The following is a 55,960-nucleotide window of genomic DNA, read 5'->3' on the forward strand; positions in this document are numbered from 1 at the left end:
GCTGCCGGCCGGCGCGCCGCTCGCGGCGCTGCGTACGCTCGCGAACGAAAGCCGCGAGCCCGGCACGTTCCGGGCCACGCTGGTGGCGCAGCCGGTGGCGCGCCCGATGCTGCAGGGTGCGCGGCCGACCACGTTCTGGCAGTTCGGCGCGGGCACGCAGGGCCCCGTCGTGGGTCCGCTGATCGACGTGCGCGAGGGCGACACGGTCGAGATCAAGTTCGTGAACAAGCTGCCGCAACCGTCGACGATCCACTGGCACGGCCTGCCGGTGCCGCCCGACCAGGACGGCAACCCGTCCGATCCCGTCGCGCCCGGCGCGGCGCGCGTGTACCGCTTCACGTTGCCGAAGGGGAGCGCCGGTACCTACTGGTACCACCCGCATCCGCACATGATGACGGCCGAGCAGGTGTTTCGCGGGCTCGCCGGCCCGTTCGTCGTGCGCGCCGCGGACGATCCGCTGGCGGGCTGGCCCGAGCGCAACCTGTTCGTGTCGGACCTGAAGCTTGCGCGTGACGGCACGATTGCACCGAACGACATGATGGACTGGATGAACGGTCGCGAGGGCCAGTTCGTGCTGGTCAACGGCGCGCGCCGGCCGCGGATCGACGTCGCGGGCGACGAGCGCTGGCGCGTGTGGAACGCGTGCAGCGCGCGCTACTTGCGTATCGCGTTCGACGACGGCCGTGCATTCGAGCACGCGGGCACCGACGGCGGGCTGTTCGACGCGCCGCGCCCCGTCACGTCGCTGCTGATCGCGCCGGGCGAGCGTGCGGAATTGCTGGTGCGCGCCGGCGATCGCGCGTCGCGCGCGGTGCTGCAGGCGGCCGAATACGACCGCCGCAAGATGTCGATGTCGCACGATGACGGGCACGGCAGCCTGCCGGCCGATCCGGCACTGGCGCTGGCCGACGTCGCGTTTGCGCCGGCCACCGCACGTGTGTTGCCGACGACATTACGTGCGGTGCCGCCGCTGGGCGAGCCGGTTGCGCACAAGACGGTCGCGTTCGGCGAGGAAATGGACATGGACGCGATGATGAAGGGACCGGCGCACGGCCGTCCGGCCGGCATGCGTTTCACGATCAACGGCGAAACCTACGCGGCGCACCGCGCGACGCTGACGAGCCGTCGCGGCGACGTCGAACGCTGGGAGATTCGCAATACCACCGACATGGATCACCCGTTCCACCTGCACGGCACGCAGTTCCAGGTGATCGAGCGGGCATCGGGCGGTTCGCGCACGAGCGAACCGTTCCGTGCATGGCGCGATACCGTGAACGTGCGCAGCGGCGAAACCGTGACGATTCTCGTCACGCAGGACATGCGTGGAGAGCGCATGTTTCATTGCCACATTCTCGAACACGAGGATCTCGGCATGATGGGCACGCTGAAGGTCGTGTAACGAAGTGACGATTATGTTTCACGTGCCGGATGAGTATCTGATCTGCGTGTGTGACAAGACAATACGTGTTCAATTATCGGGATTGAACGAAAAGGCCGGCCAATCGATAATCGACTGGCCGGCCTCGAAAAAAAGAAACCCGGCGCAATGCGCCGGGTTTCTTCGTCTGATATCCGGTGCCTTATACGGCCTGGATGTTCGACGCTTGCTTGCCCTTCGGCCCTTGGACGACGTCAAAGCTCACCTTCTGGCCTTCCTTCAGCGTCTTGAAGCCATTCATGGTGATAGCCGAGAAGTGCGCAAACAGATCCTCACCGCCCTCATCGGGAGTGATGAAACCGAAGCCCTTCGCGTCGTTGAACCACTTAACGATACCAGTTGCCATTTCCTACTTCCCCTGTCACACAGTCGCTGCTACTTACCACGAGCACGCTCGAAAAGCTAAACGACCGGAAAATGCAGCCGTTCCCCCCTCACAAGCTCACCTCGGCCTCTTTCATCTTGCCGACCGGCAAATTGAAAAAAGTGCCAGCTTGATTGTTGGCGCTCTTTATTGGAGTGTCAAGTGGAATTTTTAGACGTTTAGAGGGACGTTGTAAAGAACCCATTTTCAGGGTTTTTCCGGCTTTGCTTGGCAGCACGCGGCCAAGCGCGAGGACTTGAAAAGCCGCATAATCGGCTCATATACCAGGCTCGAGTGACACGCGTTCGAGTCGTCCCGGCTTGTGGGATACTGGATGCGGACACGACGTTCCGGTGCGGTTCCCCCTGACGGTTCGTGTTCCGCGCCACGCGTGAAAGCCGGCACCGCAGCCGGCTTTCGTATGGCACGAAGAAGATCGCGTGTTCCGGGATACCGGGGAGGGCGCCGGCCGGTCGGTCGGGTAATGGCAGGATTGCGGGCCTGTCCGAGTTGTTTAGAATGGGTGTATGGCGATTATCCCGGACAAGCAGGACAGCACCGTCCTGGAACGCAAGCAGCAGAAGCTCAAGCCGCCTTCGATGTACAAGGTGGTGCTGCTGAACGACGACTTCACGCCGATGGAATTCGTCGTGATGGTGGTCCAGGAGTATTTCAAGAAGGATCGCGAGACGGCCACGCAGATCATGCTGAAGGTCCATCGCGAAGGGCGAGGGGTTTGTGGGGTCTATACGCGGGACATCGCGTCGACCAAGGTTGAGCAAGTCGTTACCCATGCGCGGCAGGCAGGGCATCCGCTGCAGTGCGTGATGGAGGAAGCATGATTGCCCAGGAATTGGAAGTCAGCCTGCACATGGCGTTCATGGAAGCACGCCAGGCGCGCCATGAGTTCATTACGGTCGAGCACCTGCTGCTGGCCCTGCTGGATAATCCGACGGCAGCCGAGGTGTTGCGCGCGTGTGCGGCCAACATCGAGGACTTGCGTCAGAACCTGCGCAATTTCATCCACGACAACACACCTACCGTCCCGGGTACCGACGATGTCGATACCCAGCCGACGCTCGGTTTCCAGCGCGTGATCCAGCGCGCGATCATGCACGTCCAGTCGACGTCGAACGGCAAGAAGGAAGTGACCGGCGCGAACGTGCTGGTCGCGATCTTCGGCGAGAAGGATTCGCACGCCGTGTACTACCTGCAGCAGCAGGGCGTCACGCGCCTCGACGTGGTGAACTTCATTTCGCACGGCATCGCGAAGACGAACAGCGGCGAAGCCGCTAAGTCGACCGACGCGAATGCGGAAAGCGAAGACGCGAATGCGCAGAAGGAAACGCCGCTCGCGCAGTTCACGCAGAACCTGAACCAGATGGCGAAGGACGGCCGCATCGATCCGCTGATCGGTCGCGAGCCCGAGGTCGAGCGCGTCGTGCAGGTGCTGTGCCGTCGCCGCAAGAACAATCCGTTGCTCGTCGGCGAAGCCGGCGTCGGCAAGACCGCGATCGCCGAAGGGCTCGCCTATCGCATCACGCGCGGCGAAGTGCCGGACATCCTTGCGAACGCGCAGGTGTATTCGCTCGACATGGGGGCGCTGCTGGCGGGCACCAAGTATCGCGGCGATTTCGAGCAGCGTCTGAAGACGGTGCTGAAGGAGCTCAAGGAGCGTCCGCACGCGATCCTGTTCATCGACGAAATCCATACGCTGATCGGCGCGGGCGCCGCGTCGGGCGGCACGCTCGATGCGTCGAACCTGCTGAAGCCGGCGTTGTCGTCGGGCACGCTCAAGTGCATCGGCGCGACCACGTTCACCGAATATCGCGGCATCTTCGAGAAGGATGCGGCGCTGTCGCGGCGCTTCCAGAAGGTCGACGTGAGCGAGCCGAGCGTCGAGCAGACGGTCGCGATCCTGCGCGGGCTGAAGTCGCGCTTCGAGGAGCATCACGGCGTCAAGTATTCGTCGGGCGCACTGTCGGCCGCGGCCGAACTGTCGGCGCGCTTCATCACCGACCGTCACCTGCCGGACAAGGCGATCGACGTGATCGACGAGGCGGGCGCCGCCCAGCGCATCCTGCCGAAGTCGAAGCAGAAGAAGACGATCGGCAAGAGCGAGATCGAGGAAATCATCTCGAAGATCGCGCGCGTGCCGCCGCAGAGCGTGTCGCAGGACGATCGCAGCAAGCTGCAGACGCTCGACCGCGACCTGAAGAGCGTCGTGTTCGGCCAGGATCCGGCGATCGACGCGCTCGCGGCCTCGATCAAGATGGCGCGCGCGGGCCTCGGCAAGATGGACAAGCCGATCGGCGCGTTCCTGTTCTCCGGCCCGACGGGTGTCGGCAAGACCGAAGTGGCGCGCCAGCTCGCGTTCACGCTCGGCATCGAGCTGATCCGCTTCGACATGTCGGAATACATGGAGCGTCACGCGGTGAGCCGGCTGATCGGCGCGCCGCCGGGCTACGTCGGGTTCGACCAGGGCGGCCTGCTGACCGAAGCCGTCACGAAGAAGCCGCACTGCGTGCTGCTGCTCGACGAAATCGAGAAGGCGCATCCGGACATCTTCAACGTGCTGCTGCAGGTGATGGACCACGGCACGCTGACGGACAACAACGGCCGCAAGGCGGATTTCCGCAACGTCATCATCATCATGACGACGAATGCGGGTGCCGAGTCGATGCAGAAGGCGACGATCGGCTTCACGACGCGCCGCGAGACGGGCGACGAGATGACCGACATCAAGCGCCTGTTCACGCCGGAGTTCCGCAACCGCCTGGATTCGATCATCAGCTTCCGCTCGCTCGATGAGGAAATCATCATGCGCGTGGTCGACAAGTTCCTGATCCAGCTCGAGGAACAGCTGCACGAGAAGAAGGTCGACGCGCTCTTCACCGACGCGTTGCGCAAGCATCTCGCGAAGCACGGCTTCGACCCGCTGATGGGCGCGCGGCCGATGCAGCGGCTGATCCAGGACACGATCCGGCGCGCGCTGGCCGACGAGTTGCTGTTCGGCAAGCTGGTCAACGGCGGCCACGTGACGGTCGATGTCGACGAAAACGACAAGGTGCAGTTGTCGTTCGACAAGCTGGCGAATCCGCCGCACAAGCCGAACGAAGAGACGGTCGAAGTCGAGTAAGCGATAATTCGTTGTTCATGCGAACGGCGCGGGAAGTTCTCCGCGCCGTTTCGTTTTATCCGGCGCCGGCGGCGCGATGGTGGGGCAGGGGAGTGGTAACGCAGTGACACAACAACAACGGACGTTCGACGACATCGTCGCGCGCGAACAAGGGTTGCGCCACGCGCTGACGTCGGGGCAGATGGCGATGATCGCGATCGGCGGCGCAATCGGCACGGGCCTGTTCCTCGGCAGCGGGTTCGCGATCGGGCTCGCCGGCCCGAGCGTGCTGGTCTCGTATGCGATCGGCGCGCTGATCGCGTTGCTGCTGATGGGCGCGCTCGCGGAAATGACGGTCGCGCATCCGACCGCCGGCTCGTTCGGCGCGTATGCCGAGCACTACGTCGGCCCCCTCGCAGGTTTCCTGGTGCGTTATGCGTACTGGTTCGCGGTGGTGTTCGCGATCGGCACCGAGATCAGCGCGATCGCCGTGTTCATGAAGTACTGGTTCCCGGCCGTGCCCGGCTGGTACTGGGTGATCGGCTTCTCCGCGCTGCTGATCGCCGTGAATCTCGCGAGCGTCACGCTGTACGGCACGGTCGAATACGCATTCTCGCTGCTGAAGATCGCGGCGATCGTCGTGTTCATCGTGCTCGGCGCGTATCTCGTGTGGTCGGCGCCGGCCGCATCCGGCATCGGGTTCGCGAACTACACCGCGCACGGCGGCTTCATGCCGAAGGGGCCGTGGGGCACCTGGGTCGCGGTGATCGTCGCGATCTTCAGCTACATGAGCATCGAAGCCGTCGCGATCGCGGCCGGCGAGGCGCGCGATCCGCAGCACGCGGTCACGCGCGCATTCCGCTCGACCGTGTTCCGGCTCGTCCTGTTCTACCTGCTGACGCTGTCGCTGATGCTCGCGATCGTGCCGTGGACGCAGGCCGGCACCGACGAAAGCCCGTTCGTAAAGGTGATGGCCGCGACCCACGTGCCGTACGCGGCGGGCGTGATCAACTTCGTGTTGCTGATCGCGGCGCTGTCGGCGATGAACAGCCAGCTTTACGTGACGACGCGGATGATGTTCAGCCTGTCGCGCGCGCGGCTCGCGCCCGCGGTGTTCGGCCGGCTCGGCACGAACGGCGTGCCGCGCGCGGCGCTGTGGATCTCGACCAGCGGCGTCGCGGTCGCGGCCGTGCTGGTCGCGCTCGCGCCCGACACCGCGTTCACGGTGATGATGGCGATCGCGATGTTCGGCGCGCTGTTTACGTGGCTGATGATCTTCGTCACGCACCTGCGCTTCCGTTCGCGGTACCGCGGCCCCGAGCTCGCGTTCCGGATGTGGGGACACCCGTTCGGCAGCCTGCTCGGTGCGGGGCTCGTCGCGGCGATCCTGTTCACGACCGCGTTCACGCGCGAATTTCGGATGACGATGGTGGTCGGCGTCGTGTTCGTCGTGCTGCTCACGCTCGCGTACGCGCTGCATTACCGGCACGAACACGCTCGTTGACGGTACCGGCGCGGCCGCCCGCGCCGTTTTTTCCGGTCGCTAAGGTTCCGTTAAGCCCGCGACGACTACATTCGATCCTGCCTGCAAGGCGGGCGCGGCATGCGCCGGCTCGCCGCTTTCATGCAAAAAGGGGTGCGAATGAACAAACTTCCCGAAATCACGCTCGCGTTCTGGATCATGAAGATCTGCGCGACGACACTCGGCGAAACCGGTGGCGACCTGCTGTCGATGACGCTGAACGTCGGTTATGCGGTGAGCTCGATCCTGCTGTTCGGTTTCTTTCTCGTGACGCTGGGCGCGCAGCTCAGGACGACGCGTTATCGCCCGGCGATCTACTGGGCCGTGATCGTCGCGACGAGCACGGCCGGCACGACGATGTCCGATTTCATGGATCGCACGCTCGGCCTCGGTTATGCGGCCGGCTCGTCGATCCTGGTTGCGATCCTGCTGGCTATCTTCGCCGTGTGGCGGCTCAGCGGCGAATCGCTGTCGGTCGACCTGATCCGCACGCGCAAGGTCGAGCTGCTGTACTGGATCGCGATCCTGTTCTCGAACACGCTGGGCACCGCGCTCGGCGACTTCCTCGCGGACAGCTCGGGGCTCGGTTTCGGCGGCGGCGCGCTGCTGATCGGCGGGTTGCTCGCGGCGATCGTGCTTGCGCACTATTTCACGCGGATCTCGGGCGTGCTGCTGTTCTGGGCCGCGTTCGTGCTCACGCGGCCGTTCGGTGCGACGGTCGGCGATCTGCTGACGAAGCCGGTTGCGAAGGGTGGCCTCGCGCTCGGGACGGTAGGTTCGTCGGCGGTGCTGCTCGGCGTGCTGGTCGCACTGGTGATCTACGCGATCGTCGCCCAGGCGCGGCAGCGCGACCTTGCGCCCGCGCGGATCGCGCAACCCGTCGAAGAGTGACGGAGACGGACAGGAAAAAGGGGCCGCGAGGCCCCTTTGTCATTGCGCCGTTCAGTGACGGCCGGTGCTGCCGAAGCCGCCTTCGCCGCGATCGCTTTCCGCGAAGTCGTCGACGATGTTGAACTGCGCCTGCACGACCGGCACGATCACGAGTTGCGCGAGCCGTTCGAACGGATTCAGCACGAACTCGGTCTGGCCGCGGTTCCACGTCGAGACCATCAGCTGGCCCTGGTAGTCGGAATCGATCAGGCCGACGAGGTTGCCGAGCACGATGCCGTGCTTGTGGCCGAGGCCCGAGCGCGGCAGGATCAGCGCGGCGTAGCCCGGATCGGCGAGGTGAATCGCGAGGCCGGTCGGCACGAGCGTCGTTTCGCCCGGCTGCAGCGTGACCGGCGCGTCGAGGCATGCGCGCAGGTCGAGGCCCGCGCTGCCGGTGGTCGCATAGGCGGGCAGGTAGTCGCGCATGCGCGCGTCGAGAATCTTCAGGTCGAGTTTCATGCGGTCGTCGAATCGGTCGGGAAGGGCGCGGCAGCAAGCACCGCCGCGCGGGAGATCAGATCAGGCGGTTGTCGGGCAGGCGTTTCGCGATTTCCGCGACGAGCGTGTGCGCGAGTTCGTCTTTCGGTGCGCGCGGCAGGCGCGTGAGGCCGGTTGCCTCGAACAGCACGACTTCGTTGTCGTCGCGGCCGAACGTCAGCGGGCCGAGGTTGCCGACGAGCAGCGGCACGTTCTTGCGTTTGCGCTTCTCGTCGCCGTGCACGTCGAGGTCGCCGCTTTCGGCCGCGAACCCGACGCAGTACGGCGGATCGGGCAGCGCCGCGACCGACGCGAGGATGTCCGGGTTCTCGACGAATGCGAGTGCGGGCATCTTGCGGTCGGCCGTCTTCTTCATCTTGTGCTCGGCCGGCTGGGGGACGCGCCAGTCGGCGACCGCGGCCACCGCGATGAAGATGTCGGCGTCGTTCACGGCCTGCATTACCGCGTCGTACATCTGCTGGGCCGTCTGCACGTCCTGGCGGTAGACGCCCCACGGCGTGTCGAGCGCGACCGGCCCCGCGACGAGATGCACGTCGGCGCCGGCCTGCTGCGCGGCGCGCGCGAGCGCGAAACCCATCTTGCCGCTCGAGCGGTTCGTGAGGCCGCGTACCGGGTCGAGCGGCTCGAACGTCGGGCCGGCCGTGATCAGCACGCGCCGGTGCGCGAGCACCTTCGGCGCGAAGTGCGCGACGATCGCTTCATAGATCGCCTCGGGCTCGAGCATGCGGCCGTCGCCGACTTCGCCGCACGCCTGCGCACCCGAATCCGGGCCGAGCACCGACACGCCGTCCGCGCGCAGTTGCGCGGCGTTGCGTTGCGTGGCCGGGTTCTGCCACATCTGGCGGTTCATCGCGGGGACGACGAGCAGCGGGCAATCGCGCGCGACGCACAGCGTCGACAGCAGATCGTCCGCGAACCCGTGCGCAAGCTTCGCGAGGAAATCCGTCGACGCCGGCGCAATCACGATCGCGTCGGCTTCACGCGACAGGTCGATGTGCGCCATGTTGTTGTCGATGCGCGCGTCCCACTGGCTCGTATAGACGGGCCGCCCCGACAGCGCCTGCATCGTGACGGGCGTGATGAACTGGGTAGCGGCTTCGGTCATCGCGACCTGCACGGTCGCGCCTGCCTTCACGAGCAGCCGCGTGAGCTCGGCGATCTTGTAGCAGGCGATGCCGCCCGTCAGGCCGAGAACGAGGTGTTTTCCTGCGAGTTCTGCTTGTGCCAACTCAGGCCTCCAAGGGTCGAACGGAACGGCCGGCGCGAAGCCGGCCGTCGACGCCGAGTATGCGCGCTTAGCGCGAGCCGCGCACGCGACGCAGTTCGTCGTAGATCAGCAGCACCGCGCCGATCGTGATCGCGGAATCGGCGAGGTTGAACGCCGGGAAGTGCCAGGCGCCGAGGTGGAAATCGAGGAAGTCGATCACGTGGCCGTAGACGAGCCGGTCGATCACGTTGCCGAGCGCGCCGCCAAGGATCAGCGCGAGCGACACGCTGAACAGCCGCTGGTGGCCGTGGCGCTTCAGCAGGAAGCAGATCACGAGCGTCGCGCCGATGCCGAGCGCGGTGAACGCCCAGCGCTGCCAGCCGCTCGCGGTCGACAGGAAGCCGAACGCGGCGCCGCGGTTGTACACCAGCACGAGGTTGAAGAACGACGTCAGCGCGTGCTGCGCGCCATACACGAACGTTTTCAGGATCGCGATCTTCGACAGCTGGTCGAACAGGATCACGATCAGCGAAATGCCCAGCCAGGGCGCAAGCGCGCCGCTGGCCGGTTTCGACAGGGTTTTCGCCATATTCAAGCAGCGCTCCGGATTTCGCCGTTTTCGAACAGGTTGGAGAAGCAGCGGCCGCACAGCGTCGGGTGATCGGCGTGCGCGCCGACATCTTCGCGGTAGTGCCAGCAGCGTTCGCACTTCTGGTACTTCGACGCTGCGACGTCGACGCTTTCCTGCGCTTCGTCGTCGACCTTGACGACCGTCGCGGCCGACGTGATCAGCACGAACTTGAGATCATCGCCGAGGCTCGTGAGCGCGTCGTAGCGTGCGCCGCTCGCATGCACGGCGACTTCGGCCTGCAGCGACGAACCGATGCGGTTCGCGGTGCGCGCTTCCTCGAGCGCCTTCGTCACGTTGCCGCGCACGTCGCGCAGCAGCGCCCACTTCTCGATCAGCGCGGCCGAGCCGGCGACTTCCGGATACGCGTAGTAGGTTTCCGTGAAGATCGTGTCGCTGGCCGGCTGGAACACCTTCCACGCTTCTTCCGCCGTGAACGACAGGAACGGCGCGAGCACGCGCAGCAGGCCGTGCGTGAGGTGGTACAGCGCGGTCTGCGCGGAGCGGCGCGCGCGCGAATCGGCCGCGCTCGTGTACAGGCGGTCCTTCAGCACGTCGAGGTAGAAGCCGCCGAGATCTTCCGAGCAGTACGTCTGCAGCTTCGCGACGACCGGGTGGAACTCGTACTTCTCGTAGTGGCCGAGCAGTTCCGTCTGCAGTTGCTGCGAGAACGCGACCGCATAACGGTCGATCTCGAGCCAGTCCTCGACGGGCACCGCGTGCTGCGCGAAGTCGAAGTCCGACAGGTTCGCGAGCAGGAAGCGCAGCGTGTTGCGGATGCGGCGATAGCCTTCGGTCACGCGCTTCAGGATTTCCTCGGAGATCGCGAGCTCGCCCGAATAGTCGGTCGATGCGATCCACAGGCGGATGATTTCCGCACCGAGGCGGTTCGCGACTTCATGCGGATCGATGCCGTTGCCGAGCGACTTGCTCATCTTGCGGCCTTCGCCGTCGACCGTGAAGCCGTGCGTGAGCAGGCCCTTGTACGGCGCACGGCCGTCGATCATCGACGCGGTCAGCAGCGACGAGTGGAACCAGCCGCGGTGCTGGTCCGAGCCTTCGAGGTAGAGGTCGGCCGGGAACTGCAGCTGATCCTTGTGCGAGCCGCGCAGCACGTGCCAGTGCGTCGTGCCGGAGTCGAACCACACGTCGAGCGTGTCGCGGTTCTTTTCGTACAGGTTCGCGTCGTCGCCGATCAGCTCGCGCGGGTCGAGCGTCTGCCAGGCCTCGATACCCGACTGCTCGACGCGCTTCGCGACTTCCTCGAGCAGCTCGAGCGTGCGCGGGTGCAGCTCGCCGGTTTCCTTGTGCACGAAGAACGCCATCGGCACGCCCCATTGGCGCTGGCGCGACAGCGTCCAGTCGGGACGGTTCGCGATCATGCTGAACAGGCGCTGCTTGCCCCACGACGGGTAGAACGCGGTGGCGTCGATGCCTTCGAGCGCGGTTTCGCGCAGCGTCTTGCCGCCGTCGCGCGGCGTCACGTCCATGCCGGCGAACCACTGCGACGTCGCACGGTAGATGATCGCCGTCTTGTGACGCCAGCAGTGCATGTAGCTGTGCTTGTAGTGCTCGCTGCGCAGCAGCGAGCCGGCTTCGCGCAGCGCGTCGACGACCTTCGGGTTCGCGTCCCAGATCGACAGGCCGCCGAACAGCGGCAGCGATTCGATGTAACGGCCGTCGCCCATCACCGGGTTGATGATGTCCGAGTCGGTCATCCCGTGCGCCTTGCACGACTGGAAGTCCTCGATGCCGTATGCCGGCGACGAGTGCACGACGCCGGTACCCGTGTCGGTCGTCACGTAGTCGCCGAGGTAGACGGGCGCGGTGCGCTTGTAGCCGGGGTGGGCCGATGCGAGCGGGTGGTGGAAGCGCAGGTTCGCGAGCTTCACGCCCGGCGCGGTTGCAACGACGCGGCCGGTCAGCTTGAAGTCGGACATGCAGGCTTCGACGCGTTCTTCCGCGACGATCAGCAGCCCGCGCTCGGTGTCGACCAGCGCGTAGACGATTTCCGGATGGAGGTTCAGCGCCTGGTTCGCGGGGATCGTCCACGGCGTGGTGGTCCAGATCACGATGCCGCCGTCGGCGCGCGGCAGCGCCGGCAGGCCGAACGCCTGCGCGGTCTTTTCCGGTTCCGCGAACGCGAACATCACGTCGATCGTCGGGTCGGTGCGGTCCTTGTACTCGACTTCCGCTTCCGCGAGCGCCGAGCCGCAGTCGAAGCACCAGTTCACCGGCTTCAGCCCGCGATACACGTAGCCCTTCTCGATGATCTTGCCGAGCGCGCGGATCTCTTCCGCCTCGTTGACGAAGTTCATCGTCTTGTACGGGTCGGCCCAGTCGCCGAGCACGCCGAGACGCTTGAAGCCGACCTTCTGCTTCTCGATCTGCTCGGTCGCGTACGCGCGCGCCTTGCTCATCACTTCGGCCGCCGGCAGCGACTTGCCGAACTGCTTCTCGATCTGGATCTCGATCGGCATCCCGTGGCAATCCCAGCCGGGCACGTACGGCGCGTCGAAGCCGGCCATGTTGCGCGACTTGACGACGATGTCCTTCAGGATCTTGTTGACGGCGTGGCCGAGGTGGATGTCGCCGTTCGCATACGGCGGGCCGTCGTGCAGGATGAACTTCGGCCGGCCCTTGCTGGCCGCGCGGATCTTCTCGTAGAGGCCGCGTTCTTCCCATTCCTTGACCCACTGCGGCTCGCGCTTGGGCAGGTCGCCGCGCATCGGGAACGGCGTGTCGAGCAGGTTGACCGGATACTTGGCCTGCGGTTTCGAATCGGCTTTCTTGTTGCTCATGATGGGATCGCTATCTAAATCGGGAGACGCGCGAGCGTCGTGAATCGGGGATGCGCGCGGGTGAGCGGCGCGAGGGCGCGGCGCCAGGCGCCGCCGTCCGGATCAGCTAATTCGGTCGGTGGCCGACGTCGAGAAGCCCGTGGCGCGGCTGCCCGGCGCACGGTCGCGCTCGATGAAGTACGCGCGTGCATTCGCGACGTCCAGCGCGATCGCGCGCGACAGCGCCTCGAGATCGTCGAATTTCGCCTCGTCGCGCAGCTTTTTCAGGAATTCGACGCGGATGAGCTTGCCGTACGCGTCGCCGTGCCAGTCGAGCAGGTGGACCTCGAGCAGCACGCGGCCGGAATCGTCGACGGTCGGGCGCAGCCCGAGGCTCGCGACGCCCGGCAGCGGGGTGGGGCCGAGGCCGTGCACCTGCACGACGAAGATGCCCGCGAGCGCCGGACGCTTGTGCGCGATCGGCAGGTTCAGCGTCGGGAAGCCGAGGTCGCGGCCGAGCTTCAGCCCGTGCGCGACGTGGCCGCTGATCGCATAGCCGTGGCCGAGCGCCTGCGCGGCCGCGTCGAGATCGCCCGCGGCGAGCGCGGCGCGCACGCCCGAGCTGGAGATGCGCGTGCCGTCGCTGCCCGCGACCGTACCCATTTGCTCGACCTCGAAGCCGTACTGTTCGCCGGCCGCCTTCAGCGTGTCGAAGGTGCCCGCGCGCTTCGCGCCGTAGCAGAAATCGTCGCCGACCATCATCCAGCGCGTGTGCAGCCCGTTCACCAGCGTGCGTTCGACGAACGCCTGCGGCGACTGGCTCGCGAACGTGTGATTGAAGTGCTCGACGACGACGCGGTCGACACCGTGATCGCGCAGCGCCTCGAGCTTGTCGCGCAGCATCGCGATGCGCGGCGGCGCGCCGGCGGGGTTGAAGAATTCGCGCGGGTGCGGCTCGAACGTCATCACGCACACGGGCAGGCCGCGCGCGTCCGCTGCCGCGCGCACGCGCGCGAGCAGGGCCTGGTGGCCGCGATGGACACCGTCGAAGTTGCCGATCGTCAGCGCGCACGGGGCGCGGCTCTCGGCGTTGGGCAGGCCGCGGAAGACTTTCACGATAGCGGATGCAGCGTCGGGGAATGGGCGGTGGGATGCCGCAAAGCAGAAGATTATAAACGTTCGGGCGGGCCGGCGGCCGAGAAGGCGGGAAACGCGGGGGCGAATGGTAAAATTCGCGGATGAAAAAACTCGTGATCCTGATTTCCGGTCGCGGCAGCAACATGGAGGCCATCGTCCGCGCGTGCGCGCAGGAACGCTGGCCGGCCGAGATTGCCGCCGTGATCGCCAACCGGCCCGACGCGGCCGGACTGGCTTTTGCCGCGTCGCACGGGGTGGCGACGGCGGTGGTCGACCACCGCTCGTTCGACGGCCGCGACAGCTTCGACGCGGCGCTCGCCGCCGAGATCGACCGGTTTGCGCCCGATCTCGTCGTCCTCGCCGGCTTCATGCGCATCCTCACGCCCGCATTCGTCAGACGATACGAAGGCCGGTTGCTGAACATCCATCCGTCGCTGCTGCCGAGCTTCAAGGGCATCCACACGCATCAGCAGGCGCTCGACGCGGGTGTCGCGCTGCATGGCGCGAGCGTGCATTTCGTCATCCCCGAGCTCGACAGCGGCGCGATCGTCGCGCAGGGCGCGGTGCCCGTGCGCGCGGGCGACGACGCGGCGGCGCTCGCGCAGCGCGTGCTGGCGGTCGAGCATGTGCTGTATCCGCGCGCGGTGCGCTGGTTCATCGAGGGCCGTTTGCGCCTCGAGAACGGCCGCGCAGTGGTGGCGCCGGAAGAGGCGCGCTGGATTTTCGCGGATCAACCGCATACCGAAACGAGTGAGGGCGTATGAAGCTGCACGGATTCCTGATCGGCCAGACCGAGACTTTGCTGGCCGAGGTGCTGAAGTTCGCCGGCCCCGCCGACGCGACGACGAGCCGGTTCTTCCGCGCGCACCCGAAGCTCGGGCATGCCGAACGCGGTGTGATCGCCGAGGCGGTGTTCGCGGTGCTGCGCCGGAAAATGGAGTTTTCGCACCTCGCCGAGAGCGGCACCGGTACGCCGGCACGACGCCTCACGCTGCTCGGCCTGATGCAGACGGTCGGCCGCAATGCGCTGAAGCCGTTCCTGTCGGACACCGAGTCGGCCTGGCTCGAGCACGTGTCGAAAATCGACCCGGCGAGCCTGCCAGTGCGCATTCGCACGAACCTGCCCGACTGGATTCACCAGGCGCTGTCGGCCCGTTTCGATGCCGACGAGCTCGCGCAGCTCGCCGCCGCGCTGAACTATCCGGCGCCGCTCGACCTGCGCGCCAATGCGCAGAAGGCGAGCCGCGACCAGGTCATCGACGGGCTGCGCGCGAGCGGCATCGACGCGGGCGCGACCCCGTTCGCACCGTTCGGCGTGCGCGTGGTCGGCAAGCCGGCGCTGACGCGCCTGAAGCTGTTCGAGGAAGGCGCGATCGAGGTGCAGGACGAAGGCAGCCAGCTGCTGTGTTCGCTGGTCGCGCCGCGCCGCGGCGAGATGGTCGTCGATTTCTGCGCGGGCGCGGGCGGCAAGACGCTCGCGCTGGGCGCGATGATGCGCTCGACCGGGCGCCTCTATGCGTTCGACGTGTCGGAGAAGCGCCTCGCGAAGCTGAAGCCGCGTCTCGCGCGCAGCGGGCTGTCGAACGTGAACCCGGTGCTGATCGACAGCGAGCACGACGCGAAGATTAAGCGGCTCGCCGGCAAGATCGACCGCGTGCTGGTCGACGCGCCGTGCAGCGGCCTCGGCACGCTGCGCCGCAATCCGGACCTGAAGTGGCGCCAGACGCGTACCGCGATCGACGAACTCACGCCGAAGCAGGCGTCGATCCTCGCGAGCGCCGCGCGCCTGGTGAAGAAGGGCGGCCGGCTCGTCTACGCCACGTGCAGCGTGCTCGACGCCGAGAACGAACGCATCGTCGAGCAGTTCCTGGCCGATCATCCCGAGTTCGTGCTGGTGCCGGCGCAGAAGGTGCTGGATGACCAGCGCATCGCGCTCGAGACCGGCGACTACCTGTCGTTGTGGCCGCACCGTCACGCGACCGACGGCTTCTTCGCCGCGGTCCTCGAACGGCGCGCCGCGCAGTAACGACTGCCCGGACTGACGATGGAAAACCTGCAGAGCCGCCTGCTGTCGCACCGGCTGGAATCGGTCATTCGTGACTTCCACCAGCCGGTGATGATCTGGCAGGCGGCGATCCTCGTCGGCGCGCTGTGTTTCGCATGGGTGACCGCGCGCTTCGTGCACGGCCGCATCGATGCACGCCGCCGGGCGGCCGGCCGCGCGCCCGGCGCGGGCGCGCAAAGCCTGAAGCGCGCGCTGTTCCCGTTGTTCGGCAGCGTCTTCGTCGGCGCCGCGCAACTCGCGTTCGACCCGTTCATGTCGACGTCGCTGCTGTCGCTGGCGCTCGTGCCGCTGTTCGGCATCGGGCTGATCTACGTGCTGTTCTTCTTCGCGCGGCGCGTGTTCGCGCGCGACGGCCACACGCACGCGTGGCTGTCGATCGTCGAGAAGATCGTGTCGACCGTCGTGTGGGCCGCGATGGTGCTGACCGTGCTGGGCATTCAGCGCGACGTGCTGGGCTGGCTCGACAGCGTGCAGTTCCGCGTCGCCAACGCGCACCTCACGCTGCTGTCGGTGATTTCCGGCGCGCTGTGGGTATGCGTGACGCTGATGGTCGCGATGTGGCTGGGCTCGGTGCTCGAGGACCGCCTCACGCGCGCAAGCACGCTCGACGCGAACCTGAAGGTCGTGCTGTCGCGGGTCGGCCGCGCGCTGCTGGTATTTGCGGCGATCCTGATCGGGCTGTCGCTGGTCGGCATCGACGTGACGGTGCTCGGCGTGTTCGGCGGCGCGGTGGGTGTCGGCCTCGGTTTCGGGCTGCAGAAGATCGCCAGCAACTACGTGTCGGGTTTCATCATCCTGCTCGACCGTTCGCTGCGGCTCGGCGATGCGATCAGCGTCGGCGGGCTGCAGGGCGTCGTCACGCAGATTCGCACGCGCTACACCGTCGTGCGCGGCCTCGACGGCAACGAGACGCTGATTCCGAACGAGAAACTGATCACCGACGTCGTGCAGAACCAGTCGTCGTACCTGACGCGCGGCTACGCGAAGGTCGCGGTGCAGGTCGCGTACACCAGCGATGTCGAGCACGCGCTCGTGTTGCTCGCCGAGGCGGCCAGGGACGTGCCGCGCGTGCTGGCGGAGCCGGCTCCGACCCCGTATCTGGTGGGCTTCGGTGCGGACGGGATCGACCTGGAGCTCGGTTTCTGGATCGAGGACTCGGCGAAAGGGACGTCCGGCGTGCGTTCGACCGTGAACCGCAATATCTGGCGGCTGTTCAGCGAGCACGGGATTTCGATCCCGTTCCCGCAGCGCGAAGTGCGGGTCGTGGGGCTGCCGGACAGCTTTCCTGCCGCGGGCGTGGTGGCCGGCAACGGCGCGGTGGACGGGCGCGCACCGGCTGCGTAGCGCAAGCTGGCCGCCAAACGTATCGACCCCGCGGTCGAAACCGGATCGCGGGCCGTTCCGAGTCCGCCCATGGACTGCGCTGGTTGCGTCAGGGCAAGAAAATGTTCATTTTTTACAAAGACTTGGAACGGTTGAAGTAAAATTCTGGTCTACACGCGGTATGCTTTCATTTTTCTGACGCTTGGCGCGGGCCGGCGTCGCTCTCATCACAGGTAACTGCCTTGTTGAATTCCCTGCTCGATTTTCTTTCCCACGGGCTCCTGCATTTTTCGTGGTGGCAGGTCGCGCTGTTCGCGCTCGCCGTCACGCACGTCACGATCATCGGCGTGACGGTCTACCTGCACCGCTGCCAGGCGCATCGCGCACTCGAGCTGCATCCGATCGCGAGCCACTTCTTCCGCCTCTGGCTGTGGATGACGACCGGCATGCTGACGGGCCAGTGGGCCGCGATTCACCGCAAGCACCATGCGAAGTGCGAGACCGAGGAAGATCCGCACAGCCCGCAGACGCGCGGCATCTGGAAGGTGTTCCTCGAGGGCGCCGAGCTGTATCGCGCGGAAGCGAAGAATGAAGAGACGATGCGCAAGTTCAGCCACGGCACGCCGAACGACTGGATCGAACGCAACATCTACTCGAAGTACCCGATCCTCGGCGTGAGCCTGATGATGGTGATCGACGTCGCGCTGTTCGGCGTGCTCGGCCTGACCGTCTGGGCCGTGCAGATGGTCTGGATTCCGTTCTGGGCGGCTGGCGTCGTCAACGGCTTCGGTCACTTCTGGGGTTATCGCAACTTCAACTCGGCCGACGCGAGCACGAACCTGTTCCCGTGGGGCATCGTGATCGGCGGCGAAGAGCTGCACAACAACCACCACACGTTCGCGACGTCGGCGAAGCTGTCGAACAAGTGGTACGAGTTCGACATCGGCTGGATGTACATCCGCATCATGTCGGCATTCGGTCTCGCGAAGGTGAAGAAGGTCGCACCGACGCCGCGCCTGAACAAGCCGAAGACGGTGCTCGACCAGGAAACGCTGCAGGCCGTGCTGTCGAACCGCTACGAAGTGATGGCGCGCTACGGCAAGGCCGTGAAGCGCGCATACCGCCAGGAGCTTGCGCACCTGAAGGAAATCGGCGGCGAGAAGTACCAGCTGATGCGTGGTGCGCGCAAGTGGTTCCACAAGGATGCCGACGGCCTCGACGAGCCGCAGAAGAAGCTGCTGCCGGAAATCTTCGCGAACAGCCAGAAGCTGCACACGTACTTCCAGCTCCGCCAGGATCTGGCCGCGATCTGGGATCGTTCGACTGCATCGCGCGAACAGCTTCTCGCGCAATTGCAGGATTGGTGCCATCGCGCAGAACAAAGCGGCATCAAGGCGCTGCAGGAATTCGCGACGCGCCTGCGCCGCTACGCCTGATTCGAAATCGATTAGAATCTAAGGACGTCAAAAACCCCGCGTTGGCGGGGTTTTTTATTTGGACTTCCGGTTTTTGAAGGTGACCGGTTGGGCCGGATTTGTATGAGGCTTGGGGCGGCGGCGAATGGTTGCCTCGGGGCGAGCACAGGGGTGAGGCCGGAGGGGGCGCCAAGGCGCCGATGCTGGTCGGCCGCGAAGCGTGGGATCCAGGTAAGCGCCAAAGCACTAACTTGGATCGACCGCGAAGCATGGGATCCAAGTAAGCGCCAAAGCACTAACTTGGATCGACCGCGAAGCATGGGATCCAGGTAAGCGCCAAAGCACTAGCTTGGATCGACCGCGAAGCATGGGATCCAAGTAAGCGCCAAAGCACTAACTTGGATCGACCGCGAAGCATGGGATCCAAGTAAGCGCTAAAGCGCTAACTTGGATCGACAGGAGATATGGAGATGCAATCGACGATCAAACCCGTCGAATACGATCGGCCCGTCGCAGCAGGGACCGTGTGCGGCGTCGGGCAGGCATGGGCCAAGGTGCCCGACGCACCGTCCGCCGAAGAACGCGCTGCACTGAAGGCACGTATCAAGGCGTTACTCGTGCGTGAAAAGGCCGTCCTGGTCGCGCACTACTACGTCGACGCCGAATTGCAGGAACTGGCCGACGAAACGGGCGGCTGTGTCGCCGACTCGCTCGAAATGGCCCGCTTCGGCCGCGATCACGACGCGCAGACGCTGGTCGTCGCCGGCGTGCGCTTCATGGGCGAAACCGCGAAGATCCTGAGCCCGAACAAGCGGATCCTGATGCCCGACCTCGATGCGACCTGCTCGCTCGACCTCGGCTGCCCGGTCGACGAATTCTCGGCGTTCTGCGATGCGCATCCCGACCGTACCGTCGTCGTCTACGCGAATACCAGCGCCGCCGTGAAGGCGCGCGCGGACTGGATGGTCACGTCGTCGATCGGCCTCGAGATCGTGGCCGACCTGCATGCGCGCGGCGAGAAGATCATCTGGGCGCCGGATCGCCATCTCGGCAGCTACATCCAGAAGAAAACCGGCGCGGACATGCTGTTGTGGCAAGGCTCGTGCCTCGTCCACGACGAGTTCAAGGGCATCGAACTCGACCTGCTGCGCGCCGAGTATCCGGACGCGAAGGTGCTCGTCCACCCCGAGTCGCCGGAAAATGTCGTCGCACAGGCGGACGTCGTCGGCTCGACGACGCAATTGATCGACGCAGCCGTGAAGTTCGACGCGACGCGCTTCATCGTCGCGACCGATCTCGGCATCCTGCACAAGATGCAGCTCGCGGCGCCGGGCAAGACCTTCATCGCCGCACCGACGGCCGGCAACAGCGCGACCTGCAAGAGCTGCGCACATTGCCCGTGGATGGCGATGAACGGCCTCGCGAACCTCGCCGACGTGCTCGAACGTGGTCACAACGAGATCTTCGTCGATCCCGCGATCGGCGAGCGTGCACGTCTGCCGATCGACCGGATGCTCGATTTCGCAGCGGCGCACAAGAAGCGCGTGCAGGCGAGCGGCGATCTGCAGCGCGACCAGCAACTGTTTGCGAACGTGGGGGCTGCATGACGAACGCAGCCGTATCCCCGCTGTTCGACGTCGTCCGCGAGCAATACGGTGCGGCATTCGACGACGCGATCGCGCGCAACGTGGCCGATGCGATCGCGGAAGACGTCGGCACGGGCGACCAGACCGGGCGGCTCGTGCCGGCCGGCGGGCGTCGCCGGGCGCGCATCATCGTGCGGGAAGACGCCGTGTTGTGCGGTGTACCGTGGTTCGAGGCCGTGATTGCGCGAATCGATCCGGCGATCGTCGTGCAATGGCGCTATCGCGAAGGCGACCGGATGACGCCCGATTCGACCGTCTGCGAACTCGAAGGGCCGGCGCGTGCACTGCTGACGGCCGAGCGCAACGGACTGAACTTCCTGCAATTGCTGTCGGGGGTCGCGACTGCGACGCGCCGTTACGTCGAGCGCGTCGAAGGCACGCGCGCGAAGATCCTCGACACGCGCAAGACGCTGCCGGGCCTGCGGCTCGCGCAGAAATACGCTGTGCGTGTCGGCGGCGGCGAGAACCAGCGTCTCGCGCTGTATGACGGCATCCTGATCAAGGAGAACCACATCGCGGCGGCAGGCGGTGTCGGCGAGGCGCTCGACGCGGCGTTCGCGCTGGAGTCGGGCGTGCCCGTGCAGGTCGAAGTCGAGACGCTCGCGCAACTCGATACGGCACTCGCGCATCGCGCGCAGTCGGTGCTGCTCGACAACTTCACGCTCGACATGATGCGTGAAGCGGTGCGTGTCGCGAACGGCAAGGCCGTGCTCGAAGTGTCGGGCGGCGTCAATTTCGATACGGTGCGTGCGTTCGCGGAAACGGGTGTCGACCGTATCTCGATCGGCGCGCTGACGAAGGACGTGCGCGCGACGGACTATTCGATGCGGATCGTCGACTGATCGCGCGACATACCGTCTGACGAAAAAAAGCCGCTGGCGCGCAAACGCCAGCGGCTTTTTTGTGGGCCGCAGCCGGGAACGGCGTGGCGGTCAGCGGCGCGAGCGGGGCGTGAGCACGCTCGGCAGCGCCTTCGGCAGCGTGTTCGGCCAGTCGCGGCTGTAGTGCAGCCCGCGGCTTTCGCGGCGCGAGTACGCGCTTTTCACGATCAGTGTCGCCACGTCGACGAGGTTGCGCAGTTCGAGCAGGTCGCGCGTCACGCGGAAGTTCGCGTAGTACTCCTGGATCTCGTCGCGCAGCAGCGACAGCCGGTGCTTCGCGCGTTCGAGGCGCTTGTCGGTACGCACGATGCCGACGTAGTTCCACATCAGGCGGCGCAGCTCGTCCCAGTTGTGCGCAACGACGACTTCCTCGTCCGCATCCGACACGCGGCTTTCGTCCCATGCGGGCAGCGTGGCGGGTGTTTCGGCATCGAAGCCGGCCGCCTCGATCGCCCCGGCCGCCGCGCGGCCGATCACGAGGCATTCGAGCAGCGAGTTGCTCGCGAGCCGGTTCGCACCGTGGAGCCCGGTGTACGACGTTTCGCCGACCGCATACAGGCCCGCGAGATCGGTGCGCCCGGCGAGATCGGTGACGACGCCGCCGCACGTGTAGTGTGCGGCCGGCACGACGGGAATCGGCTGCTTCGCGATATCGATGCCGAATTCGAGGCAGCGCGCGTGGATCGTCGGGAAGTGCTCGCGCAGGAACGCTTCCGGCTGGTGGCTGATGTCGAGATATACGCAGTCGATCCCGCGCTTCTTGATCTCGAAGTCGATCGCGCGTGCGACGATGTCGCGCGGTGCGAGTTCGGCGCGAGGATCATGCGCGGGCATGAAGCGCGTACCGTCGGGCAACTTCAGCAGGCCGCCTTCGCCGCGCACGGCTTCCGAGATCAGGAACGACTTTGCATACGGATGGAACAGGCAGGTCGGGTGGAACTGGATGAATTCCATGTTGGACACGCGGCAGCCCGCGCGCCACGCCATCGCGATGCCGTCGCCGGTCGCGGTGTCGGGGTTCGTCGTGTACAGGTAGACCTTGCCGGCGCCGCCGGTCGCGAGCACCGTATGCGGCGCCTCGATCGTGATCGTGCGGTCGTTGTCGACGTCGAGCGCATACAGGCCGTGACAGCGGCGGCCGGGCAGGCCGAGGCGGTCCGACGTGATCAGGTCGATCGCGTGGTGGTTCTCGAAGAACGTAATGTTCGGATGCTGGCGCGCCCGCGCCGACAGCGTCGCGAGCACCGCGTGGCCGGTCGCGTCGGCCGCGTGGATGATCCGGCGGTGGCTGTGGCCGCCTTCGCGCGTGAGGTGGAAGCCGAGCTCGGCAGCGTCGTCCTTCGTGAACGGCACGCCCTGGGAGATCAGCCATTCGATCGCTTCGCGGCCGTGCTCGACGATGTAGCGCGTCGCGCCTTCGTCGCACAGCCCGCCGCCGGCGACCAGCGTGTCGTCGACGTGGTTCTCGATGCTGTCCGCCGAATCGAGGACGGCCGCGATGCCGCCTTGCGCGTTATCGCTTGCCCCCTCCATCATCGAACGTTTCGCGATCAGCGCGACACGTCGCGTGCTGGCCAGGTTGAGTGCGACCGACAGCCCTGCCAGGCCGCTGCCGACGATCGCCACGTCGAATTTCATGCTGCATCTCCATCGTTACGCTTTTGATCTTGTGCGTTCCGGCGGCCGCAGCCGCGGAAAGGGGAGAGCATACCGCGTCGCGCCGGAGCGTGCGCGCAAAACAAAAAGCCCCGCATGTGCGGGGCTTTTCGGTCGCCGTCAGGCTGGCAGAAACCGGAGATTACTTGATCTTGGTTTCTTTGTATTCCACATGCTTGCGGACGACGGGATCGAACTTCTTGATCGCCATCTTTTCCGGCATGTTGCGCTTGTTCTTCGTGGTCGTGTAGAAGTGACCCGTACCAGCGGTCGACTCGAGCTTGATCTTGTCGCGTGCGCCTTTTGCCATGATTGTGCTCCTTGGGCTTAGGCTTCGCCGCGTGCGCGCAGGTCAGCGAGCACGGAATCGATGCCGTTCTTGTCGATCAGGCGCAGGCCGGCGTTCGAGACGCGCAGGCGCACCCAGCGGTTTTCGCTCTCTACCCAGAACCGGCGGTTTTGCAGGTTCGGCAGGAAGCGGCGCTTCGTCTTGTTGTTGGCGTGGGAAACGTTGTTGCCGCTCATCGGCGCTTTCCCAGTTACTTGGCATACGCGTGCCATGAGAGCACTCCTAATACGCTAAATTCGGGGTTCGATCGCCGATGAAGGTTCCATCGTACCGCCACGTGATCCATGGCTGCACTCAGAACGCCGAAGCCCTTACAGACAAGGCCCTTCGATGGCTAGAACTGGTTGGAAAAAAGACAGACGGCGATTCTAGCAGAAAAAGTTCAGAAAAATCAAACCTAATTTCGCATCGCCGTTGCGGCGCCCTCAGGCGGGCCGCAACCGCACAGTCTACAGCCAACCGGCCCGTGCGAACGAAAAAGTATCACTGGTGCCGATGACGATGTGATCGAGCAGCTGAACGTCGACGAGCGCGAGCGCGTCGTGCAGCACGCGGGTCAGGCGCCGATCCTCGGCGCTCGGCTGCACCGCGCCCGACGGGTGATTGTGCGCGACGATCAGCGCGGCGGCGTTGTGCGCCATCGCGCTGCGCACGATCTCGCGCGGGTAGACGGCCATGCGCGTCAGCGAGCCGCGCGTGATTTCCTCGGTGTCGATCAGGCCGTGGCGCGCGTCGAGGTAGACCGCGGCGAACACTTCGTACGGGCGCGCGCCGATCTTCATCCGCAGATAGTCCTCGACCGCGCCGGGCGAATCGATCAGCCGCTTCTCGCGCGCTTTCTCCTTCAGTACGCGCCGCGCGATCTCGGTGACCGCAACCAGCCGCGCGGAGCGCGCGGGGCCGATGCCGGGGTGCGCCTCGAAATCGTCGGCGGTTGCCTCGAGCAGCCCGCGCAACGTCTTGAACTGCCGGACCAGCGCGCGGGCCGTGACGAACACGTCGTGCCCCGGCTTGCCGGTGCCGAGCAACAGGGCGATCAGTTCGTCGTTGGTCAGCGCGGCCGGCCCGCGCTCCAGCAATCGCTCGCGCGGCCGCTCGGGCCGCCAGTCGCGCGGGCGGCGCTTGCGCCGGCGGATCGGGAGGCCGCGGCCGGGCGGATCGGCCGGCAGATCGGCGGTGTCGCGGCATTCGACGGGCGGCAGGGTGAGGCAGGGTGACAGCATGCTCGAAACTCCGTTGGCGGCGGGCGGTATGCGCGACGTCGTCGCACTTTCCGCCTTGCGCGCTCAGGTGACTTACAATATTGGCTTTGCGCCGGGCCTTTCGGCCGTATCGGGCGCCGACCGAACGAGTAATTCATGAGCCTCATCGATCTATCCGAAGTGAAGCCCGGTTCCCACGTCACGTTGCATTACCGGCTGGCACTGGCCGACGGCGCCGACATTGTCAACACCTTCACCGACAAGCCGGCCACGCTGCTGCTCGGCGCGGGGCAACTGGCGCCGTCGCTGGAACAGATTCTGATCGGGCTCAGGGTCGGCGACCATTCGACTTTTCAGCTATCGCCCGAACAGGGGTTCGGTCCCCGCAATCCCGACATGCTCCAGCGCGTCACGCTGTCGACGCTGCGCGAGAACGGGATGGTCGGCGACGATTTCACGCCGGGCGAACTGATCGAGTTCAATGCGCCGGACGGCGGCCGGTACGCGGGGGTGCTGAAGGAAGTCAGCGAGACCTCGGCACTGTTCGACTTCAATCATCCGCTCGCGGGCCAAGCGCTCACGTTCGAAGTGAAAATCATCGGAATCCTGTAATCATGAGCACCACCGATACGCTGTCCGGGCAGACCGTCGCAGCCGACGCCGAAATCCTGCTGGCCCAGCCGCGCGGTTTCTGCGCGGGCGTCGATCGCGCGATCGAGATCGTCGAGCGCGCAATCGCGATGCACGGTGCGCCGATCTACGTTCGTCACGAAATCGTCCACAACAAGTACGTGGTCGAGGATCTGAAGAAGAAAGGCGCGATCTTCGTCGAGGAACTCGAGGAAGTGCCGGCCGGCAATACCGTGATCTTCAGTGCGCACGGCGTGTCGAAGGCCGTGCGCGACGAGGCCGACGTGCGCGGGTTGCGCATTTACGACGCAACCTGCCCGCTCGTCACGAAGGTGCACGTCGAAGTGGCGAAGATGCGCCAGGATGGCGTCGACATCGTGATGATCGGCCACAAGGGCCATCCGGAAGTCGAAGGCACGATGGGTCAGGTCGAGCGCGGCATGCATCTCGTCGAGAGCGTCGAGGACGTGCAGAAGCTTGAGCTCGCCGATCCCGAGCGCATCGCGCTCGTCACGCAGACGACGCTGTCCGTCGACGATGCAGCCGAGATCATCGGCGCGTTGAAGGCCAAGTATCCGAAAATCCGCGAGCCGAAGAAGCAGGACATCTGCTACGCGACGCAGAACCGCCAGGACGCAGTGAAGTTCATGGCGCCGCAATGCGATGTCGTGATCGTCGTCGGCAGCCCGAACAGCTCGAATTCGAGCCGCCTGCGCGAAGTGGCCGAGAAGCGCGGCGTGGACGCCTACATGGTCGATGCACCCGACCAGATCGACCCGGCATGGGTCGCGGGCAAGCGCCGCATCGGCGTGACGGCCGGCGCGTCGGCACCTGAAGTGCTCGCCCAGGCCGTGATCGCACGCCTGCGCGAGCTCGGCGTGCGCAACGTCCGCGCGCTCGAAGGCATCGAGGAAAACGTGTCGTTTCCGCTGCCGCGCGGGTTGAACCTGCCGCCCGCCGCCTGATTGACGCAGCGCACCTGCGGACACACCGAAGCGCGCCTCCCGGCGCGCTTTTTTTTACCCGTCGGAATTGCAATCGCAACCATTCTCCGCATTCACGGTGCAACCGGGTTGCTCCCATCGTTTTCAAGCGTCTCTCAAAATTGGTTGCAATGCAGGAAAACCCCATCGAATCAGGATTATTGGCGTCCTATAAATGGAGTTACAATGCGCCCGTTTTCAGGCCTGAATGGCTTTGAAATCGGGTTTTGGCAAGGCGCGGGAGACCATTCGATGCATGTGAAGTTGGCTTACGCCGTGTCCGTCGCCGCACCGGTTGCAATGCTTGCCGGCTGCAGCAAAAAGAGCGACGGCGGGGCGGGGAGGGAGGCTGCGGTGTTCGCGGCACCGCCGGCCAGCGGCGTGCGCGTCGCCGGAACCGGTCGTGCGGCACCGTTCGCGTGCCGCATTGCGCAATTGGGCAAGGACAAGGAAAACGGGGCACGTTTGGCGATCGAGGAAATCAACGCGCTTGGCCTGGCGAACGGCCAGGCAGCGGGCACGCAGGTTGCAGCGCAGCAAGCCGCCGGTCGTGGCGTGACAGCGACCGTGCGCGCCGATCGACGCAGGCCGGCCATGGAGCCCGGCGCTGCGGGCAGCGTGCCGATGTCGCCGGCCCCCTTTCATTTCGATTCGACGAAACAGCGTGTTGCCGCGAGCCATGATGTCGCGGCGCGCGGTCTGGTTCGTACGATGGATTCCAACGCAGTCCTGACGAATGTCGGGCACGGCGTTCGCGGTGCCTTGCGGGGCAGCGCGACACGGAATCCGATCTGCCCGGATGCGGGGCTCGCCTCGCGCCGGACGGGAAAAGGCACGGATGCCGGGCAACCGGACGATGGCCGTCTCGGCATGCTGCCCCACGACTTCAAGGAGGCCACGAACACCGTCCTCGATGTCGTGACGATTTAGCGACGGGACTCATGACGGCACCGGAACAGTGCGGTGCCGTTTCTGTATCCGCTCCGGCGGCAGGTCCGGCCGTACAGGCCGGGCGGCGCGCGCCGGGACGATCCACCCTTACCGGTATCGACTAGTACCCGCAGTGTCGCCGAGAAGGCGCGATTCCTCGCTTACCCGCGGGGCGCAGCGCCCTCCGGCAGCACGGGCCAAGGAGCTTTAAATGGATATTTTCGTCCAGCAGGTTCTCAACGGGCTGGTGCTCGGCAGTGTCTACGCCATCATCGCGTTGGGCTACACGATGGTGTACGGCATTCTCGGCATCATCAACTTCGCGCACGGCGACGTGCTGATGATCGGCGCGATGGTCGCCTTGTCGGCCATCACCGTGCTGCAGAACCATTTCCCCGGACTCGGCAACGTCGCGACGCTGACGATCGGCCTGGGCATCGCCGCCGTCGTCTGTGCGTTCGTGGGCTTCACGATCGAGCGGGTCGCATACCGGCCGCTGCGCCGCGCACCGCGCCTCGCCCCGCTGATCACCGCGATCGGCGTGTCGATCCTGCTGCAGACCGCCGCGATGATCATCTGGTCGCGCAACCCGCTGCCGTTCCCACAATTGCTGCCGACCGATCCGATCAACGTGATCAAGGCGACCGACACGACGCCGGGCGCCGTGATCTCGGTCACTGAAATCGTGATCATCGCGGTGGCGTTCCTCGTGATGGGCGGCCTGCTGCTGCTCGTGCACAAGACCAAGCTCGGCCGCGCGATGCGCGCGATCGCCGAAAGCCCGAACACCGCGAGCCTGATGGGCGTGAACCCGAACTTCGTGATCTCGGCGACGTTCATGATCGGCTCCGCGCTCGCCGCGCTGGCCGGCGTGATGATCGCGTCCGAATACGGCAACGTGCACTTCTACATGGGCTTCATCCCCGGCATGAAGGCATTCACGGCCGCGGTGCTGGGCGGGATCGGCAACCTCGGCGGCGCAATGGTCGGCGGCGTGCTGCTCGGCCTGATCGAGCAGCTCGGGGCCGGCTACATCGGCAACCTCACGGGCGGTGTGTTCGGCAGTAACTACCAGGACGTGTTCGCCTTCGTCGTGCTGATCATCGTGCTGGTGTTCCGTCCGTCCGGCCTGTTGGGCGAACGTGTCGCGGATCGCGCGTAACGGAAGGGAGCAAACAACATGACATCCATTCAACCGATTGAATCCTCGACGTCGCTCGTCGAAGAGCGCAACACCACCAAGACCGTCATCATCGGCATCCTGACCGCTGCGTTCGTGATCGCCGCGCCGATCATCATCGGCTCGGCCGGCGGCAACTACTGGGTCCGCGTGCTCGACTTCGCGATGCTGTACGTGATGCTCGCGCTGGGCCTGAACGTGGTGGTCGGCTTCGCCGGCCTGCTCGACCTCGGCTACATCGCGTTCTATGCGGTGGGCGCGTACACGGCGGCATTGCTGAGCTCGCCGCACCTGACCTCGCAGTTCGAGTGGATCGCGGCGCTCGCGCCGAACGGCCTGCACATCCCGTTCCTGATCATCGTGCCGATCGCGATGGCGCTGGCGGCGACCTTCGGGATCCTGCTCGGCGCGCCGACGCTGCGCCTGCGCGGCGACTACCTCGCGATCGTGACGTTGGGCTTCGGTGAAATCGTCCGGATCTTCATGAACAACCTCGACCGTCCGGTGAACATCACCAACGGCCCGAAGGGGATCACGGGCATCGATCCGGTGCACGTCGGCGGCTTCAACCTGTCGCAGACGCACTCGCTGTTCGGCCTGCAGCTGCCGTCGGTCTACATGTACTACTACCTGTTCGTGCTGTGCTCGCTGCTGGTGATCTGGGTGTGTACGCGCCTGCAGCACTCGCGTATCGGCCGTGCCTGGGCCGCCATCCGCGAAGACGAAATCGCGGCGAAGGCGATGGGCATCAACACCCGCAACGTGAAACTGCTCGCATTCGCGATGGGCGCGTCGTTCGGCGGCCTGTCGGGCGCGATGTTCGGTGCGTTCCAGGGCTTCGTGTCGCCCGAGTCGTTCACGTTCTGGGAATCGATCGTCGTGCTCGCCTGCGTGGTGCTCGGCGGCATGGGCCACATCCCGGGTGTGATCCTGGGCGCGGTGCTGCTCGCGATCTTCCCGGAATTCCTGCGCTCGACGATGAGCCCGCTGCAGCACGCGCTGTTCGGTCATGACGTCGTCGATACGGAAGTGATCCGTCAGGCGCTGTACGGCCTCGCGATGGTGGTCATCATGCTGTACCGCTCGGAAGGCCTGTGGCCCGCGCCGAAGCATGAGGACAAGATCGCGAAACTGGCGAAGCGCAACAGCAAGAAGCCGGTGCGCGCTTAACCTACGGACACAGGGGATATACACATGAGCGACAAGCAAATCCGACTGTCCGTCAAGGGCGTGAACAAGCGCTTCGGTGGCCTGCAGGCGCTGTCCGACGTCGGTCTCGAGATCAAGGAAGGCGAGATCTACGGGCTGATCGGCCCGAACGGCGCCGGCAAGACGACGTTCTTCAACGTGATCACGGGCCTCTACACGCCGGACTCCGGCGAGTTCAAGCTCGACGGCTCGGAATACAAGCCGACCGCGGTGCACCAGGTCGCGAAGACGGGCATCGCGCGCACGTTCCAGAACATCCGCCTGTTCGGCGGGATGACGGCGCTCGAGAACGTGATGGTGGGCCGCCACGTGCGCACCAAGCACGGGCTGCTCGGCGCGGTGTTCCAGACGCCGGCCGAACGCCAGGAAGAGCGCGAGATCAAGGAACGCGCGATCGAGCTGCTCGAATACGTCGGCGTGCTGCAGTACGCCGACTACACGTCGCGCAACCTGTCGTATGGCCACCAGCGCCGGCTGGAAATCGCGCGCGCATTGGCGACCGACCCGAAGCTGCTCGCGCTCGACGAGCCGGCGGCCGGGATGAACGCGACCGAGAAGGTCGAACTCACGCGCCTGCTCGACAAGATCCGTTCGGACGGCCGCACGATCCTGCTGATCGAGCACGACGTGAAGCTCGTGATGGGATTGTGCAACCGGATGACGGTGCTCGATTACGGCAAGGTGATCGCCGAGGGTCTGCCGCAGGACGTGCAGAAGAATCCGAAGGTGATTGAGGCATATCTCGGCGCAGGGGTGCACTGATGGCAGCGGCAATGTTGAAAATCAAGGGCTTGCAGGTCAACTACGGCGGCATCCAGGCCGTCAAGGGCGTTGACATGGAAGTCCGTCAGGGCGAGCTCGTGACGCTGATCGGCGCGAACGGCGCAGGCAAGACCACGACGATGAAGGCGATCACGGGTCTCAAGGCGTATTCGGCGGGCGACATCGAGTACGACGGCAAGTCGATCAAGGGCGTGCCGACTCACGAGCTGCTCAAGCGCGGCCTCGCGATGGTGCCGGAAGGCCGCGGGATCTTCGCGCGGATGTCGATCGTCGAGAACATGCAGATGGGCGCGTACCTGCGCAACGACACCGAGCAGATCAAGAAGGACGTCGACCGCATGTTCGGTTTCTTTCCGCGCCTGAAGGAGCGTGCGACGCAGCTCGCGGGCACGCTGTCGGGCGGCGAGCAGCAGATGCTGGCGATGTCGCGCGCGATCCTGTCGAAGCCGAAGCTGCTGCTGCTCGACGAGCCGTCGATGGGCCTGTCGCCGATCATGGTCGAGAAGATCTTCGAAGTGGTGCGCGAGATCTCGAAGGAGGGCATCACGGTGCTGCTCGTCGAGCAGAACGCACGCCTCGCGCTGCAGGCGGCCGACCGTGGTTACGTGATGGATTCGGGCACGGTCACGATGGAAGGCGATGCGAAGCAGATGCTCGACGATCCGAAGGTGCGTGCCGCGTATCTCGGTGAATGAGTGAGTGAATGAGCGGGCCCGATGGCGCGCGACGGCAGGTGCCGGGCGCGTCGCACACGGGCTTTCGAAAGGCTGTCACGGGATGCCGTGGCAGCCTTTTTTTTCGTGTCGTGCCATTCGAATCGAACTTGTGCGTTCGGATGCGACTCCATTCGACTGTTACGCCGCGCACGCGGCGCGGGGGCGATGGGGCGGCCACCCGCAGCGGGTCGTCCGCAGCGGGTCGTCCGCAGCCGGTCGCCCGCAGCCGGTCGCCCGCAGCCGGTCGCCCACAAACCGACACACGGGCCGTGTAGCATCGACGGCCCCTCGGGACACGGAGAGCACGCATGAGTCTGGACTACGGTTTCGTGAAGGCGAAGGTGACATCGGTGGCGAAGCTGAAGGGCTCGCCGCACGGCAGCGAGATCCAGTATCACATCCACCTGACGCTGGCGTTGCCGGGCGGCAACTGGGACGTCGCGATCAACGTCGGCACCAGCGACGCGGACGACTTGCTGAACTACAAGCTCGTCTACGATTTCCACCATCCGATCACGCAGACGCTCGCGGCCGCGACCGAAGGTTATACCGACCTGACGGGGCAGGCCGCATTGCCCGCGCTCGACTACCTGCGCAGCGACATCCTGAACGAAACGGGGGCGTGGCGCGCGAGCGCCGTGATGGACGGCACCGAGAATCCGGAGCCGATCCCGTCGCTGCTGCGGCTCGTGAATGCCGCGCAGTCGCAGGGGCTCGACGTCGTCGTGTTCGGCCGCTCGTATGCCGAAGGCAACGGCATCCACGACACGCACATGAACCAGGGTTCGACCGGCTCGAACTACGTGCACCGTGCGGGCGACGACCACAACGACCACAACGACGTCTGGCAGGACGGCGCGCTGATCGTGCGCGTGAGCGACACGCAGTGGGCCGCCTATTTCGCCGCGTTCGAGCAGCAGGCCGTGCCGACCGACGCGCTCGGCAATCCGCTGCCGGGCGCGGGGCCGATCACGCGCTGAGATCGCCGGCGGCCGGCTGTCGCGTCATGCGGCCGGGAGCGTCTTGCCGAACGAGATGCGCTCCTCGACGCGGTAGCCGAGCGCCGCGTAGAAGCGGCACGCGTCGTCGTTGCCCGGCAGCACCTGCAGGTTGATCTTCAGGCAGCCGCGCGCGGCGAGCGCGCGTTCCGCATGCGCGATCAGCGCGCGGCCGATGCCGAGCCGCCGCGCGTCGTTCGATACGCCGAACGAGTAGAGCCAGCCGCGATGTCCGTCGAAACCCGCCATCAGCGTGCCGACGACGCGTGCGCCGCTGGTCGCGACGAAAAACAGCTCCGGCTGCGTCGCGAGCTTCAGTTCGATCGATCGCAGCGGATCGCGGTGCGGCGGCGCACCGGCTTCGTCGTACTGCGGGAACGCGTCGCGCCATACCGCGAGCACGGCATCGGTGTCGGCGCGTTCGAACGGGCGGATTGCGACAGCATCGGCGGCGGCATCCATCGGCGGGCTCTCCTCAGAGTGTGTCGAGAACCGACCGCAGCATCGCCATCATCTGGTCGATCTCTTCGGTCGTCACGTTCAGTGCGGGCATGAAGCGCAGCAGGTTCGGCCGCGCGGCGTTCAGCAGCAGGCCGTCGGGCTGCATGTCGCGTGCCTTCTCGACGATCTGCGGGCCGATGTCCTTGCCGAGCAGCAGCGCGCGCAGCAGGCCTTCGCCGCGTTCGCCTTCGAAACCGCGCTCTTCCGACAGTTCGAGCAGCTTGCGCTTCAGGTATTCGCTGCGCGCGCGCACGCCTTCGAGGAAGCCGGGCGCGACGAGCTGCGAGATCACCGAATAGCCGACCGCCGTCATCAGCGGGTTGCCGTTGTACGTGCCGCCCTGGTCGCCGGCCTCGAACACCGCGACCTCGGCCTTCGACAGCAGCGCGCCGAGCGGGGCGCCGCCGCCGATGCCTTTCGCGAGCGTCATGACGTCCGGCTCGATGCCGGACAGCTCGTATGCGAACAGCGTGCCCGCGCGGCCGCAGCCGCTTTGCACCTCGTCGACGATCAGCAGCAGGTTGTGCTGTTTCGTCAGCGCGCGCAGCGCCTGCATGAATTCGCGCGTCGCCGGAATCACGCCGCCTTCACCCTGGATCGGCTCGAGCATCACCGCGACGGTCTTGTCGGTGATCAGCCTCTCGACCGAGTTGATGTCGTTGAGCTCGGCCTTCGGGAAACCCGGCACCTGCGGTGCGTAGATCGTGTCCCAGCCCGGCTTGCCGCTGGCCGACATCGTCGCGAGCGTGCGGCCGTGGAAGCTGTGGTCGAACGTGATGATCTCGTAGGCGCCGTTCTTGAACTTGCGGCCCCACTTGCGCGCGAGCTTGATCGCGCCTTCGTTTGCCTCCGCGCCGCTGTTCGTGAAGAACACCTTGTCGAACACGCTGTGCTGCGTGAGCAGGCCCGCGAGCTTCGCCATCGGTTCGTTGTAGAACGCGGGCGACGGGTTCAGCAGCTTTTCCGCCTGCGTCTTCAGCGCCTCGACGATGCCGTCGTTGCAGTGGCCGAGGCTGTTGACGGCCCAGCCCTGGATGAAGTCCAGGTAGCGCTTGCCCGTGTGATCGTAGAGCCACGAACCCTTGCCGTGCGTAAACACGATGTCGGGGCGGTTCGTGATGTACATCAGCGAGTCGATCGGATAATCGTTCAGGGGCATGGCAGCAGACTCCAGCGGGCGTTGAAAGGGAAACAGGCAATAAAAAAGCCACGGAAGGCCGTGGCTGGTGGGTCGAACAGCTTGTGCGTAACCGGTGAAGCGGTGTGGGGGTTACGCGCGAGTCCGTGACGAGCCTGCGGCATCCGGGCGGAGCGGCGAGCGGCGACGTCGAAGGGCGGACAGGTAGCAGTTCATGTGCGCAAGCATAAGGCATCCCGCGCCTCACTGTAAACCGCCGCGATGCCACGGATGTGACATCGCGGTGCGGGACGCGGATGCGCGGGTGTCAGACCGGATGCGCGAGATCGGCGGCGCTCGTGAACGAGTCGGCGTAGAACTCGTCAGCCGGCAGCGCGTGATGCTGCGTGAAGTCGCGTTGCGCGGATTCGACCATCACCGGCGCGCCGCACGCGTACACCTGGTAGCCCGACAGGTCGGGCAGATCCTCGATCACCGCGCGATGGACGAAGCCGGTGCGGCCCGTCCACTGGTCGCCGGCGTCCGGCTCGGACAGCACCGGCACGTACTTGAAGTTCGGGATCTCGCGTGCCCACTGCTCGGCGAGCTCGTCGAGGTAGATGTCCTTCTTGCGGCGCGCGCCCCAGTAGAGCGTCATCGGGCGCGTGATGCCCGTGTGCTTCACGTGCTCGATGATCGCCTTGATCGGTGCGAAGCCCGTGCCCGATGCGAGCAGCACGATCGGCTTGTCGGAATCCTCGCGCAGGAAGAACGTGCCGAGCGGGCCTTCGAAGCGCAGGATGTCGCGCTCCTTCATTGCGCCGAACACGTGGTCGGTGAACTTGCCGCCCGGCATGTGGCGGATGTGCAGCTCGATCGGGCCTTCCTCGTGCGGCGCGTTCGCCATCGAGTAGCTGCGGCGCGAGCCGTCCTTCAGGATGAACTCGACGTACTGGCCCGCGAGATACTGCAGGCGTTCGTTGGCGGGCAGCTGCAGCTTCACGACCATCACGTCGTCGGCCTTGCGTTCGAGCGCGGCGATCCGGCACGGCAGCTTCTTGACCTGCACGCCGTCGACGCCGGCGATTTCGCGCACGTCGATTTCGAGATCGCACTGCGCCTTCGAGCAGCACAGCAGCGCGAGGCCGCGCGTGCGCTCGTCGTTGGACAGCGCCGACGCGGCGTGCGGGCCCTGTTCGATCTGGCCCGACACGATCTGGCCCTTGCAGGAGCCGCACGCGCCGTTCTTGCAACCGTACGGCAGATGGACGTTCTGGCGCAGCGCAGCCGCCAGCACGGTTTCGTCCGACTCGACCTGGAATTGCCGGCCGCTTTGCTTGAGAGTGACGTTGAATGCCATAGAACCAAACTAGAACAAAATGTGGGGACCGTGCATGTCGGGCACGGCAGCTACAATGCAAGCCCGTTGCGCGTCGCGCAACGGTGGCTACTGATTTCGCAACCAACATGATCGCGACTCGAATCCTGCGCCGGCCGCGCGCACTGATCGTCGGCTGCGGCGACGTCGGCATGCGCTGCGTCGCGCAATGGCGCGACACGCACCGCAACCTGCGGATCTTCGCGCTGACGAGCCACCCGGCCCGCCGCGACGAACTGCGTGCCGCGGGCGCGACGCCGATCGTCGGCGACCTCGATCGCCGGGCGACGCTCGGCCGCCTCGCGGGCCTGGCCCGCACGATCCTGCATCTCGCGCCGCCGCCATCCGACGGCCGCGACGACCGGCGCACGCGTGCGCTGATTGCCGCAACGACCGTGCCTGCGCGTCGGCCATCGACTCCGCCGGCACCGGCGGTCGGCCGGCTCCGAACGCTGCGCACCGCTGCACGGCAGGCCGGCGCACCCGTTCGGGGAGCGCGTATTGTACCCGACGGCCTTCGCGCGCCGAGGCTCGTCTATGCGAGCACGACGGGCGTATACGGCGACTGCGGCGGCGCGCGCATCGACGAGACGCAGCCCTTGCGCCCCGCGAATCCGCGCGCGTTCCGACGCGTATCGGCCGAGCGGCAACTGCGCGCGGCGACGGTGCGCGGCGTGCTGTCCGCGCGCATCGTGCGCATTCCGGGCATCTACGCGGCGAACCGCCTGCCGGTCGCACGGCTCGAGCGCGGCACGCCGGCACTCGAACCGGCCGACGACGTCTACACGAACCACATCCACGCGGACGATCTCGCGGCGATCCTGCGCCGCGCGGCCGAACGCGGCAAGCCGGCGCGCGCCGTGCACGCGTCGGACGACAGCGAACTGCGGATGGGGGAATATTTCGACCGGGTCGCGCAGGCGCTCGGCCTGCCGAGGCCGCCACGCGTCAGCCGCGCGGACGCCGAGCGCCAGCTCGAGCCGACCCTGCTGTCGTTCATGCGCGAGTCGCGGCGCCTGTCCAACGCCCGGCTCAAGGCCGAATTGTGCGTGACGTTGCGGTATCCGACCGTAGACGATTTCCTTCAAACGCTCGCGCCGGGCAGCGCATCAGGTCAGCGCCGGTAATGCCTCGATCAGCAGGAAGCACAGCAGCGCGCCGATCAGCGCGCCAATCAGGTTCGGATGATATTTGTGCTTCGCGTGCATCATGGCCAGCAGGCCGCCGATCACGATGACACCGACGACCGCGAACGCGATCATCATGTACGACAGTTCGAAAGTATGGTTGACGTTCATGGTATCTCCCCCTGCATCGCTGCTCGTGCAGCTTGTGATTTCAGTATAGCGGGGGAACATGCGGCCGAGACGCGGCCGGGCACCGAACGATCGTGCGGATTTTCCCTTACAGGGTTTCGACGGGATTGCGCAGCGCTGAAAGGTCGGCGTCATCGAGCCAGCGCCACGCACCCGGCGCGAGATCGCCCGGCAGCGCGAAGCCGCCGATGCTTTCGCGATGCAGCGCTTCGACGCGATTGCTCGCCGCCGCGACCATGCGCTTGACCTGGTGATACTTGCCTTCGAGGACGGTCAGCGCGAGCGCGTGCGGTGCGCGCGCGTCGGCGGCGACCGCCGCGATCGGTTTCGGCTCGCCGTGCAGCTGCACGCCGGTGCGCAGCGCATTCAGCTGCGCGTCGTCGAGCGGGTGGCGCACGGTCGCCACGTAGGTCTTCGGCACCTTGCGCTTCGGCGATGTGTACGCGTGCACGAACTGGCCGTCGTCCGACAGCAGCAGCAGGCCCGTCGTGTCCTGGTCGAGACGTCCGACGCACTGCACGCCGCGCGCGACGAGCGGCGCGGGCAACAGGCTGAACACGCTCGCGTGGTGTTGCGGGTCGCGCGAACACTCGTAGCCGGCCGGCTTGTTGAGCGCGAGATATGCGCGCGCGCGGAACGGCCACGCCGTACCGTCGACCGAGAACACAAGGCCGTCGGTATCGAACGCGGCGTCGGGGTCGGTCGCGCACGCGCCCGCCACGCTGACGCGGCCCGCTTCGATCAGGCCGCGGCACTGGCGGCGCGAGCCGAAGCCCTGGGTGTAGAGAATGCTTTCGAGATCCATAGCGCGCGCATTCTATCAAGCGGCGGCGCGCGGCCGGCGTGAACCCGCATGCGCTGGTAAGCTGCCGGTACGCCGCGCGGGGCGCGGCGCCCGTTCACTCTTCACGGAAAGTCCATGCCTTTCGCTTCGTTCCCGTTCGGCCGCAAGGCTGCCGCCGTCATCCTCGCCGCAACCGTCTCGTCGGTTGCGTTCGCGCACGCGCATCTCGCGAAGAGCGACCCGGCGGCGGGCGCGGCGGTGGCCGCCGCACCGGCAGCCGTCACGATCGATTTCACCGAGCCGCTGGAGCCGGCGTTCAGCTCGATCGTCGTCGTCGACGGCAACGGCAAGACGGTGTCGGACGGCCGTGCGCGCATCGACGCGTCGAACCGCAAGCGGATGACGGTGCCGCTCACGGCGGCCGGCACGGGCGCCTATACGGTGAAATGGGTGGCCGTCGCGACCGACGGGCACCGCACGCAGGGCGCGTACGGCTTCAGCGTGAAGTGACGTGACGCAACGGCGGCGGCAGGCCCGTGCCAGGGCTGCCGTCGCTTCCATTCGACAGGGAGTCCCGCATGAATCCGACGACGCTCGACGCACTCGCCGATTTTCCCCGTCAGCTCGAAGCGCATTTCGCAGCCGTCCCGGACGGCTACGCGCGCTGGACGCCCGATGACTGGGCCGGAATCCCGAGCGAGCACTTCTCGCCGCTCGGGCAGCTCTGCCACGTGCGCGACATCGAGACCGACGGTTATCACGTGCGGCTGCGGCGGATGCTCGAGGAAGACCGGCCGCTGCTCGTATCGATCGATGGCGACGCGCTCGCGATCGAGCGCCGCTACAACGACGCGTATGCGTCCGACGTGCTCGCGGCGATCCGCGAAGCACGGCGCGAGACGCTGGACCTCGTGTCGCGCCTCACGCCCGAACAGCTCGCACGCACCGGGGAGTTCGACGGTTACGGCTCGCTGACCGTGCGCGGGCTCGTCCACTACCTGTGCAGCCACGACCAGCAGCATCTGGCCGGCATGCAATGGCTGCTCGGCAAGATCGACGCGGCGCTGTACGCGCGCTGAGCCGGCCGGCATCCGCGGCATCGATCGGCGATTCCGGAAATCCTGTCGGTGCGGCAGGCCACATTACGTTGCGGCGATTGGACAGATTTTCTGGATAATCCATCCAGCCGCGACCGGCTGACCGGTGCGTCGCGCGTGCCTACACTCCAGGATTCGTTCATCGAGAAAAGGAGTCCACCGTGGCAATTCATACGCTCGCAGACAAGGTCGTCCTGATCGCAGGCGGCGCAAAGAATCTCGGCGGCCTGATCGCCCGGGATTTGGCGAGCCACGGCGCGAAGGCAGTGGCGATTCACTACAACAGCGCCGCATCGCAGGCACAGGCCGAGGAGACGGCTGCCGCAGTGCGCGCGGCCGGCGCGGAGGCTGCCACGTTCCAGGGCGACCTGACGACGGCCGCCGCGGTCGAGAAGCTGTTCGACGACGCGAAACAGCGCTTCGGCAAGATCGACATCGCGATCAACACGGTCGGCAAGGTGCTGAAGAAGCCGTTTACCGAGATCAGCGAGGCCGAGTACGACGAGATGTTCGCGGTCAACAGCAAGTCGGCGTTTTTCTTCATCAAGGAAGCGGGGCGGCACCTCGAGGATCACGGCAAGCTCGTCACGCTCGTGACGTCGCTGCTCGGCGCGTTCACGCCGTTCTATGCGGCGTACGAAGGATCGAAGGCGCCGGTCGAGCATTTCACGCGTGCGGCGTCGAAGGAGTACGGCGCGCGCGGGATCTCGGTGACGGCCGTCGGGCCGGGTCCGATGGACACGCCGTTCTTCTATCCGGCCGAGGGCGCCGATGCGGTCGCGTATCACAAGACGGCGGCCGCGCTGTCGCCGTTCAGCAAGACGGGGCTGACCGACATCGAGGACGTCGTACCGTTCATTCGCCATCTCGTCACCGACGGCTGGTGGATCACGGGCCAGACGATCCTGATCAACGGCGGCTATACGACGAAGTAAGCGACCAAGTAACCGGCCGGGCAACGCGCCGCTTCGGCGGACGTCGCGGCGTGCACCGCAATGGCGCGTTTGCGTGGACAATGGACGGGCGTGCGGCCTCGCGGCTGCGCGCCCGTTTTTCCGTGCCGCCGAACCTTGCCGCGACGCGCGACAGCTGGCGGCGACGCGTTTCCGAACCTACGTTCCCTGCCGATGGACAAGCTGGATCAGGTCAGAATCTTCCTGCAGGTTGCCGAGATGGGCAGCTTCATCAAGGCCGCGCACGCGCTCGACGTGCCGCGCGCGACCGTGTCGGCGGCCGTCCAGCAGCTCGAGACGGGGCTCGGCACGCGCCTCCTGCATCGCACGACGCGCCAGGTGCAGTTGACGGCCGACGGCGCGTTGCTGCTCGAACGCGGCCGGCGCCTGCTCGCGGAAGCCGACGAACTCGACCGCCTGTTCCGCCGCCGCGACCGCGACGTGATCGGCCGGCTGAACGTCGACGTGCCGAGCCGGATCGCGCGCCGCATGGTGGCGCCCGCGCTGCCGTCGCTGTTTCGCCGTTACCCGAAGCTGCAACTGTCGCTCGGCTCGACGGATCGGTCGATCGACCTGGTGCAGGAGGGCGTCGACTGCGCGATCCGCGTCGGGCGGCTCGCGGACAGCAGTCTCGTCGTGCGGCCGCTCGGGCAGTTCACGCTGATCAACTGCGCGAGCCCCGACTACCTGCGCGAATGCGGCGTGCCCGAGCATCCGGATGCGCTCGCGCACGGACACTGGGCGATCGGCTATGCGTCGCCGACGACCGGGCGTGAACTCGACTGGGAATACTGTTCGGACGGCCAGCGGTACACCCTCACGCTGCCGAGCCGCGTGATCGTCAACAACGCCGAAACCTATATCGCCAGCTGCATCGCCGGGATGGGGCTGATCCAGATTCCGCGCTTCGACGTCGAGCATCTGCTCGACAGCGGCGCACTCGTCGACGTGATGCCCGGCCACCGTGCCGCGCCGATGGACGTGTCGGCCGTGTATCCGCATCGCCGGCACCGGTCGAGACGGCTCAACGCGTTCATCGAATGGTTCGCGGAGTTGATGGCGGATGCGCTGAACGACACGGGTGCGACCGCGACCAGCGACTGAGGACCGGCGACCGAAAGGGGCGCCGCGCCCGCACGCGCCGACCGCGATCGGCGGGGCGCGCCGGCGGCATTCGACATCCATTGCGACCGGTGCGCGTTCAGTCGGCGTGTGCGGAGAACTGCCGCGTGCGCCCGGTGGCCCGCACCGCGTCGATCAGCGCGGCGCCGGCGCCGTCGGGCTTCGACGCGAACGCGTAAAAGCGTGCGGCCGGCAACGCCGGCAGGCCGTCTTGCTGCCCGCATTCGCGCAAGCCGTCGCGCAACTGGCTGCGCGCCAGCGCGGTGACCGCGAAGCCGGCGAGCGCGGCCGACACGCAGCCGGCCATGCTGCCGCTCTCGAACAGCACGCGAAACGGGCGCAGCGCGGCGGCGAGTGCCGCGACGGCGGCTTCGCGATAAACGCACGGCTGCGGAAACAGCGCGAGCGGCACGTCGCCGCCGGCGTCGAGCGTGCGATCCGACGCGAACGCCCACACGAGCGGCTCTTCCCACAGCAGTTCGCCCGGCGTGTCGACCTGCCGGCACTGCTTGCCGAACACGACGTCGAGCCGGCCGAGCGTCTGCTCGCGCAGCAGCGACGCGGTGATGCCGACCTTCAGTTCGATCGACGTGCGCGGGTGGCGGTCGCGAAACGTGCGCAGCACATGCGGCAGCCACGCGCCCGCGAAATCCTCCGACGCGCCGACCCGCAGCGGCCCGTGCGCCGGTGCGCCGCGCAGCCTCGCGCGCACTTCGCGCTCCATGTCGACGATGTTGCGCGCGTACGCGTACAGCGTGTCGCCGGCCGGCGTGAGCGCGATGCGGCGCGTCGTGCGCGCGAGCAGCACCGTGCCGGCCGCCTGTTCGAGCCGCTTGATATGGCCGCTGACGGCGGACGGTGTCAACGCAAGCCGTTCCGCGGCCGGCGCGAACCCGCGGCTGTCGACGACTTCGAGGAAGGTGCGCAGCAGCGTGATGTCGAGCGCGGTCGACGCGGGATCGGTCTGCGGTTCCATAGTTCGATTCAACACAATATGCGAAGAGTGAACAATGATACTCCGCGAATCGTGATGAACGACCGGCCTACCATCGTCCACTCGGATCGACCCAACGGAGTGCACGATGACGACCTACGCGCATGCGACGACCGCGTCGCTCGATATTGCCTATCTCGAATGGAACCCGCGCGGCGAGCGCGTGGCGGTACTGCTGCACGGCTGGCCGGACAGCCCGATCGGCTGGGGCGCCGTGGCGGCGACGCTTGCCGCGCGCGGCTACCGCGTGCTCGCGCCTGCGCTGCGCGGCTTTGCGCCGACGCGCTTTCGTGACGCATCCGTGCCGCGCAGCGGCCAGCTCGCGGCGCTCGGTCGAGATGTGCTCGACTTCGTTGATGCGCTCGGCCTCGAGCGACCCGTGCTGGTCGGGCACGACTGGGGCGCCCGGGCGGCCGCGAATGCGTGCGGGCTGCGCGATGACGCCGCATCGCATCTCGTGATGCTGTCGGTCGGATACGGCACCAACGACCCCGGGCAGCCGCTGTCGCTGCAGCAGGCGCGCAATTACTGGTATCACTGGTTCATGGCGACGCCGCGCGGCGAGCAGGCGTTGCGCGACGATCGCCGCGCGTTTGCCCGTTTGATGTGGGACACGTGGTCGCCACCGGGCTGGTATCGCGACGGCGATTTCGAGGCGGCGGCAGCCGCGTTCGACGGGCCCGACTGGATCGACGTCGTCCTGCACTCGTATCGGCATCGGTGGGGATTCGCGCCGGGCGCGCCGGCCCACGCCGGTGACGAAGCGCGCTTGAATCCCGCGCCGGTGCTGGCATTGCCGACACTGGTGCTGCACGGCGGCGCGGATACCTGCAATCATCCGGACAGCTCGGCCGGGCGTGAGCGCTTCTTCACGGGCCGCTACGCGCGGCAGGTGCTGGACGGTGTCGGCCACTTTCCGCAGCGCGAGGCGCCGGCGGCGGTTGCGGAAGCGATCCTCGGGTTCTGCGAGCTGTGCTGATGCGCGCCGGCGTGCCCGGCGCCGGGCGCGCACCGGATCAACTGCCGACGCGGGCGACCAGCAGGTCGGCGAGGCCGATGTTCCTGAACATCTCGCGGCGCACGCGATCGCCGACGCGGAACACCTCCTCCGCGCCGTCCTGCGACGGATCGACGAATACGCGGTACGGACGCTTGCCGGCGGGTGCGGCGACGATGTCGGCAATCGCCGTCGCGACGGTGCCGGCATCGGCGTCTGCCGGTTCGAGCGCGGCGAGGCCCTGCAGCGCCTGCCCGGCGACGCCCGCATAGGGGCCGTCGTCGTACGCGGCCTGCACGGCCGCATCGGCCGGCTTGCCCGCATGGGCGAAGTGATTCGTGCCCCGGGTGAAGGCGCCCGGCACGACGATCGACGTCTCGATACCCCAGCGGGCGAGTTCGGCGGCATAGGACACCGCGAGCGAATCCATCGCGGCCTTCGCGGCGAAGTAAGGGGCGAGGAACGGCGGCGTGCCGCCGCGCGCGGAGGACGACGACACCCAGACGAGCAGGCCGCGGCCCTGACGGCGCAGGTGCGGCAGCGCCGCGCGGTTGACGCGCTGGGTCGATACGACGTTGATGTCGTAGAGCTGGGCGATCTGCTCGGGCGTGAACGCTTCGGCCGGACCGAACACCATGTGGCCGGCATTGTGGACGATGACGTCCAGGCGGCCGTTGTCCGCGATCACGCGATCGATGGCGGCAGCGACGGACGCGCCGTCGCCGACGTCGAGCTCGACGGTGCGCAGGTCGACCCCGTGCTCCTGCGCGTAGGCCGCAATGGCGGCGACGCGCGGCGCGTTGCGGCCGCTGCTTTCGCGCATCGACGCGTAGACGGTATGGCCGGCGCGGGCGAGCGCCTGGGCCGTCAGCAGGCCGAAGCCGCTGGACGCACCCGTGACGAGAATGACTTCCTTCATGATCGATCTCCGGTAAGCGGGGGGCGAGGCAGGCGGCCCGTCAGCACATGCCGCCGTTGGCGCGCAGGATCTGGCCGTTGACCCACGCGCCGTCGGGGCCGGCGAGGAATGCGACGACGCGCGCGATGTCGTCGGGCTGGCCGAGCCGCTCGAGCGGGTTCAGCTTCGCGAGCCGATCGACGAGTTCGGGGCTCTTGCCCTGCAGGAACAACTCGGTCGCGACCGGTCCCGGCGCGACGGCATTCACGCGAATGCCGCGCCCGCGCATTTCCTGCGCGAGCACCTGAGTCAGGCTTTCGACTGCCGCCTTGCTGGCGACGTACACGCCGTAAGTCGGCATGCGCATGCCGATCACGCTGGTCGACAGGTTGATGATGCGTCCCCCGTCGCGCACCCGCCTGGCCGCTTCGCGGCATACGTTGAAGGTGCCTTTCACGTTGATGGCGATCGTTTCGTCGAAGAGTGCATCGTCGCAGTCGGCGATGGTCGCCAGCTTCATCACGCCCGCGGAATTGACCACGACATCCACGCCGCCGAATGCCTCTTGCGCGGCGTCGAACAGCGCGGCCACGGCCGCCGGGTCGGCGACGTTCGCCTGCACCGCGACGGCATGGCCGCCGTCGGCGACGATCGCGTCGACCACTTCGCGGGCCGGGCCGGCGCTCCCTGCATAGTTGACGATGACCCGGAAGCCGTCCCGGGCGAGCTGGCGCGCGATTTCCGCGCCGATGCCGCGCGACGAACCCGTGACGAGGGCGACCTGTTCCGATGTGCTCATGTCCTGCTCCTTGGTTTGTGAGTGCCGTGCGATCCGGCGACAGGACTAATGTAGGCTTCCTCGGTCAATAAAAATAATGAATAATCGGAAGATCAAGAATGACTGAAAGTATGTCTTATGGCATTCGACAGCAGGCTTTTGAGCGGGATCGGCGTGCTCTCGGCGGTGATCGAGGCGGGCACCTTCGCGCGCGCCGGCGAGGCGATGGGGCTGACGCAGCCGGCGGTGAGCCGTGCCGTTGCCCGGCTGGAAGAGCGCGTCGGCATCCGGATCTTCAACCGCACGGCGCGCGCGATCACGCTGACCGACGAGGGCCGGCGTTTCTATGAGGCGGTCGCGCCGCTGCTGGCCGGCATCGAGGAGGCGGCGATCGACGCCGGCCAGTCGAAGGCGCGTGTCAGGGGGCGGCTGCGCGTCAATGTCGACGCGACCTTCGGCCACTACGTGCTGGCACCGAGGATGGCGGAGTTTCTCGACCGCTTCCCCGACCTGTCCGTCGAGATCAGCGTGCGCGACCGGATGGGAGACCTCGTCGCCGACGGGTTCGACGTGGCCGTGCGATTCGGCGTTCCGGAACCGTCGTCGTATCGTGCGCGGCTGCTGCTGGAAACGCGCGTGCTCACCTGCGCGTCGACAGCCTATGTCGCGCGTCATGGCGAACCGCGGCATCCGCGGGACCTCGCGGACGGGCACCGTTGCGTGCTGATCCGCGACCCGGTGACGGGGCGGCCATTCGAATGGGAATTCCATCGCGGCAAGGAAGTGGTGCCGTTCGATGCCGCCGGCCGGCTGATGGTCAACGATACGGGCATGCTGCTCGGTGCGTGCCTGGGCGGCGTGGGGATTGCGCAATTACTGGAACTCTATGCGCGGGACATCCTGGCTGAAGGGCGGCTGGTGCTGCTGTTGCCGGAATGGGCGGACGAGACGTTCCCGCTTTACGCGTATCACCACGCGTCAAACCTCGTCTCGGCGAAGGTGAGGGTGTTTCTCGACTTCGTTCGCGAACTGATGGCCTGAGCGCGAGGCACGGCAGGCGGCAGGCCGGCCGGCGCTTCATTCGGTGCGATGCGGGATGTTGTCCGGGAACGGATACGGTGCGTGCGGGCCCGGCCAGTCAGGCACCGGCGGCGCGGTCAGGACGTCGCATCCGCCCAGCACGAGCACGAGCGCCACGGCGAGCACGCGGCGGCGCAGCGGGGATGAAATCGTGCGCATGGACATGGCGTGCCTCCGTGCCGCGCGTCCTCATGATGCTTGGACTGTTGCGCGGGGGCGCGCGTTGCGGCGCGGGCGGCAAAAACAAAAAACCCGCGAAGCGGCGAGCTTGCGCGGGTTTCGACAGATGCAGCGCACGACGCTGCGAAATACTGGTGCCCAGGGCCGGAATCGAACCGGCACGCCTTGCGGCGGGGGATTTTGAGTCCCCTGCGTCTACCAATTTCACCACCTGGGCTTGATCCTGGCCGCGCATGCGATTGTGCGCGGCGAAACGCGGATTATGTCTGAAATCCCGACGCCGGGCAAGCTGCCCCGGTGCCGGTCGCGCACGTTACTGGCTCAGGTAGACGAACCGGCCCTGCTTGACGATCCCCATCACGCTCGCGCGCTGATCGAGCCCCACATGATCCTTGTCGCTGGTATTGACGACGCCGTTCGGCACGACGAGCTCGTGCGCGCGTTCCAGTTCGCGCCGCAGCGCCGCACGGAACGCGGGCGTGCCGGGCTGAGCGGCCTTCAGCGCGCGGCCGACCGCATCGGCAAGGCGCGGGTAGACGCCCGCCGCGTCGCCCGCGAACTGCGTGACCGTGCCGGCGCCGTATTTCGCCTCATATGCGTCGACGAACGCGAGCGCGGCCTTGCGGGCCGGATGATCGGCCGGCAGCGTGCGCGCGACGACCACCGGCTGGGTCGGGAACAGCGTCCCGTCGACGTCCTTGCCGCCGAGCTTGATGAATTCCGGCGTCGCGATCCCGTGCGTCTGGTAGACCGGGCCCTTGTAGCCGCGCTCGATCAGCGTGCGCTGCGGCAGCACGGCCGGCGTGCCCGAGCCCGCGATCAGGATCGCGTCGGGTTTCGCCGCGATCAGCTTCAATGCCTGGCCCGTGACGCTCGCGTCGGTGCGGTTGTAGCGCTCGGTCGCGACGACGCGGATCTTGCGCAGGTCCGCGAAGCGCGTGAACTCGTTGAGCCAGCTGTCGCCGTAGCTGTCCGCAAAGCCGATGAATCCGACCGTCTTCACGCCGTGGTTCGCCATGTAGCGCGTCATCACGTCGGCCATCGCGCGGTCGCTCTGCGCCATCTTGAACGCCCAGGTCCGCGCGCCTTCCTGCGGCTCGACGATCGCGCCGGAACCGACCAGCGTGATCATCGGCGTCTGCCCGGCCGCGACCGCGTCGAGCGCCGCGAGCGCGGCCGGCGTGATGTTCGGCCCGACCACGACGTCGACGTGATCCTCGTCGACCAGCTTGCGGATGTTGCGCACCGCGGTGCCCGGGTCGGATGCATCGTCGAGTACCGTCACCTGCACCGGCTGCCCGGCGATCGTCTTCGGCCACATCAGGATGGCGTTCTTGCTCGTGATGCCGATCGCGGCGGCCGGGCCTGTCGACGACAGGTCGACGCCGACCTTCAGGTCGGCATGGGCGGCGGCACAGGCGAGCGCGAGCGCGCCGGCGGCGGCGCGGCGCAACAGGGCGGGAAGCGTCATGCGGGATTCTCCGTCGGGCAACGAAAAGGGGCGCGGTTCGGATTCGCGCCCCTGTGTTTATACAGGCCGGTCAAAGCTCGTACGATTCGGATTCGCCCTTGAGCGCCTGTTCGATCAGCTTGCGGTTCAGCGTCGGTGACAGCAGTTCGACGAGCGTATACACATAGCTGCGCAGGTAGGCGCCCTGCTTGAGCGCGACACGCGTCACGTTGCTGCCGAACAGGTGGCCGACCGGGATCAGCCGCAGGTTGCGGTCGCGCTCGGGATTGAACGCGATGTCGGCCATGATCCCGACGCCGAGGCCGAGTTCGACGTAGGTCTTGATCACGTCGGCGTCGATCGCCTCGAGCACGATGTCCGGCGACAGCCCGCGCAGCGCGAACGCATGGTTGATCTTCTTGCGGCCCGCGAACGCGTCGTCGTACGTGATCAGCGGGTACTGGGCGAGATCGTCGAGCGTGACCGGCTTGCGTTCGAGCAACGGGTGGTCGGCCGGTACGACGGCCGCGTGATGCCACTGGAAGCAGGGCAGCGACACGAGCTCCTTGTAGTCGGAGATCGCCTCGGTCGCGATCGCGAGATCGGCCTGGTCGTGGATCACCATCTCGGCCACCTGCGTCGGGCTGCCTTGCAGGATCGACAGGTGTACCTTCGGGAAGCGCTTCTTGAATTCGGCGATCGCGGCCGGCAGCGAGTAGCGGGCCTGCGTGTGGGTCGCGGCGATGGTCAGGTTGCCCTGATCCTGTGCTGCGTAATCTTTCCCGACCCTTTTAAGGCTTTCAACCTCCTGAAGAATCCGCTCGACCGACGCGAGGATGATCCTGCCCGGCTCGGTGAGCGAGCGCACGCGCTTGCCGTGCCGCGTGAAGATCTCCACGCCGAGCTCGTCCTCGAGCTCGATGATCGCCTTCGATACCCCCGGTTGCGACGTATAGAGCGCCTTGGCGGCCTCGGTGAGGTTGAAATTCTGCCGGACGGCCTCGCGCACGAAGCGAAATTGGTGCAGGTTCATTTATAACCCTTCCGCATATCAACAGAATTTTTTAGTCGTTTGAAATATAAGGCGAGTTTATTACGATTCACCGGAGTTTTTCAAATATGGATATCTGTTTTCGTCATTAGCAATCCATCCGCCAGCGGATGGGGGCGGTGACGGCGGAACGGAGATTCGGGCGCGACGTGGCTAGGACGTCGCGCGGTCACCACGAAAACCCTGGGGTCCCCGAATGTATCAGTACGACCAATACGACCAGACGATCGTCGACGAGCGTGTCGCGCAGTACCGCGATCAGGTGCGCCGCCGGCTGTCGGGCGAGTTGAGCGAAGAAGAATTCCGTCCGCTGCGCCTGCAGAACGGCCTGTACATGCAGCGCCACGCGTACATGCACCGCATCGCGATTCCGTACGGCAACCTGCGCAGCGACCAGCTCCGGATGCTGGCGCGCATCGCCCGCGAACACGACCGCGGCTACGGCCATTTCTCGACCCGCTCGAACATCCAGTTCAACTGGATCAAGCTCGAGGAGACGCCCGAGATCCTCGCGAAGCTCGCGTCGGTGCAGATGCACGGCATCCAGACGTCGGGCAACTGCATCCGCAACATCACGGCCGACCAGTTCGCCGGCGTCGCCCAGGACGAAGAGATCGATCCGCGCCCGTGGTCGGAAATCCTGCGCCAGTGGTCGACGTTCCATCCCGAATTCGCGTGGCTGCCGCGCAAGTTCAAGATCGCGGTGTCGGGCTCGAAGGACGACCGCGCGGCCGTGCAGATTCACGACCTCGGCGTGTACCTGAAGAAGAACGCGCAGGGCGAAGTGGTCGCGAGCATCCTCGCGGGCGGCGGCCTCGGCCGTACGCCGATCATCGGCGCGGTGATCAAGGAAGACCTGCCGTGGCAGCACCTGCTGACCTACTGCGAAGCCGTGCTGCGCGTGTACAACCGCTACGGCCGCCGCGACAACCTGTACAAGGCGCGCATCAAGATCCTCGTGAAGGCGCTGTCGCCCGCGAAGTTCGCGCAGCAGGTCGAGGAAGAGTGGCAGCACCTGAAGGACGGCCCGTCGACGCTCACGCAGGCGGAAGTCGATCGCGTGTCGCAGTACTTCCAGCCGCCCGTCTACGAGAAGCTGGCCGACACCGATGCATCGTTCGAACAGCACCTGCTCGAGAACAAGGCGTTCGCGCGCTGGGTCGAGCGTAACGTCGCACCGCACAAGGTGGCCGGTTATGCAGCCGTCACGCTGTCGCTGAAGGATCACCGCATCGCGCCGGGCGATGCGACCGACCAGCAGATGGACCTGGTGGCCGACTGGGCCGACGCCTATTCGTTCGGCGAGCTGCGCGTGTCGCACGAGCAGAACCTGATTCTCGCGAACGTGAAGAAGCGCGACCTGTTCGAGGTGTGGGAAAAGGCGAAGGCGGCCGGTTTCGCGACGCCGAACATCGGCCTGCTGACCGACATCATCGCGTGCCCGGGCGGCGACTTCTGCTCGCTCGCGAACGCGAAGTCGATCCCGATCGCGCTGGCGATCCAGCAGCGTTTCGACGATCTGGACTACGTATACGACCTCGGCGACCTGTCGCTGAACATTTCCGGTTGCATGAACTCGTGCGGTCACCACCACGTCGGCAACATCGGCATCCTCGGTGTCGACAAGGACGGCGCCGAGTGGTACCAGGTGTCGCTCGGCGGCGAGCAGGGCACGGGCCGGAACGGCGCGCGCCTCGGCCGCGTGATCGGGCCGTCGTTCTCGGCGGAGGAAGTGCCCGACGTGATCGCGAAGCTGATCGACACGTTCGTCGAATCGCGCGTCGACGGCGAGCGCTTCGTCGACACGTACGACCGCATCGGCATCGCGCCGTTCAAGGAGCGCGTGTATGCGGCGCGCCAGGCAGTGAACGCGTAACCAACCGGGTAGAAGGAATAAGCAGATGGCTTCGATTATCAAGAACCGCGCAGTGATCGACGATGCATGGCAGGTCGTGCGCGCGGCGGAAGACGGTGCACTGCCCGCGGTCGACGCGTTGCCGGCCGGCAAGGTGCTGGTGCCGTTCGCGTTGTGGCAGGCCGAGCGCGCGGCGCTCGTCGCCGCGAAGACGAAGGACGAGCTCGGCGTGTGGCTCGCGCCGGACAGCGAACCGGCCGATCTCGTGGCCGACTTCGGCGCGATTTCGCTGGTCGCCGTCGACTTCCCGCGCTTCGCGGACGGCCGCGGCTACAGCATCGCGCGCCTGCTGCGCGAGCGCCACGGCTGGACGGGCGAACTGCGCGCGATCGGCGACGTGCTGCGCGACCAGTTGCTGTACATGTCGCGTTGCGGCTTCGACGCATTCGCGGTGCGCGCCGACAAGGACATCCACGACGCGCTGAACGCGTTCACGGAATTCACGCAGCGTTATCAGGGCGCGTTCGACCAGCCCGAACCGCTGTTCCGCCGCCGCGCCGCGGCGGCTGGCGTGGCTGAAGCGAAGGTGGGCGCATGAGCACCGCCGCCACCACCGCGCTGAGCCCGGAACTCGCCGCGAAGGTCGAGCGCCTCGACGCGCTGCTCGCGCAGATCGGTGCGCGTCACGACAAGGTGAAGTTCGCGAGCAGTCTCGCGGCGGAAGACATGCTGCTGACGCACGCGATCCTGTCGAAGGGCGTCCGGATCGGCATCTTCTCGCTGAACACGGGCCGCCTGCACGCGGAAACGCTCGGCATGATCGACCGCGTGCGCGAGCGCTACGGCTACGAGATCGAGCAGTTTCATCCGCAGCAGGACGCGGTCGACCAGTACGTCGCCGAGCACGGCCTGAACGCGTTCTACGAAAGCGTCGAGCTGCGCAAGTCGTGCTGCCACATCCGCAAGGTCGAGCCGCTGAATCGCGCGCTGGCCGACGTCGGGGCATGGGTCACGGGCCAGCGCCGCGAGCAGTCGGTCACGCGTGCCGAGCTGCACGAGGAAGAGCAGGACGAAGCGCGCGGGATCGCGAAGTACAACCCGCTCGCCGACTGGACGGAAAGCGACGTGTGGGCGTACCTTAACGCGTTTGACGTGCCGGTGAACCCGCTGCATGCGCGCGGTTACCCGAGCATCGGCTGCGAGCCCTGTACGCGGGCGATCCGCCCCGGCGAGGACAGCCGCGCGGGCCGCTGGTGGTGGGAGTCGCGCGACACGAAGGAATGCGGCCTGCACATCACGATCACGCCGATTCCCGCGGACGCCGTTGCCGGCGCCACGCACTGAAAGCCTGACAAGAAACTGAATATTGCGCCGCCCGCGACAGCGGGCGGCACGAACCCAGAAGAGAAGGACTGAAATCATGAGCACGACGCTCGAGCAATCCGCCTTTGCCCCGCCCGCCGGTGCCGACAACCGCATGGGCCACCTCGACTGGCTCGAAGCCGAGTCGATCCACATCCTGCGCGAACTGGTCGCCGAATGCAGCAAGCCGGCGCTGTTGTTCTCGGGCGGCAAGGATTCGGTCGTCGTGCTGCACCTGGCGCTGAAGGCGTTCGGCCTCGGCGCGAACCGCAAGACGACGCTGCCGTTCCCGCTCGTGCACATCGACACGGGCCACAACTACGAAGAAGTGATCGACTTCCGCGACCGCCGCGCGAAAGAACTCGGCGCCGAGCTGGTCGTCGGTCACGTCGAGGATTCGATCAAGCGCGGCACGGTCGTGCTGCGCCGCGAAACCGATTCGCGCAACGCCGCACAGGCCGTCACGCTGCTCGAGACGATCGAACAGTACGGCTATACGGCGCTGATCGGCGGTGCGCGCCGCGACGAAGAGAAGGCACGCGCGAAGGAGCGGATCTTCTCGTTCCGCGACGAATTCGGCCAGTGGGACCCGAAGGCGCAGCGCCCGGAACTGTGGAGCCTGTACAACGCCCGCCTGCACAACGGCGAGCACCTGCGCGTGTTCCCGATCTCGAACTGGACGGAACTCGACGTGTGGCAGTACATCGCGCGCGAGAACCTCGAACTGCCGTCGATCTACTACGCGCACCAGCGCGAGATCGTGCGCCGCAACGGCCTGCTCGTGCCGGTCACGCCGCTCACGCCGATGCGTGACGGCGAGACGAGCGAGCTCGCGCAGGTGCGCTTCCGTACCGTGGGCGACATCAGCTGCACGTGCCCGGTCGAGAGCGACGCGGACGACGTCGAGAAGATCATCGCCGAGACGGCGGTGACCGAGATCACCGAGCGCGGCGCGACCCGGATGGACGACCAGGCCTCCGAAGCCGCGATGGAACAGCGCAAGAAGCAAGGTTATTTCTGAAGCACACGAGGACATTCACATCATGAGCATCATCGAGAACACCGAAGACCTCGGCGTGTTGCGCTTCATCACCGCTGGCAGCGTCGACGACGGCAAGAGCACGCTGATCGGCCGCCTGCTGTACGACAGCAAGGCCGTGCTGTCCGACCAGCTGTCCGCGCTGTCGCGCGCGAAGAACAAGCGCACGGTCGGCGACGAGCTCGACCTCGCGCTCCTGACCGACGGTCTCGAAGCCGAGCGCGAGCAGGGCATCACGATCGACGTCGCGTACCGCTACTTCGCGACCGCGAAGCGCAAGTTCATCATCGCCGATACGCCGGGCCACGAGCAGTACACGCGCAACATGGTGACGGGCGCATCGACCGCGCACGCGGCGATCATCCTGATCGACGCGACGCGCGTGACGGTCGAGAACGGTGTCGCCGACCTGCTGCCGCAGACCAAGCGTCACAGCGCGATCGTCAAGCTGCTCGCGCTGCAGCACGTGATCGTCGCGATCAACAAGATGGACCTCGTCGACTACAGCGAAGCGCGCTTCAACGAGATCCGCGACGCGTACGTCACGCTGGCGAAGCAGCTCGGCCTCACCGACGTGCGCTTCGTGCCGGTGTCGGCGCTGAAGGGCGACAACATCGTCGGCGCGAGCGAACGCATGCCGTGGTACGCGGGCGAACCGCTGCTCGACGTGCTCGAATCGCTGCCGGTCGAGACGCAGGCGCATGACGCGCTGCGCTTCCCGGTGCAGTGGGTCGCGCGCCAGGACGGCAGCTCGGCCGACGATTTCCGCGGCTACATGGGCCGTATCGAGTCGGGCGAGGTGAAGGTCGGCGACGAGATCGCCGTGTTGCCGTCGAACCGCACGGCGACGGTCGCCGAGATCGTCGCGCCGGTGCCCGGCGGCACCGCGTCGGTCGCGCACGCGTTCGCGGGCCAGACCGTGACGATCCGCCTCGCGGAAGACGTCGACGTGTCGCGCGGCGACATGTTCGTCACCTCCGGCGAGCCGGTTGCACCGGCGAAGAAGCTCGAAGCCGATCTGTGCTGGTTCGACGAGACGCCGCTGTCGCCGCAGCGCAAGTACCTGCTGAAGCAGACCACCAGCACGGTGTTCGCGAAGATCGGCGGCGTCAAGCAGGTGCTCGACGTGCACACGCTGTCGCATGCGACCGACCGTCACGACCTGAAGATGAACGACATCGGCCGTGTCGCGCTGACGCTGCAGAAGCCGATCGTCTGCGACACGTACGACGCGCATCCGGGTACCGGTGCGTTCGTGCTGATCGACGAGGCGACGCATCACACGGTCGCCGCGGGCATGATCCGGGCGTTCTCGGCGTAATCGTCAATCTGCGCGGCGAACCGCGCCGCCACACGGCGGCGCGGGCCGTAGGCAAACGTCCGCACGGACGAAGCGAAGCGACAAACATGGGCAAGGTGTATCTGATCGGAGCAGGGCCGGGCGCGGCGGACCTCATCACGGTGCGCGGCGCGCGGCTGCTCGCGCAGGCGGACGTCGTGCTGCACGACGCGCTCGTCGAGCCCGCGATGCTCGACTACGCGCCGAACGCGCGCCGGATCGCAGTCGGCAAGCGCTGCGGGCAGCGCTCGACCGCGCAGCACTTCATCAACAAGCAGATTGTCGATGCGGCGCGCGAGCACGCGTGCGTCGTGCGGCTCAAGGGCGGTGACCCGATGCTGTTCGGTCGTGCCGAAGAGGAGATGCGCGCGCTGGAAGCGGCCGGCATCGACTACGAGGTCGTGCCGGGCATCACCGCGGCACTGGCCGGCGCGGCGACGCTGAAGCGTTCGCTGACGCTGCGCGGCGTGTCGCGCAGCGTCGCGTTCGCGACGCACAGCCGCGCGCCGGGCAGCGACGAGATCCGCGAAGCCGCGCGCGCCGATTCGATCGTCTACTACATGGGCCGCGACAGCGCGCCCGGCATCGCGCAGGAACTGATCGACGCAGGCCGTGCGCCGGCGACGCCCGTGGCGATCGTCGAGGCGTGCAGCACCGCGCGCGAGCGCATGCTGACCCTGACGCTCGCGCAGATGGCGGCGGGCGACGCGCAGGCGTGGCTCGATCCCGCGGAACCGAGCCTGCTGATGATCGGCGATGCGTTCGCCGAGCGCGCCGGACAGGCGAAAGAGGGCGATTCGCTGCGAAATGCGGCCTGAGCGGGGCGGCCTGAGCGGGATCCCGCCGCAGTCCGAAACAAAAAAGCGCCGGCTTCATCAAGCCGGCGCTTTTTCTTTGTGCAACGCTAAACGCTAACCGCGCGGCTCACGCGTTGCTATCGATCTGGTCGATACAGTAGCGCGCGATCGCGTCGAGCACGCCGTCGTCTTCGCCGACGGCCGTCGCGCAGCGGATCTCGATGCCCGGATGCGCGGCGCGGCACGCATCGACGAGTTGCGGCAGATCGCGGCGGACATGGCCGCCCTGGCCGAAGAACACGGGCACCACGGTGATGTGCGAGCAACCGGCCGCGACCTGCGCGGCGACCGCGTCACCGAGCGTCGGCGTCATCAGTTCGAGGAACGCGAGCGACACGTGGGCCGAGGGGGAGGCGGCGCCGCGCAGCCGCGTGGCGAGCCGCTCGAACGGCTCGGCCCAGCGCGGGTCGCGGGCGCCGTGGCCGAACAGGACGATGCCGTGCGAACTCATGTCGAAGCCTCCGTCATGACGCGGCGCTCAGTGCCGGTCGACCCACTTGAGCGCGAACAGGCCGAGCGCGAGATAGATCAGGCCCGGCGTCGCGGCAGTGAGCGGCGCGGGCCACGTGTTCAGCGTGCCGATGTGCGAGAACAGCGTGTTGAGGAGCTGGAAGCTCATGCCGAGCATGATGCCGCCGAACACCTTCACGCCGACCACGCCCGCCCGCGTGTGCAGGTAGGCGAACGGCAGCGACAGCACGAGCATCACGAACACGGCGAACGGATACAGCAGCTTGCGCCACAGTGCGATGTCGTAGCGCTGCGTGTCCTGCTGGTTCTCGCGCAAATGCTGGATGTAGCGGAACAGGTTGATGATCGACATGCGCTCCGGCGACACGAGCAGCACCGACAGGATCTGCGGCGTCAGGTCCGAACGCAGCCGGTATTCGGGCAGCGATACCTGCTGCGACCGGTACACCGGGTTGAGCGCGTCGGCCGGCTGGCCGCTGATCGGCTTGATCGGCGTCAGCTCGGTTTCGGAGACGCCCTTCAACAGCCAGTGGCCGGGCGGCTCGTAGCGTCCCGTCTGCGCGATCCGCACGTTCTGGAGCTGGAACTTCGAGTCGAATTCGTAGATGCGCACGTTGCTGATCGTCGAGTCGGGCGACAGGCTGCCGACGTTGACGAAACGCGTAACCTGCTCGCCGTTTTCGCGGGCCGCGAGCGTGTCCTTCACCCACACGCCCGACTGGAAGTTCGACGATACCGATGCGCCCAGCGCCTGCAGCCGCACGCGCTCGGACAACTGATCGGCGTAGGGGCCGACGAATTCGCCGATCAGGTAGGTGACGATCACGAGCGGAATGCCGATCTTCAGCAGCGAGCGCAGCGCCTGGTTGGTCGCGAGACCCGACACGCGGAAGATCGTGAATTCCGAGTTCGCGGCCATCTGCGCGAACACGTAGATCGCGCTGATCAGCGCGGCGACCGGGATGATCTCGTAGAAGCGCGACGGGGTCTGCAACGCGACGCGCAGCACCGCGTAGCCGAACTTGTAGTTGCCGTGCCCGACCGAGTTCAGTTCGCTGATCAGGTCGAAGAAGAAGAACAGGCCCGAGAACGCGAACAGGATGAAGACGAACGTGACGTAGATCTGTCGCGCGAAGTACTTTTCATAGAGCCGCATCGATCATGCTCCCGAGCGGCCGAACAGCGCGCGTGTAAACAGCGGACGATTGCGCACGCGCAACCAGAAGATGAACGCGACGATCGCGGCGACGACGAGGTGCAGGCCGACCAGGCCGACGCCGAACGACATCTTGCCCTGCTCGATCTGCGCCTGCACGACGTTCAGCAGGTTCGAGTACGTGAGGTAGATCAGCACGGCCATCACGAGGTTGATCGTGCGGCTGCGGCGCGGGTTCTGGTACGACAGCGGAATGCCGAGCACCAGCAGGTTGATCGCGATCAGCGGCAGCCCCGCGCGCCACGCGAATTCCGCGAGGTTGTCGCGCGTCGGGTTGCGCAGCAGGTCCGGCGTCGGCGTGCTGTTCGTGGTCGGCACGTTGGTGACCGGCGTGCTCGTGATCTTCACGCCGTAGCGCTCGAACTCCATGATCTTGAAGTTCGGCTGGCCGGGCGTGCCGTCGTAGCGGCGGCCGTCTTCCAGGACGACGAAGCGGCTGCCGTCGCGCGTTTCCGTGTGACCCGTCTGCGATACGACCACGTTGACCTTGCCGTTCTCGGTCGACGTGACGAACACGTTCTGCACCTTGCTCTGGTC

Annotated in this window: 56 protein-coding genes and 1 tRNA gene (1 of these 57 cut by a window edge); 32 read left to right on the top strand and 25 right to left on the bottom strand. The window is 66.5% G+C overall.

Annotated elements, in window-relative coordinates; translation table 11 throughout:
• The coding region (locus tag L810_RS23070; protein ID WP_042975776.1) for a multicopper oxidase family protein at positions 1-1,399 on the top strand (1,399 nt) is incomplete at its 5' end.
• Positions 1,400-1,580: 181 nt separating this feature from the next.
• Here the strand turns inward: L810_RS23070 and L810_RS23075 are convergent.
• Positions 1,581-1,784, bottom strand: coding sequence for a cold-shock protein (locus L810_RS23075; RefSeq protein WP_006488945.1), 204 nt, complete (start codon positions 1,782-1,784; stop codon positions 1,581-1,583).
• Positions 1,785-2,329: 545 nt separating this feature from the next.
• Here L810_RS23075 and clpS point away from each other — a divergent pair.
• The 4 genes from clpS to L810_RS23095 all read left to right on the top strand — a co-directional run bounded on the left by clpS (position 2,330) and on the right by L810_RS23095 (position 7,333).
• A complete protein-coding gene (clpS, locus tag L810_RS23080; protein WP_006398529.1) occupies positions 2,330-2,644 on the top strand; it encodes an ATP-dependent Clp protease adapter ClpS in 315 nt (104 codons plus the stop codon).
• Positions 2,641-4,941: an ATP-dependent Clp protease ATP-binding subunit ClpA gene (gene clpA, locus L810_RS23085; RefSeq protein WP_021160738.1), complete on the top strand. Its 2,301-nt coding sequence runs from the start codon at positions 2,641-2,643 to the stop codon at positions 4,939-4,941. The genes clpS and clpA overlap by 4 nt, the downstream gene beginning before the upstream one ends.
• 103 nt (positions 4,942-5,044) lie before the next feature.
• The gene (locus L810_RS23090; RefSeq protein WP_021160739.1) at positions 5,045-6,424 is read left to right on the top strand and encodes an amino acid permease; all 1,380 of its coding nucleotides are present in this window, start codon (positions 5,045-5,047) and stop codon (positions 6,422-6,424) included.
• Positions 6,425-6,562: 138 nt separating this feature from the next.
• Positions 6,563-7,333, top strand: coding sequence for a COG4705 family protein (locus L810_RS23095; protein ID WP_042975795.1), 771 nt, complete (start codon positions 6,563-6,565; stop codon positions 7,331-7,333).
• Positions 7,334-7,384: 51 nt separating this feature from the next.
• On the opposite strand, the gene dut is transcribed toward L810_RS23095, so the two are convergent.
• From dut to L810_RS23120, 5 genes are all read right to left on the bottom strand, one after another.
• The gene (gene dut / locus L810_RS23100) at positions 7,385-7,831 is read right to left on the bottom strand and encodes a dUTP diphosphatase (protein ID WP_021160741.1); all 447 of its coding nucleotides are present in this window, start codon (positions 7,829-7,831) and stop codon (positions 7,385-7,387) included.
• 55 nt (positions 7,832-7,886) lie between these two features.
• A complete protein-coding gene (gene coaBC, locus L810_RS23105) occupies positions 7,887-9,098 on the bottom strand; it encodes a bifunctional phosphopantothenoylcysteine decarboxylase/phosphopantothenate--cysteine ligase CoaBC (RefSeq protein ID WP_021160742.1) in 1,212 nt (403 codons plus the stop codon).
• Between the two features lie 67 nt (positions 9,099-9,165).
• Positions 9,166-9,666, bottom strand: coding sequence for a signal peptidase II (gene lspA, locus L810_RS23110; protein ID WP_021160743.1), 501 nt, complete (start codon positions 9,664-9,666; stop codon positions 9,166-9,168).
• Between the two features lie 2 nt (positions 9,667-9,668).
• Positions 9,669-12,506, bottom strand: coding sequence for an isoleucine--tRNA ligase (ileS, locus tag L810_RS23115; protein WP_021160744.1), 2,838 nt, complete (start codon positions 12,504-12,506; stop codon positions 9,669-9,671).
• 102 nt (positions 12,507-12,608) lie between these two features.
• On the bottom strand, positions 12,609-13,601 hold the full coding sequence (locus L810_RS23120) for a bifunctional riboflavin kinase/FAD synthetase (protein WP_021160745.1): 993 nt from the start codon (positions 13,599-13,601) through the stop codon (positions 12,609-12,611).
• Positions 13,602-13,723: 122 nt separating this feature from the next.
• Between L810_RS23120 and purN the strand changes: the two genes are divergently transcribed.
• From purN to nadC, 6 genes are all read left to right on the top strand, one after another.
• Positions 13,724-14,386 carry a phosphoribosylglycinamide formyltransferase gene (gene purN, locus L810_RS23125; RefSeq protein ID WP_021160746.1) on the top strand — a complete coding sequence of 221 codons (663 nt, stop codon included), beginning with the start codon at positions 13,724-13,726 and terminating at the stop codon, positions 14,384-14,386.
• Entirely contained in the window at positions 14,383-15,648 is a 1,266-nt protein-coding gene (locus tag L810_RS23130) for an RsmB/NOP family class I SAM-dependent RNA methyltransferase (protein ID WP_021160747.1), read from the top strand. Before purN ends, L810_RS23130 begins: the two co-directional genes overlap by 4 nt.
• A gap of 18 nt (positions 15,649-15,666) precedes the next feature.
• On the top strand, positions 15,667-17,031 hold the full coding sequence (locus L810_RS23135; protein ID WP_021160748.1) for a mechanosensitive ion channel family protein: 1,365 nt from the start codon (positions 15,667-15,669) through the stop codon (positions 17,029-17,031).
• Positions 17,032-17,252: 221 nt separating this feature from the next.
• Positions 17,253-18,446 (top strand): DesA family fatty acid desaturase, encoded by a 1,194-nt coding sequence (locus L810_RS23140; RefSeq protein WP_027786669.1) that lies wholly within the window; start codon positions 17,253-17,255, stop codon positions 18,444-18,446.
• Between the two features lie 449 nt (positions 18,447-18,895).
• Entirely contained in the window at positions 18,896-20,032 is a 1,137-nt protein-coding gene (gene nadA / locus L810_RS23145) for a quinolinate synthase NadA (RefSeq protein WP_021160750.1), read from the top strand.
• Positions 20,029-20,913 (top strand): carboxylating nicotinate-nucleotide diphosphorylase, encoded by an 885-nt coding sequence (nadC, locus tag L810_RS23150; RefSeq protein ID WP_021160751.1) that lies wholly within the window; start codon positions 20,029-20,031, stop codon positions 20,911-20,913. The genes nadA and nadC overlap by 4 nt, the downstream gene beginning before the upstream one ends.
• Positions 20,914-21,003: 90 nt before the next feature.
• On the opposite strand, the gene nadB is transcribed toward nadC, so the two are convergent.
• The 4 genes from nadB to radC form a co-directional block, all read right to left on the bottom strand.
• On the bottom strand, positions 21,004-22,590 hold the full coding sequence (gene nadB / locus L810_RS23155; RefSeq protein ID WP_021160752.1) for an L-aspartate oxidase: 1,587 nt from the start codon (positions 22,588-22,590) through the stop codon (positions 21,004-21,006).
• A 160-nt stretch (positions 22,591-22,750) separates the two neighbouring features.
• Entirely contained in the window at positions 22,751-22,918 is a 168-nt protein-coding gene (gene rpmG, locus L810_RS23160) for a 50S ribosomal protein L33 (RefSeq protein WP_006478046.1), read from the bottom strand.
• A 17-nt stretch (positions 22,919-22,935) separates the two neighbouring features.
• A complete protein-coding gene (rpmB, locus tag L810_RS23165) occupies positions 22,936-23,169 on the bottom strand; it encodes a 50S ribosomal protein L28 (RefSeq protein WP_004186391.1) in 234 nt (77 codons plus the stop codon).
• Positions 23,170-23,406: 237 nt separating this feature from the next.
• Positions 23,407-24,180: a RadC family protein gene (gene radC, locus L810_RS23170; RefSeq protein WP_021160753.1), complete on the bottom strand. Its 774-nt coding sequence runs from the start codon at positions 24,178-24,180 to the stop codon at positions 23,407-23,409.
• A 135-nt stretch (positions 24,181-24,315) separates the two neighbouring features.
• Between radC and L810_RS23175 the strand changes: the two genes are divergently transcribed.
• The 8 genes from L810_RS23175 to L810_RS23210 all read left to right on the top strand — a co-directional run bounded on the left by L810_RS23175 (position 24,316) and on the right by L810_RS23210 (position 31,570).
• On the top strand, positions 24,316-24,771 hold the full coding sequence (locus L810_RS23175; protein ID WP_021160755.1) for an FKBP-type peptidyl-prolyl cis-trans isomerase: 456 nt from the start codon (positions 24,316-24,318) through the stop codon (positions 24,769-24,771).
• Positions 24,772-24,773: 2 nt separating this feature from the next.
• Positions 24,774-25,754, top strand: a complete 981-nt coding sequence (gene ispH, locus L810_RS23180; protein WP_021160756.1) for a 4-hydroxy-3-methylbut-2-enyl diphosphate reductase — start codon at positions 24,774-24,776, stop codon at positions 25,752-25,754.
• A gap of 204 nt (positions 25,755-25,958) precedes the next feature.
• Positions 25,959-26,702 (top strand): Leucine-, isoleucine-, valine-, threonine-, and alanine-binding protein, encoded by a 744-nt coding sequence (locus tag L810_RS23185; protein WP_021160757.1) that lies wholly within the window; start codon positions 25,959-25,961, stop codon positions 26,700-26,702.
• A 211-nt stretch (positions 26,703-26,913) separates the two neighbouring features.
• Positions 26,914-27,864 (top strand): branched-chain amino acid ABC transporter permease, encoded by a 951-nt coding sequence (locus tag L810_RS23190; RefSeq protein ID WP_021160758.1) that lies wholly within the window; start codon positions 26,914-26,916, stop codon positions 27,862-27,864.
• 18 nt (positions 27,865-27,882) lie between these two features.
• Positions 27,883-29,052: an ABC transporter permease subunit gene (locus tag L810_RS23195; RefSeq protein WP_021160759.1), complete on the top strand. Its 1,170-nt coding sequence runs from the start codon at positions 27,883-27,885 to the stop codon at positions 29,050-29,052.
• A gap of 24 nt (positions 29,053-29,076) precedes the next feature.
• Positions 29,077-29,853 (top strand): ABC transporter ATP-binding protein, encoded by a 777-nt coding sequence (locus tag L810_RS23200; RefSeq protein WP_021160760.1) that lies wholly within the window; start codon positions 29,077-29,079, stop codon positions 29,851-29,853.
• Positions 29,853-30,569 (top strand): ABC transporter ATP-binding protein, encoded by a 717-nt coding sequence (locus tag L810_RS23205; RefSeq protein WP_042975782.1) that lies wholly within the window; start codon positions 29,853-29,855, stop codon positions 30,567-30,569. Before L810_RS23200 ends, L810_RS23205 begins: the two co-directional genes overlap by 1 nt.
• Before the next feature lie 329 nt (positions 30,570-30,898).
• Positions 30,899-31,570 carry a DUF2278 family protein gene (locus L810_RS23210; RefSeq protein ID WP_021160762.1) on the top strand — a complete coding sequence of 224 codons (672 nt, stop codon included), beginning with the start codon at positions 30,899-30,901 and terminating at the stop codon, positions 31,568-31,570.
• A gap of 24 nt (positions 31,571-31,594) precedes the next feature.
• Here the strand turns inward: L810_RS23210 and L810_RS23215 are convergent, their stop codons facing one another.
• From L810_RS23215 to L810_RS23225, 3 genes are all read right to left on the bottom strand, one after another.
• The gene (locus L810_RS23215; RefSeq protein ID WP_021160763.1) at positions 31,595-32,050 is read right to left on the bottom strand and encodes a GNAT family acetyltransferase; all 456 of its coding nucleotides are present in this window, start codon (positions 32,048-32,050) and stop codon (positions 31,595-31,597) included.
• 13 nt (positions 32,051-32,063) lie between these two features.
• Positions 32,064-33,248, bottom strand: coding sequence for an acetylornithine transaminase (locus L810_RS23220; RefSeq protein ID WP_027786679.1), 1,185 nt, complete (start codon positions 33,246-33,248; stop codon positions 32,064-32,066).
• 286 nt (positions 33,249-33,534) lie between these two features.
• A complete protein-coding gene (locus L810_RS23225; RefSeq protein ID WP_021160764.1) occupies positions 33,535-34,566 on the bottom strand; it encodes a CDP-6-deoxy-delta-3,4-glucoseen reductase in 1,032 nt (343 codons plus the stop codon).
• 107 nt (positions 34,567-34,673) lie between these two features.
• Between L810_RS23225 and L810_RS23230 the strand changes: the two genes are divergently transcribed.
• Positions 34,674-35,711, top strand: coding sequence for an NAD-dependent epimerase/dehydratase family protein (locus tag L810_RS23230; protein WP_021160765.1), 1,038 nt, complete (start codon positions 34,674-34,676; stop codon positions 35,709-35,711).
• Here L810_RS23230 and L810_RS23235 read toward each other — a convergent pair.
• Positions 35,694-35,882 carry a hypothetical protein gene (locus L810_RS23235; RefSeq protein ID WP_021160766.1) on the bottom strand — a complete coding sequence of 63 codons (189 nt, stop codon included), beginning with the start codon at positions 35,880-35,882 and terminating at the stop codon, positions 35,694-35,696. The two genes, L810_RS23230 and L810_RS23235, sit on opposite strands and share 18 nt — an antisense overlap.
• 106 nt (positions 35,883-35,988) lie before the next feature.
• A complete protein-coding gene (locus L810_RS23240) occupies positions 35,989-36,705 on the bottom strand; it encodes a pseudouridine synthase (RefSeq protein ID WP_021160767.1) in 717 nt (238 codons plus the stop codon).
• A gap of 114 nt (positions 36,706-36,819) precedes the next feature.
• On the opposite strand from L810_RS23240, the gene copC reads away from it, so the two are divergent.
• From copC to L810_RS23260, 4 genes are all read left to right on the top strand, one after another.
• Positions 36,820-37,194 (top strand): copper homeostasis periplasmic binding protein CopC, encoded by a 375-nt coding sequence (gene copC / locus L810_RS23245; protein WP_021160768.1) that lies wholly within the window; start codon positions 36,820-36,822, stop codon positions 37,192-37,194.
• A gap of 68 nt (positions 37,195-37,262) precedes the next feature.
• Entirely contained in the window at positions 37,263-37,763 is a 501-nt protein-coding gene (locus L810_RS23250) for a DinB family protein (protein ID WP_021160769.1), read from the top strand.
• Between the two features lie 179 nt (positions 37,764-37,942).
• On the top strand, positions 37,943-38,716 hold the full coding sequence (locus L810_RS23255) for an SDR family oxidoreductase (protein ID WP_021160770.1): 774 nt from the start codon (positions 37,943-37,945) through the stop codon (positions 38,714-38,716).
• A 192-nt stretch (positions 38,717-38,908) separates the two neighbouring features.
• Positions 38,909-39,838: a LysR family transcriptional regulator gene (locus L810_RS23260; RefSeq protein WP_021160771.1), complete on the top strand. Its 930-nt coding sequence runs from the start codon at positions 38,909-38,911 to the stop codon at positions 39,836-39,838.
• Between the two features lie 97 nt (positions 39,839-39,935).
• Here L810_RS23260 and L810_RS23265 read toward each other — a convergent pair whose 3' ends face one another.
• Positions 39,936-40,832 (bottom strand): LysR family transcriptional regulator, encoded by an 897-nt coding sequence (locus L810_RS23265; RefSeq protein WP_021160772.1) that lies wholly within the window; start codon positions 40,830-40,832, stop codon positions 39,936-39,938.
• 106 nt (positions 40,833-40,938) lie between these two features.
• Between L810_RS23265 and L810_RS23270 the strand changes: the two genes are divergently transcribed.
• On the top strand, positions 40,939-41,829 hold the full coding sequence (locus tag L810_RS23270) for an alpha/beta fold hydrolase (protein ID WP_021160773.1): 891 nt from the start codon (positions 40,939-40,941) through the stop codon (positions 41,827-41,829).
• A gap of 37 nt (positions 41,830-41,866) precedes the next feature.
• Here L810_RS23270 and L810_RS23275 read toward each other — a convergent pair whose 3' ends face one another.
• The gene (locus L810_RS23275) at positions 41,867-42,766 is read right to left on the bottom strand and encodes an SDR family oxidoreductase (RefSeq protein ID WP_021160774.1); all 900 of its coding nucleotides are present in this window, start codon (positions 42,764-42,766) and stop codon (positions 41,867-41,869) included.
• A 40-nt stretch (positions 42,767-42,806) separates the two neighbouring features.
• Complete coding sequence (locus L810_RS23280; RefSeq protein ID WP_042975785.1) at positions 42,807-43,544, bottom strand: SDR family oxidoreductase; 738 nt, start codon at positions 43,542-43,544, stop codon at positions 42,807-42,809.
• A gap of 117 nt (positions 43,545-43,661) precedes the next feature.
• On the opposite strand from L810_RS23280, the gene L810_RS23285 reads away from it, so the two are divergent.
• Entirely contained in the window at positions 43,662-44,564 is a 903-nt protein-coding gene (locus tag L810_RS23285) for a LysR family transcriptional regulator (protein ID WP_042975787.1), read from the top strand.
• Between the two features lie 36 nt (positions 44,565-44,600).
• On the opposite strand, the gene L810_RS48495 is transcribed toward L810_RS23285, so the two are convergent.
• The 4 genes from L810_RS48495 to L810_RS23300 all read right to left on the bottom strand — a co-directional run bounded on the left by L810_RS48495 (position 44,601) and on the right by L810_RS23300 (position 47,266).
• On the bottom strand, positions 44,601-44,768 hold the full coding sequence (locus tag L810_RS48495; protein WP_021160775.1) for a hypothetical protein: 168 nt from the start codon (positions 44,766-44,768) through the stop codon (positions 44,601-44,603).
• 147 nt (positions 44,769-44,915) lie between these two features.
• Positions 44,916-45,000, bottom strand: a tRNA-Leu gene (locus tag L810_RS23290).
• A gap of 96 nt (positions 45,001-45,096) precedes the next feature.
• Entirely contained in the window at positions 45,097-46,254 is a 1,158-nt protein-coding gene (locus L810_RS23295; RefSeq protein ID WP_021160776.1) for an ABC transporter substrate-binding protein, read from the bottom strand.
• Positions 46,255-46,324: 70 nt separating this feature from the next.
• A complete protein-coding gene (locus L810_RS23300) occupies positions 46,325-47,266 on the bottom strand; it encodes a CysB family HTH-type transcriptional regulator (RefSeq protein ID WP_014896306.1) in 942 nt (313 codons plus the stop codon).
• A 214-nt stretch (positions 47,267-47,480) separates the two neighbouring features.
• On the opposite strand from L810_RS23300, the gene L810_RS23305 reads away from it, so the two are divergent.
• The 6 genes from L810_RS23305 (at position 47,481) to cobA (ending at position 53,697) form a co-directional block, all read left to right on the top strand.
• Positions 47,481-49,160 carry a nitrite/sulfite reductase gene (locus L810_RS23305; protein WP_021160777.1) on the top strand — a complete coding sequence of 560 codons (1,680 nt, stop codon included), beginning with the start codon at positions 47,481-47,483 and terminating at the stop codon, positions 49,158-49,160.
• A gap of 25 nt (positions 49,161-49,185) precedes the next feature.
• Entirely contained in the window at positions 49,186-49,737 is a 552-nt protein-coding gene (locus tag L810_RS23310; protein WP_021160778.1) for a DUF934 domain-containing protein, read from the top strand.
• The gene (locus L810_RS23315; RefSeq protein ID WP_021160779.1) at positions 49,734-50,483 is read left to right on the top strand and encodes a phosphoadenylyl-sulfate reductase; all 750 of its coding nucleotides are present in this window, start codon (positions 49,734-49,736) and stop codon (positions 50,481-50,483) included. Before L810_RS23310 ends, L810_RS23315 begins: the two co-directional genes overlap by 4 nt.
• A 76-nt stretch (positions 50,484-50,559) precedes the next feature.
• Positions 50,560-51,522 (top strand): sulfate adenylyltransferase subunit CysD, encoded by a 963-nt coding sequence (gene cysD / locus L810_RS23320; RefSeq protein WP_021160780.1) that lies wholly within the window; start codon positions 50,560-50,562, stop codon positions 51,520-51,522.
• A gap of 22 nt (positions 51,523-51,544) precedes the next feature.
• Positions 51,545-52,861 carry a sulfate adenylyltransferase subunit 1 gene (locus L810_RS23325; protein ID WP_021160781.1) on the top strand — a complete coding sequence of 439 codons (1,317 nt, stop codon included), beginning with the start codon at positions 51,545-51,547 and terminating at the stop codon, positions 52,859-52,861.
• Positions 52,862-52,947: 86 nt separating this feature from the next.
• On the top strand, positions 52,948-53,697 hold the full coding sequence (gene cobA / locus L810_RS23330; protein WP_021160782.1) for a uroporphyrinogen-III C-methyltransferase: 750 nt from the start codon (positions 52,948-52,950) through the stop codon (positions 53,695-53,697).
• Positions 53,698-53,803: 106 nt separating this feature from the next.
• Here the strand turns inward: cobA and L810_RS23335 are convergent, their stop codons facing one another.
• The 3 genes in view from L810_RS23335 to lptF are tightly spaced (at most 27 nt apart) and all read right to left on the bottom strand, a layout consistent with a single transcriptional unit that may run on beyond the window.
• Entirely contained in the window at positions 53,804-54,187 is a 384-nt protein-coding gene (locus tag L810_RS23335) for a sirohydrochlorin chelatase (RefSeq protein WP_021160783.1), read from the bottom strand.
• 27 nt (positions 54,188-54,214) lie between these two features.
• A complete protein-coding gene (gene lptG, locus L810_RS23340) occupies positions 54,215-55,363 on the bottom strand; it encodes an LPS export ABC transporter permease LptG (RefSeq protein ID WP_021160784.1) in 1,149 nt (382 codons plus the stop codon).
• A gap of 3 nt (positions 55,364-55,366) precedes the next feature.
• A protein-coding gene (gene lptF / locus L810_RS23345) for an LPS export ABC transporter permease LptF (protein ID WP_021160785.1) crosses the window boundary here: on the bottom strand, positions 55,367-55,960 show its 3' portion. It continues 498 nt past the right edge of the window; only the last 594 of its 1,092 coding nucleotides appear in the window; the start codon falls outside the window, past its right edge; its stop codon occupies positions 55,367-55,369.

This window comes from Burkholderia sp. AU4i (genome assembly GCF_000466765.1).
GTDB classification, from domain to species: domain Bacteria; phylum Pseudomonadota; class Gammaproteobacteria; order Burkholderiales; family Burkholderiaceae; genus Burkholderia; species Burkholderia cepacia.

Bases quoted from the DNA above. Each gene is read 5' to 3' on its own strand.
- L810_RS23225 (WP_021160764.1), bottom strand. From the start codon at position 34,566: ATGGCATTCAACGTCACTCTCAAGCAAAGCGGCCGGCAATTCCAGGTC.
- L810_RS23135 (WP_021160748.1), top strand. From the start codon at position 15,667: ATGGAAAACCTGCAGAGCCGCCTGCTGTCGCACCGGCTGGAATCGGTC.
- L810_RS23195 (WP_021160759.1), top strand. From the start codon at position 27,883: ATGACATCCATTCAACCGATTGAATCCTCGACGTCGCTCGTCGAAGAG.
- L810_RS23200 (WP_021160760.1), top strand. From the start codon at position 29,077: ATGAGCGACAAGCAAATCCGACTGTCCGTCAAGGGCGTGAACAAGCGC.
- L810_RS23215 (WP_021160763.1), bottom strand. From the start codon at position 32,050: ATGGATGCCGCCGCCGATGCTGTCGCAATCCGCCCGTTCGAACGCGCC.
- L810_RS23305 (WP_021160777.1), top strand. From the start codon at position 47,481: ATGTATCAGTACGACCAATACGACCAGACGATCGTCGACGAGCGTGTC.
- L810_RS23175 (WP_021160755.1), top strand. From the start codon at position 24,316: ATGAGCCTCATCGATCTATCCGAAGTGAAGCCCGGTTCCCACGTCACG.
- L810_RS23240 (WP_021160767.1), bottom strand. From the start codon at position 36,705: ATGGATCTCGAAAGCATTCTCTACACCCAGGGCTTCGGCTCGCGCCGC.
- L810_RS23325 (WP_021160781.1), top strand. From the start codon at position 51,545: ATGAGCATCATCGAGAACACCGAAGACCTCGGCGTGTTGCGCTTCATC.
- L810_RS48495 (WP_021160775.1), bottom strand. From the start codon at position 44,768: ATGTCCATGCGCACGATTTCATCCCCGCTGCGCCGCCGCGTGCTCGCC.
- L810_RS23095 (WP_042975795.1), top strand. From the start codon at position 6,563: ATGAACAAACTTCCCGAAATCACGCTCGCGTTCTGGATCATGAAGATC.
- rpmG (WP_006478046.1), bottom strand. From the start codon at position 22,918: ATGGCAAAAGGCGCACGCGACAAGATCAAGCTCGAGTCGACCGCTGGT.
- ileS (WP_021160744.1), bottom strand. From the start codon at position 12,506: ATGAGCAACAAGAAAGCCGATTCGAAACCGCAGGCCAAGTATCCGGTC.
- L810_RS23265 (WP_021160772.1), bottom strand. From the start codon at position 40,832: ATGGAACCGCAGACCGATCCCGCGTCGACCGCGCTCGACATCACGCTG.
- L810_RS23130 (WP_021160747.1), top strand. From the start codon at position 14,383: ATGAAGCTGCACGGATTCCTGATCGGCCAGACCGAGACTTTGCTGGCC.
- cobA (WP_021160782.1), top strand. From the start codon at position 52,948: ATGGGCAAGGTGTATCTGATCGGAGCAGGGCCGGGCGCGGCGGACCTC.
- nadB (WP_021160752.1), bottom strand. From the start codon at position 22,590: ATGAAATTCGACGTGGCGATCGTCGGCAGCGGCCTGGCAGGGCTGTCG.
- cysD (WP_021160780.1), top strand. From the start codon at position 50,560: ATGAGCACGACGCTCGAGCAATCCGCCTTTGCCCCGCCCGCCGGTGCC.
- L810_RS23220 (WP_027786679.1), bottom strand. From the start codon at position 33,248: ATGCCCCTGAACGATTATCCGATCGACTCGCTGATGTACATCACGAAC.
- L810_RS23315 (WP_021160779.1), top strand. From the start codon at position 49,734: ATGAGCACCGCCGCCACCACCGCGCTGAGCCCGGAACTCGCCGCGAAG.
- L810_RS23310 (WP_021160778.1), top strand. From the start codon at position 49,186: ATGGCTTCGATTATCAAGAACCGCGCAGTGATCGACGATGCATGGCAG.
- L810_RS23075 (WP_006488945.1), bottom strand. From the start codon at position 1,784: ATGGCAACTGGTATCGTTAAGTGGTTCAACGACGCGAAGGGCTTCGGT.
- copC (WP_021160768.1), top strand. From the start codon at position 36,820: ATGCCTTTCGCTTCGTTCCCGTTCGGCCGCAAGGCTGCCGCCGTCATC.
- lspA (WP_021160743.1), bottom strand. From the start codon at position 9,666: ATGGCGAAAACCCTGTCGAAACCGGCCAGCGGCGCGCTTGCGCCCTGG.
- radC (WP_021160753.1), bottom strand. From the start codon at position 24,180: ATGCTGTCACCCTGCCTCACCCTGCCGCCCGTCGAATGCCGCGACACC.
- L810_RS23205 (WP_042975782.1), top strand. From the start codon at position 29,853: ATGGCAGCGGCAATGTTGAAAATCAAGGGCTTGCAGGTCAACTACGGC.
- L810_RS23235 (WP_021160766.1), bottom strand. From the start codon at position 35,882: ATGAACGTCAACCATACTTTCGAACTGTCGTACATGATGATCGCGTTC.
- purN (WP_021160746.1), top strand. From the start codon at position 13,724: ATGAAAAAACTCGTGATCCTGATTTCCGGTCGCGGCAGCAACATGGAG.
- L810_RS23285 (WP_042975787.1), top strand. From the start codon at position 43,662: ATGGCATTCGACAGCAGGCTTTTGAGCGGGATCGGCGTGCTCTCGGCG.
- L810_RS23260 (WP_021160771.1), top strand. From the start codon at position 38,909: ATGGACAAGCTGGATCAGGTCAGAATCTTCCTGCAGGTTGCCGAGATG.
- dut (WP_021160741.1), bottom strand. From the start codon at position 7,831: ATGAAACTCGACCTGAAGATTCTCGACGCGCGCATGCGCGACTACCTG.
- lptG (WP_021160784.1), bottom strand. From the start codon at position 55,363: ATGCGGCTCTATGAAAAGTACTTCGCGCGACAGATCTACGTCACGTTC.
- L810_RS23335 (WP_021160783.1), bottom strand. From the start codon at position 54,187: ATGAGTTCGCACGGCATCGTCCTGTTCGGCCACGGCGCCCGCGACCCG.
- clpA (WP_021160738.1), top strand. From the start codon at position 2,641: ATGATTGCCCAGGAATTGGAAGTCAGCCTGCACATGGCGTTCATGGAA.
- L810_RS23250 (WP_021160769.1), top strand. From the start codon at position 37,263: ATGAATCCGACGACGCTCGACGCACTCGCCGATTTTCCCCGTCAGCTC.
- rpmB (WP_004186391.1), bottom strand. From the start codon at position 23,169: ATGGCACGCGTATGCCAAGTAACTGGGAAAGCGCCGATGAGCGGCAAC.
- L810_RS23230 (WP_021160765.1), top strand. From the start codon at position 34,674: ATGATCGCGACTCGAATCCTGCGCCGGCCGCGCGCACTGATCGTCGGC.
- L810_RS23300 (WP_014896306.1), bottom strand. From the start codon at position 47,266: ATGAACCTGCACCAATTTCGCTTCGTGCGCGAGGCCGTCCGGCAGAAT.
- L810_RS23270 (WP_021160773.1), top strand. From the start codon at position 40,939: ATGACGACCTACGCGCATGCGACGACCGCGTCGCTCGATATTGCCTAT.
- nadC (WP_021160751.1), top strand. From the start codon at position 20,029: ATGACGAACGCAGCCGTATCCCCGCTGTTCGACGTCGTCCGCGAGCAA.
- L810_RS23190 (WP_021160758.1), top strand. From the start codon at position 26,914: ATGGATATTTTCGTCCAGCAGGTTCTCAACGGGCTGGTGCTCGGCAGT.
- L810_RS23185 (WP_021160757.1), top strand. From the start codon at position 25,959: ATGCGCCCGTTTTCAGGCCTGAATGGCTTTGAAATCGGGTTTTGGCAA.
- L810_RS23210 (WP_021160762.1), top strand. From the start codon at position 30,899: ATGAGTCTGGACTACGGTTTCGTGAAGGCGAAGGTGACATCGGTGGCG.
- L810_RS23295 (WP_021160776.1), bottom strand. From the start codon at position 46,254: ATGACGCTTCCCGCCCTGTTGCGCCGCGCCGCCGCCGGCGCGCTCGCG.
- ispH (WP_021160756.1), top strand. From the start codon at position 24,774: ATGAGCACCACCGATACGCTGTCCGGGCAGACCGTCGCAGCCGACGCC.
- L810_RS23275 (WP_021160774.1), bottom strand. From the start codon at position 42,766: ATGAAGGAAGTCATTCTCGTCACGGGTGCGTCCAGCGGCTTCGGCCTG.
- clpS (WP_006398529.1), top strand. From the start codon at position 2,330: ATGGCGATTATCCCGGACAAGCAGGACAGCACCGTCCTGGAACGCAAG.
- nadA (WP_021160750.1), top strand. From the start codon at position 18,896: ATGCAATCGACGATCAAACCCGTCGAATACGATCGGCCCGTCGCAGCA.
- L810_RS23280 (WP_042975785.1), bottom strand. From the start codon at position 43,544: ATGAGCACATCGGAACAGGTCGCCCTCGTCACGGGTTCGTCGCGCGGC.